This is a genomic window from Trichocoleus sp. ST-U2, assembly GCF_039961875.1.
In the GTDB taxonomy this organism is placed as follows: Bacteria; Cyanobacteriota; Cyanobacteriia; order Cyanobacteriales; family FACHB-T130; genus FACHB-T130.
In genome coordinates this window covers 1-57,671 of sequence record NZ_JAMPJY010000030.1, presented here as the reverse complement: position 1 = coordinate 57,671, position 57,671 = coordinate 1, and the positions used below count along the sequence as shown (strand labels likewise).

Here is a 57,671-nt window from a genome sequence, read left to right as displayed (position 1 = left end):
TGTGCAGTTTTTTAACTAATTTTTTATAGAATCAGGGGACAAGCAACATCACCACTAGCTTGCTGTGTTCTCTTGCCAAGATGAACTTAAAAGATCAACCTAGTGGGGAAGCTACGAGCCAATCGATTCCAAGCGCCAAAAAATGCCGCCTGGGGAATGCCTCGTAATACCGTTTCACTTTTCCCGCAGCCGATCCCTAAACCCTTGTAAAACAAGGGGCAAACAGGGAATCATTCGTGTACCGTCAATCAAGTGAATGGGTATAACTTGGGCAACCCCTCGGTTGTCCACTTCTGGAGAGGATAGCTTCGTATTTTGATGAGTTCCCCCGAACAACGCTTAAATCTGCACTCTTTCTCAAAACCTGCCTCCCAGGCAAATATCGAATCGCCTCTCATTTTGGTTGTAGAAGACAATGAAGACAACTTGCTACTCATGAGCGAAGTGCTGCTCGCTCTTGACTGCTCATTTATTACGACAAAGGAGGGTCGGGCAGCTTTATTTATGGCGCAACATTATCAGCCAAAGCTGATTTTGTTGGATATTCTTCTACCTGACATCCACGGTGTAGAAGTTGTGCGTTCTCTAAAACAGAACCCCGAAACGATGACGATCCCCATTGTTGCTGTGACGGCTTTGGCAAGAGCAGAAGACAGGGAAGGTCTTCTGTTTGCAGGCTGCAATGACTACATTAGCAAGCCTTATGTCATTGATGAGTTAGAAGCTCTCATCGATCGCTATCTCAATTAATTTAAATAAATAAATCTAGATTTATAGATTGAGTCATCAATTGATAAATGGTTGTTTGTTAGTTGTTATAGAGACGGGATGCCGCGATCGCATAAGGGTCAGATACACCCTAAAAACTGAAAAAGGCTGCTGAGTGCAAACCATCAATATGAATCTATGCTGAGCTAGATACTTAGCAGAGAAGGGGGATTAATTACGAACTTTAGGGGCGTTTGCTAATACAGCAATCGTACCAGTACGACCTGTATCTACTTTGGCATCACTGAGCAGGTCAATCACGGATACGCCAACTACTTCCTCAATTAGCGCTTTCAGTTTTGGCTCAAGTGCTTTTTCTAAATCTGTCCTTACTTGCTCAGCCAGCTCTTCTTGACCACTATTTGCTAAAAGTTGTTCTGGTGCCGTGATGGCATTTTCTAGAATAATCGCAATTTTTTCATCAAAAATTTGACAGGTAATTTGACTAGGTTGATGCCCCAGTTGATCCCGGTATAAAGCTTGGATGCGTTGCGATAGAGTTCTTTCTAGTTGTCCGCGCGTCGGAGAGGAAGTATCCATACTTTAAAGATTTTAAAAAAATTCTATCATCAGATAGATGATAAATCTATCTGGTTGCCATGTCAAAATCTTTAAAAAAAGACTCTCTAAAAGAGAGTTAAATGAAGACAGACTGTTACTAAAATCACTCGGCTGTTTGGGGATAGATGAGAATTTTGTAAGTTTCGGGGGTGGGAGCGATCGCTTGTTCCACAGCAGCGGCTAAATTTTGCAAAGGATAGCGATCGCTAATTAATGCTTCCACATCAATTCGCTGGTTGAATACAATATCTGCTGCCAAATTTTGTATCCGGTAAGAAGAACTATAGCTACCCATTAAATCAATTTCCCGACGGTAAAGAATATTTGGATTGATCGGGATTTCTACTTCATCAGGAAACTCAGCAAAAAACAAAATTTTACCGCCCCGACGGGTACAATCGAGGGCTTGGAAAAACGCTTTGTCACTGGGAACTGCAAGTAAAGTCGTATCCACTCCCAATCCACCAGTCAGCGCTTTAATTTTAGTTGATAAATCCGGGTCGCGGGGATCGAATGCAGCTTCTGCCCCCACACTCAAAGCTTTCTCAATCCGAGAAGGAATTAAGTCAGTCGCGATCGCTCTGGCTCCGAAATACTTCACCAGCATGATAAACATTAGCCCAATTGGGCCAGCACCTGTAATCAAAACGGTTTGACCAGGAGCAACCTGGGCTTTTTTAACTGCTTTTAGACAGCAATTTGTCGGCTCCACAAAACTCGCTTGCTCAAAGCTGACATTGTCAGGAATGGGAATTAATCCGCCACTGCGGACAATGTGACCGGGCACTTTCACATAATCTGCAAAACCGCCGCCACTGGGAGTAAATCCAGCCGTGGTCGTGACGTTTTTGTAAACATCGCACATCGAGAAGTTGTCGTTGAGGCAATAATCGCAGCGCATACAAGGAATATGGTGCATAACCACAACTCGCTGCCCAATCTGCCAGCCAGTCACTTCGCTTCCCACAGAAGTAATTACTCCAGCAGTTTCATGACCAAAAATGCGCGGTGGCTGGTAGAGAGGATAGCGAATTTTCTTGATGTCAGACTGACACAATCCCACAACCTTTACTTGTACCAAGACTTCATCGGGTGCAATTTCCGGCGTCGGCACTTCTTCGTAACTGAGCTGATTGACGCCTCTGAATACTTGTGCTTTCATGCTTTTCCTTAAACGATGGACTTTATACTTTCGATAGCCGATTGTTTATAGCTAATTGTCTATTGTTCGCGATCGATTGTCTATTCTGAAACGGAATTGCTGATGAATGAATTAATAGAAGTAGATGTCTTGGTTGTGGGAGGCGGAACGGGAGGAACCGCAGCTGCGATACAAGCTGCCCGTCGCGGTGCCAAGACAATGCTGGTGAGTGAATTTACCTGGCTGGGGGGAATGCTCACCTCAGCGGGGGTTTCTGCCCCGGATGGTAATGAACTTGCTGCCTTTCAGACGGGGCTTTGGGGTGAGTTTCTGGAGGAATTACGTTCTCGGCAGATAGGGGGTTTAAACAATAGTTGGGTAAGTCTATTTAGTTACGATCCGCGGATTGGTGCCCAGGTATTTGCCGATTGGGTACGAGAATTGCCAAATCTACACTGGATTGCAGGGCGAGTGCCCTTAGAGGTTTTGCGAACAGGCGATCGCATCCTCGGCGTTCGATTTGCCGATTTCACCGTTCAATCCAAAATCACCCTAGATGGCACCGAACTGGGAGACTTGCTGCCTCTAGCATCTGTGCCGTATCGCTGGGGATGGGAATTGCAATCAGAGTTTGGCGAACCCAGCGCCCCGCTTTCTCCCAATGAATTGACTCAGCGATACCCAGTCCAGGCTCCCACTTGGGTGGCAATTCTGCAAGATTTCGGTGAGGAAGCAAGTGCGCCGGAAATTTCCCCCCCTCCTTCATCTTTTATCCTTCCTCCTTCATCCTTCCAAGGTAGCTGGGATCGCTACGGTTGGGAGAAATTTCTCAATTATGGGCGTTTACCGGGGAATCTGTTGATGATCAACTGGCCCCTGTGCGGCAATGACTATGGGGAAGGCGTGGGGCGTCTGGTAGAGTCGGAGGCGTCGCGGCATCAATTTCTTCTAGAGAGTCTGTGGCACACTCAAAGCTTTGTCCGCTTTATTCAAACTAAGCTGGGGCGGCGTTACGGCTTAGCGACTCAAATCTTTCCCTCACGCTTGACTCCCAAACTCAATCAAAACTCAATCAAAACTCAAAACTCTCTCGGTGGAGGTGGTTATGCGCTACACCCTTACTATCGGGAAAGTAGACGCCTTGTGGGACTCGCGACCGTGCGAGAGCAGGATATCTTGCCAGTGGCGGGGGGAAAGGTTGCACCCCTACCTGTGGATGCGACTGGGGAGGTGAATGCGATCGCCCTCGGCAACTACCCCAACGACCACCATTACCCTAACTACAACTTTCTTGTTAAACCAAAATCAATTCGCTGGGGTGGACGCTGGACTGGCACTCCTTTCACCCTTCCCTACACTTGTCTAATTCCAGAGTCTGTGGATGGACTGCTGGTTTGCGAAAAAAATATCTCCGTCTCCCATATTGCCAACGGTTCCACCCGGTTACAGCCCATCGTCATGAATATTGGTCAGGCGGCGGGAATGGCGGCGGCGCTTTGCGTGCAGCGAAGTTGTCAACCCAGAGATTTACCTGTCCGAGTCCTGCAAGAAGCATTGTTACAAGATGAGCGATCGCCAGCAGCAATTTTCCCTCTGTTCAATTTACCGCGCGATCGCACCGACTGGCTGCACAGGCAACGGGATTACTTAGATCGCCCTGACACCTATCCCTCCAATGGCAACTGCCCTTACCTGGAACCCCAGACGCCACAGAATTCAAAATATATGGGCAATCCCTCACCCTTTACAAAACAGAGAGATGGGGAAGAGGTTGGGGGAAGCCTTGAAGAATCCGCTTCAAACTCAGCACTCTTCTGTGGTGTATTCAAGCGCCATGCCGAGCAAGATTACACCTTTACTTTAAAGGAGCCAGCTGCTGGGGAAGAGCAAACCTGGATAGCAATCGCCTTGTGCCCAGAAGTAGACCGAGAACTCCAAACCTACGTCGATCGGCAGATGCTCTCTGTGCGGGGGTATCTCAATCAATCGGGCAAATGGTTGATTGTGGAAAAAATTATTGCTCCTGGGAGCGATCGCACCCATTTTTGAGCCTTAGGCATCGTACCTCTAACCTCAAAAAAAAGCAGAACTCGATCGGAATCAACTAAGCTCTAACCGAAGTTTTTCCTGGTTGACGATCAAGAACTCCGTATCAGGGACTATAACCCTGACACGGACATCTGCTATGCGCCCTTACACCTCTATCATGTTGTTGAGCTTACTATCAATCTCTTCAGGTAATTTCTTAGGGATCGAGTCCGCCTCTGCCCAGCAACTGCCATCCACGTCTTCCGAGCTAGCTGTATCGCTGAAACGTGGGAACGAACCGTCTCCGGATAAAGGAACCGGACGCCGAGATGCGTTTTCGCCCGAATATATCTCTATCGTCTAGAATTATCCTTTATTTAGCTAAATCCGAACAAGTCATCGATCCGCTTTTCACCTTGCGCCTGAGGTCGATGAAAGCCTATCTGAAGGCAGCAAGCTAAGCTCTAGCAGGTTTGTGCCGGTGTACTTGGGGCACTATTTTTCTGATTTTGTCTGTCACGGAGAATTTATTCCCTGACAAAAGCTATATATTAGGCCGTCCTTTTCTATAATTAGAGATTATTTACGTTCATGCTATCGGGGTGCCTAGAGTTCAATAGTTTCAGCGAGTGAATTGAACTCACTGCGAATGTGGAAACATAAGCTTTTCACCATTTTCACCAAGGAACCAGTGTTTTGTCCCCTTGCGATGCGATCACCCCTGATATGAGCAACGACCTGGATCTGATCAAAAGCCTTAGCCCCGGTGCGATGGATCAGATCATGTTTTATCTGGCCTTTAGTGCGATGAGAACCGGCGGGCACCGACACGGAGCCTTCCTGGATGCTGCTGCCACGGCAGCAAAGTGTGCGATTTACATGACTTATTTGGAGCAGGGTCAAAATATCCGGATGACGGGGCACCTGCACCACATTGAGCCGAAGCGAGTCAAAGTCATTGTAGAGGAAGTTCGGCAAGCGCTGACCGAAGGGAAACTGCTGAAGATGCTGGGTTCCCAAGAACCTCGGTATTTAATTCAGTTTCCCTATGTTTGGATGGAGCAGTTTCCGTGGCAACCGGGGCGATCGCGCATCTATAGCACCAACCTGACCGCTGACGAAAAGCGATACCTTGAGGAAAAACTGCCAAATAATCTGCCGGATGCCCAGCTAATCAACGCTTTTCAGTTTCTAGAATTAATTGAATTTCTCCACAGTCGTTCCCAGGAAGACTTGCCAGAAGAACGCCGCATTCCTCTAAGCGAAGCATTCGCCGAACACATCAAGCGGCGCTTAATCTATTCCGGTACAGTGACGCGAATTGATTCTCCTTGGGGATTGCCCTTCTACGCCCTCACCCGTGCTTCCTACTCACCCGCTGAGGACGAAGAACGCACCTACATCATGATTGAGGATACTGCCCGGTACTTCCGACTGATGAAAGATTGGGCAGACCGACAGCTAAATGTGATGCGAATACTAGAGGAACTCGATATTCCACCGGATCGCATTGAGGCAGCCATGCAAGAACTAGATATGGTCATTCGGGATTGGGCAGATAAATATCACCGCGCCGATGGTCAGCCAGTGCTTCTACAAATGGTTTTTGGTCCAAAAGAAGAATAAAACTTAAGTCACATTTTCGTTGAGCAGGGTGGGCATTGCCCACCCTGCTTCAGTTAGAAGCTACATCGGTAAAATTTTTGCCTTAAGTCGGGGAAAAATTAACTTAGCTTTGTGTAGGCATTGCCCCAATAGTTTGATGCTGAATGCGCGGTTCTACAAACAAATTTGAAATGAGTATCGCTGCTCAGTTGACCCACATTGGTATAAAGTTTTTCCTCCTCATGCAAAAACACAATCGGGATCATTCGCACACTGCATAGCCAAACAGTTTAGTGTAACAATTTTTACAAACTTACTTTGAAATTTTTTATACGACTAATTAAGAAGATTGTAAAAATAGGCGTTATAAAACTGCATGACCGGCAAAAAGAATCTTATTGTTATTGGCAACGGTATGGTAGGACACAAGTTTCTAGAACTGATGATCGCCAAGGGAGCGGCGCAGGAATGGAACTTGATCGCATTTTGCGAAGAGCCTCGTGTTGCTTACGATCGGGTTAATTTGAGTAGTTTTTTTTCAGGCAAAACTGCGGCAGATTTATCGTTGGTTCAACCAGGTTTGTACCAAGAAAACGGAGTTGAGATTCATATCGGTGATAAGGCAGTTGCGATTAACCGGGAAGAAAAAACAGTTACATCAGCGAATGGTATAACAATCGCCTATGACAAAATTGTTCTAGCAACAGGCTCCTATCCTTTTGTACCGCCAATTAAAGGGAATGATGCGAAAGGTAATTTTGTCTACCGGACAATAGATGACCTTGAGGCAATGTCATCCTATGCGAAAAATTGCCAAACTGGTGTCGTCGTTGGGGGTGGATTATTAGGTTTGGAATGTGCAAACGCTCTCAAAAATATGGGTTTAAAAACCCATGTTGTTGAGTTCGCACCCAGATTAATGCCACTACAAATTGATGATGTCGGTGGCAGCATCCTTCGCAACAAGATAGAAGAACTTGGGGTTTCAATTCATACCAGTAAATCTACAACGGAAATTGTCAGCATTGATGGCAAGGTTACTAAAATGACCTTTGCTGATGGTGAAGAGTTAGAGACAGATATGATTGTCTTTTCTGCGGGAATCCGCCCTCGCGATGAAATCGCGAGAGGATGTGGATTAGCAGTAGGCGATCGCGGCGGGATCGTTATCAACGATTCTTGCCAAACTTCAGATCCAAATATTTATGCCATTGGAGAATGCGCCCTCTATCAAAATCGTATCTACGGCTTAGTCGCTCCTGGCTATACAATGGCAAGCGTAGCGGCAGATATCCTGAGCAAAACAGCGACGAGCAGCTTTACCGGCGCGGATATGTCCACAAAGCTCAAATTGTTGGGAGTGGATGTTGCCAGTTTCGGGGATGCCTTTGCCAAATCTCCCGGCGCTAAAGAAATTGCCGTTACTGATACCATCCAAGGTGTTTACAAAAAACTGGTTTTAAATGAAGGTGGTAGCCATCTTTTAGGCGGAATTCTGGTAGGAGATGCTTCAGCTTACGGTACGCTGCTGCAATTTGTCCAGAATGCGATCGCCCTCCCGCCTCATCCAGAAGATTTGCTGATGCCACCCCGCGAAGGCAAGTCTGCCACAGTCGGTATGGGTGTGGAGAGTTTACCAGATACTGCCCAAATTTGCTCTTGCAATAATGTCAGCAAAGAGCAAATTTGTAGCGCTATCCAAGCAGGGAAACTCACCGATATTGCCAGTGTCAAGAAATGCACTCAAGCGGGGACAGGTTGCGGCGGTTGCGTGCCACTGGTGACAGATATCCTCAAAGCTGAGATGAAGAAAGCCGGGATAGAGGTAAAAAATCATCTCTGCGAACACTTCGCCTATTCCCGTCAAGAACTTTATCACTTAGTACGTTCTCAAAAAATCCTTACTTTTGAAGATTTAATTCAAAAACATGGAAAAGGTAAGGGTTGTGAAATTTGTAAGCCTGCTGTAGCCTCTATTCTCGCTTCTACTTGGAACGAGTATATTTTGGAAATGCCTCACGTTGGGTTGCAGGATACCAATGATTATTACTTGGCAAATATTCAGAAGGATGGAACTTATTCAGTAATCCCCAGAGTTCCTGGTGGTGAACTAACGCCAGATCAGCTGATTGTGTTGGGACTCGTTGCTAAAGATTTTGGTCTTTATACCAAAATTACAGGTGGACAACGGATCGATTTATTAGGTGCGCGGGTAGATCAATTACCCCGAATTTGGCAGCGACTGATAGATGCTGGATTTGAATCGGGACACGCTTATGGGAAGGCACTCCGCACGGTCAAATCTTGTGTAGGTAGCACCTGGTGCCGCTTTGGGGTGCAGGATTCAACCAGTTTGGCGATTGAAATCGAACTGCGATATCGAGGCTTGCGATCGCCCCACAAATTAAAATCAGCAGTATCCGGTTGTACCCGCGAGTGTGCTGAAGCTCAAAGCAAGGATTTTGGGATCATTGCTACCGAAAATGGCTGGAATTTGTATGTATGTGGCAATGGTGGAATGAAGCCACAACACGCAGTTTTGTTAGCAACAGATATTGACAAGGAAACGCTGATTAAATATTTGGATCGGTTCTTGATGTTCTATATTCGCACCGCGAATCGACTAGAACGCACTGCAACTTGGTTCAATAAGCTGGAAGGAGGCATCGAGTACCTGAAGCAGGTAGTTATTGAAGATTCTCTGGGCATTTGTGCTGAATTAGAATCAGAAATGCAGCATCTTTTCAATACCTATCAGTGTGAGTGGAAAGCCACAATTGAAGATCCAGAAAAAGTGAAGCGATTCCGTCACTTTGTCAATTCTGACCAACCCGATCCTGGTTTAGCTCATGTAGAGGAACGGGGGCAAAAACGTCCAGCTTATGACCACGAGAAGGTTTTAGTTGGTATTTCCGAATAAGCTGACTGTTGCTCTGGTGCATTACCTACAGCTTAAAAAAACTGATGTTATTTCAACTAGGAAAAACATACACACGCTATCAAATTCATTCTGCATTGGGTGGAGAACTCCAAACTTATCTTCCTCAGCGTGCTGGAAAGATTGTGTGTGGATGTTTTAAGCCTACCCTGGACTCAAAAGCTCCTGATGAAGTTTTGGTAGAAGATTCACCAAAAGTAAAACAGAAAGCTGAGATACTCTGCCAACAAGGAGGTGCTATTCCAGTGTTCCTCAAGCTACATCGAGCTAGGTGGAAGTATATAGGAATGTTTCGTGTCAAGAAACATTCCGTTGACCTAGAAGAAATTAGGCGTAAGCAGCAGGAATCAGGCAGAAATAACATTGCAGCCGTGCTGTATTTGGAACCTGTGTTAAGCGAACTATGCAGTACGGTTCAAATAACCAAAGAGCGAGTTTTTGAGTTAGTTTGAATTACTGCAATGTGTTGAATTTTTCAAGCTAGGCTACACCAACCCGTTAATCAATAGGAAAAGAAAATGGTTCAAGCATTACCGATTCGCCAGACAATTTCTACATGGGTTGATATTTGTCCGCTGTCAGCGATCGCGCCCAACACTGGGGTTTGTGCTTTAGTTGAAGATCAACAGGTGGCAATTTTCCGCGTGGGACAAGAAACTGATGTATTTGCGCTAGGCAATTACGATCCCTTTAGTAAAGCCTTTGTCCTATCGCGGGGAATTTTAGGCGATCGCAATGGCATTCCCAAAGTTGCATCCCCCATCTACAAGCAAAATTTTAACTTGCTCACCGGAGAATGCTTAGACGATGAAACCGTAAGCGTTCCTACTTTTCCTGTAAGAGTGGTGGAAGATAAAGTGCAGGTAGCTATTAGCCAATAACTCCTTCTACATTGCATCTAAGAACCCGGTTTCAGGAGAGAAACCGGGTTTTTTAATCGGGATACTATATATACAGCTAATGAAAAGGAGTTCTCCTATGCAGCCTACGGTAACTGATAGAGTACGTTGGACTACTACAGACATAAACCTCTTACCTGAAAACGAAGGCACGCGCTATGAGATTATTGATGGAGAGTTGTTTATGACCAGAGCGCCCCACTGGAAGCATCAACGCACCTGCTTCAACATCTGTTGAGAAGTCGATGCTTGGTCTGTTTTTAGTGGTTTAGGGCAAGCCAGCATCACTCCGGGTGTGCTATTCAGCGAATCAGATAACGTCATACCAGATGTAGTGTGGGCTAGTAACGGAAGATTAGCTGTATTGCTAGACGAGGCGGGACATCTAACAGGCGCACCAGAATTAGTGGTGGAAGTGTTATCACCTGGTATAGAGAATGAACGCCAAGATAGAGAACCTAAACTCAAACTTTACGCATCACGGGGAGTCCAAGAGTATTGGATTGCTGATTGGCGCTTGCAACAAGTTGAAATCTACCACCGCGAAAATGCGACGCTAAAATTGATAGCAACGCTACTAAATAATGATGAGTTAAGTTCACCTCTATTGCCAGATTTTACCTGCACTGTGGCTCGGTTTTTTGTGTAGGAAAGTGGTAGGGAAAAAGGCGATCTCCACTAGCTGTGCTTACTTTTAGAAGCTGTTTTAAAAGTCTAATAAGTTGTTATTTTGCATCCTGAGTGGAGTGAAGCGCAACGCTCAAGGCGCGATCGCTTCCCTCATTCAGTGTCCCCACCCACCCCTAAAAAAATACATCTAGCCAGAGCAAAATTACTGGCTGACAACGGGGTCAAGATGCGATCGCGCCCCATCTCGCTCCATCAGCAAAGTGCGATCGCTCTCAACTCGGACTAAGTCTTCAGACTGATGTATAGCTGCAATAAAATTTCAACACTTGAGGCATAACTGACAGAAAAAATCTGTAGTTATGAAATCTCATTTGTGCCTTATAACCGGAGGAAAAACAATGTTTTCAAATCAACCAAAGCACGTTGATGCCGTAGGCGCTGATAACACTGGCAGTGGGTTTCTCACCCCTGATGCTGGCCCCGATACCGCACGCGCCGATTATTCTGATCAAGCAGATTTGAATGACGCAAGCCATGATTATGACAACGTTGATGAACTTGTTCCCGATACCTCTGTTGAGGAGTCGAGAGCTAGCGTTGTCGATCGTCAAATGAGAATTATTGGACGCACATCAGGGTGACATCGCAAGTGTCATTCAAAAAATCAAAATCGGGATGACAGGATTTGAACCTGCGACCCCCTCGTCCCGAACGAGGTGCGCTACCAAGCTGCGCTACATCCCGTTGTCACTTGTGACAAACTAGATCCACAATATCACGCCAAATCCCAAATCACCAACCCACTCCACCAGAAATTAATTCACTGAGTCCGTTGCTTGCTACGATAAACTCTGTATGACTGAAAGTGGAAAAAGCGGGTTGTGGCTGTTAAACCAGATTGGTTGCGCGTCAAAGCGCCTCAGTGGGAGCGAGTCGGTAGTGTTAAAGAAATTTTGCGGGATTTGGGGCTGAATACCGTTTGTGAGGAAGCCTCTTGCCCCAACATCGGCGAGTGTTTCCAAGCCGGTACAGCGACATTTTTAATTATGGGGCCAGCCTGCACGCGGGCTTGTCCCTATTGCGATATCGACTTTGAGAAGAAGCCCAAAGCGCTTGACTCCACGGAACCAGAAAACTTGGCGGAGGCAGTTAGACGACTCCGACTGAATCATGTGGTAATTACCTCAGTGAACCGGGATGATTTGCCGGATGGCGGTGCGTCTCAGTTTGTCCAGTGCATTCAAGCAGTTCGCGCCACCTCCCCGAAGACGACCATTGAGGTATTGATTCCTGACTTGTGCGGCAATTGGGGGGCACTCGAAACAATCCTCCAAGCAGCACCAGAAGTGCTAAACCACAATACAGAAACGGTTCCCAGCCTTTACCGGCGGGTGCGTCCTCAAGGAAATTATCAGCGATCGCTCGAACTACTACATCGAACCCGCGAGTTAGCCCCTTGGGTTTACACAAAATCTGGTTTGATGGTAGGGCTGGGAGAAACTGACACCGAAATCCGGCAGGTAATGCAAGATTTACGAGATGTCGATTGCGATATTTTGACGATTGGGCAATATCTCCAACCCTCCCAAAAACATTTGAAAGTCGATAGCTTTGTCACACCTGCTCAGTTTGATGCTTGGAGACAGTTTGGGGAGTCGCTGGGTTTCCTGCAAATCGTCTCCTCTCCCCTGACTCGGAGTTCTTATCATGCCGAACAGGTACGGGAATTGATGGAACGCTATCCTCGATTCAAGAGTTATGAGTGACCAGAACTCCTCTAACTCAATCAAAATCATTCCCTTGAGGGAAGCGAAAGGTCAAAACTCAAAACTCACGATAGCGATTCTTGGATCGGGCGCTTGGGGTACGACCCTTGCCTCTCTCGCATCTCAGAACGGTCATCACGTCCGTGTGTGGTCGCGTCAGTCTTCCCTATGCTTAGAGGCGGTTCTAGAGAATGCTGAAATTGTTTTATCCGCCATCTCGATGAAAGGTGTCGGCGAGGTTGCGGCGAATGTAAAAAAAGCTGTCTCTTCTAAGCCAATTTTCGTTACTGCTACCAAAGGATTAGATCCCGTTACCACCTGCACCCCTTCACAAATTTGGCAGGCGGCATTTCCGACTCGCCCAGTGGTCGTTCTATCGGGGCCAAATCTTGCTAAAGAAATTCAACAAGGATTGCCAGCTGCTACGGTGGTAGCCAGCCGGGATGCTGCCGCTGCCTCGTCGGTGCAAGCGGTGTTTTCGTCCCCCAGTTTTCGGGTTTATACCAATGCTGATCCTTTGGGAGTGGAACTCGGCGGAACGCTAAAAAACGTGATGGCGATCGCTGCCGGTACTTGTGATGGTTTGCAACTGGGAACGAATGCCAAAGCCGCTTTGTTAACCCGTGGTCTCACTGAAATCATCCGCATCGGCAACTGCTGGGGGGCACAACCTGAAACGTTTTATGGATTGTCAGGACTTGGTGACTTACTCGCCACCTGCAACAGCAGTCTCAGTCGCAATTATCAGGTTGGTTACAGGTTGGCTCAAGGTAAGACACTCTCCGAAGTTTTAACCGAGCTGGAAGGAACCGCTGAAGGGGTCAACACCGCTTCCGTGCTGATTCAACGAGCGGATCGAGAAGAAATTTCAGTTCCGATTTCTTACCAAGTCTATCGCTTGCTCAAAGGGGAAGTTACCCCACTCTCAGCAGTTGAAGCACTCATGCTAAGAGACAGCAAACCTGAGTATAGCTAGGTTTTAGCCCTTAAAACCATCTATAGGGAACTCTTTGAGCCAATATTCTTTCTTAACCCTAGGGATTTTTCAGGAAATCCTTCAATTGGTGATGTAGATTAACTTGGCCTTTGACCCAAATCACTACTCTAAGATTGAGCGCTGCCTATACTACCCAAAGATAGAAATCTGAATCCTACTAGAGACAGGTTTTTCTGAATGTCACGTCGTCCCTACCTGCATAACCATCGATATCGATGAATTCAGTAAGTGTCATGCAGCTAGATGTAACAGAAAGTAACAGAAAGGTAAGCATTAGCTGTTTCGTCCTGGAGGGTGGGAATTCTAGCAATAAGTAGTGAAGTGATTAATTGAAAGACTATTCCGGACGCAATTGAGAGATCCCTATGCCAGCCACTCCTTTTTATGCAGAGACAGATACAGAATTTGACTCCGAGTTGCCAAATTACAACTTTGGGTCTGCCGTGTTGAACGACGATGCTCGACCCCCGGTGGATGATCTCGATAGCCCTGAGATGGAAGGTCTAGATGCAGAGTACGGGCGACTCGGCGAGGCATCTCTACGGGCAACTGCCAGCCGTCGTACTACCGATCTGGTTCGGTTATATCTTCAGGAAATTGGTCGGGTTCGGTTACTAGGGCGAGATGAGGAAGTCTCGGAAGCTCAAAAAGTCCAGCGTCATATGCGGTTGCTGGAGCTGAGAAATGATACTGCCAACCAGGCAGATCCAGTGATTCAGCCGTATGTACATCTGATTGAAGTACACGATCGTCTAGCATCTCAGTTGGGGCACCGTCCTTCTTTGGAACGGTGGGCGACGGAAGCGGGTATTGAGCTGAGCAACCTGAAGCCCACATTAGCTGCTGGGAAGCGTCGCTGGGCAGAAGTAGCGGGTCTGGCAGTTGAAGAGCTAGAGCGGATTCAGGCCACTGGCATTCGCGCCAAAGAACACATGATCAAGGCCAACCTGCGGCTAGTGGTTTCTGTGGCGAAGAAGTATCAAAATCGCGGACTGGAATTGTTGGATTTAGTCCAGGAAGGAACCCTTGGGCTAGAAAGGGCGGTTGAGAAGTTCGATCCGACCAAGGGTTATCGGTTTAGCACCTATGCTTACTGGTGGATTCGTCAAGGAATTACCAGAGCGATCGCAACTCAAAGTCGTACTATCCGCCTGCCGGTTCACATCACCGAAAAGCTCAACAAAATTAAGAAAGCTCAGCGCAAAATTTCTCAAGAAAAAGGTCGCACGGCAAGCATTGAGGATATCGGCGTTGAGTTAGAAATGACACCGGAGCAGGTACGGGAAGTTTTACTTCGGGTGCCTCGTTCTGTCTCTTTAGAAATTAAAGTAGGAAAGGAGAAAGACACAGAATTAGGCGACTTGCTGGAAACAGACAGCATATCTCCCGAAGAAGTGTTGATGCGAGAAGCTTTACACCGAGATTTGCAGCAGCTGCTTGCCGATCTCACCAGCCGCGAGCGAGATGTGATTCGGATGCGGTTTGGCTTAGGAGATGGTCATCCTTACTCCTTGGCAGAAATTGGTCGCGCTCTGGATTTATCTAGAGAACGAGTTCGTCAAATTGAAGCCAAAGCTTTACAAAAGTTGCGGCAACCCAAGCGCCGCAACCGTGTACGCGACTATCTGGAGTCCTTGGGCTAAGAAATAGTAATTTCATTTTCACAACTGCCCAATACTAATTTCTCAAAACCCCCCTTTTTAAGGAGGGTTTTGTGATTTCAAATATAGAAAGTCAGGGAGCGGCAAGCAGTGGTAAAAAGCGGTAAATACTTTTCTCAAAACCCCCCTTTTTAAGGAGGGTTTTGTGATTTCAAATATAGAAAGTCAGGGAGCGGCAAGCAGTAGTAAAAAGCGGTAAATACTGCACCCAGCAGGGACAAGGCATAAAACTAGATCCCACAAGTAACAACTGACACTCACAGCAGTGGTCAAAAGGAAAAAAGAAAAAAGCAAAAGATATAATTCTTAACTTATCTTGCTTCCTTTTTCCAGTTGCTTTCCCTATTTCTTCGCCTTGTTTCTTATTAAATATTATTCTCAATAAGCTTCGATTGTTGCAAATATTCTAGGAATTCGCTATTCTTCTCAATAGGGCTACTTTCTTGAGAAGGTCAACATGTCTTTCTACACAGCAACCTCACTCAAGGCTGAACTGAACGAACGGGGCTGGCGTTTAACTCCCCAGCGGGAAACGATCCTGAATGTCTTTCAACATCTTCCTAGAGGTCAGCATCTTAGTGCTGAAGACCTCCACGAGTTGTTGCACAGTGAAGGTGAGGACATAAGCTTATCCACCATTTACCGAACCTTAAAGTTGATGGCTCGGCTGGGCATTTTGCGCGAACTTGAACTGGCAGAAGGACATAAGCATTACGAACTCAATCAACCTTATCCTCATCACCATCACCATTTGATCTGTGTTCGGTGTAACAAGACGATTGAATTCAAAAATGACTCGATTTTAAAAACCGGCACCAGAACAGCCAGAAAAGAAGGGTACCACCTGCTTGACTGTCAGATGACGATTCACGCTATCTGTCCAACTTGCCAGCGGGCGTTACTACCGATTTAAAAAGTGAATCAAGTAGGGGTAGGGCGAGATGTATTACTTGCCACTAGAGGGATTAGCTAATTGTTAGCGAATCCCTCTAGGTTAAAAACGCCCCTTCACGATGTCATCAGCACTGAGACCATAAGCACGCTGGGCAGCTTCGACTGCTGCTTTAGTTTGTGCCTCGAAAATTCCATTTAATGGCCCGCGATAAAAGCCGTTTTCTTTCAGACGCTTTTGTAAAGACAATACATTAAAGCGATCGCTTGTATTTTCCAGAGCCAATATAGTATCGGGTCTAGCGATTCCATCAACTGTTAAACCTTGCGATTTCTGAAACTGAATTACGGCGTCTTTGGTGTCTTGATCGAAGTAGCCAGTCATGGCACCTTGAAAAATTCCCATCTGCCGCAACCGTCGCTGGAGTTCTACCACCTCCCGGTTGTTACTGCCTAACTGTAGGATCTGTCCGCTAGAAGCTGTATTAAAGCGATCGCTTGTATTTTTCAGAGCCAATATAGTATTGGGTCTAGCGATTCCATCAGCTGTTAAACCTTGCGATTTCTGAAACTGAATTACGGCATCTTTGGTGTCTTGATCAAAGTAGCCAGTCATGGCCCCTTGCAAAATTCCCAGTTTCCGCAACCGTCGCTGGAGTTCTACCACCTCCCGGTTGTTACTGCCTAATTGTAGGATCTGCCCACTAGAAGCGATATTTTTAGGCGGAGTCCGATCCTCTCCGCCTCCCACACCTATCAAAGCTGCCTGGGTATCCGAACCGACAATGCCATCTACTGGCATTCCCGCCGCTTGCTGGAATCGGTTAACGGCTGCTTTTGTGATCGGGCCATAATAGCCAGTGATATTTGCTTGAAAATAGCCCTGTTTTTGCAACCGTTGCTGGAGGGCTACTACCTCCGGACCGCTGTCTCCTTCCTGTAGGACTCCACTCCTCGAACGTTGGCTGACCTGAGAAGCCTTGCTGACCGGCTGAGGACGTTGCCTGACAGACTGGAAACGTGGGCGGCTGACCTGTCTGACCTGCCGAGATTGGCTGGCCTGCGCCTGGATTGGCTTGCCTCGCTTCTTCTGTAAGGCGGCTTCGGTTCGCGGTCCCACAATGCCATCCGGTTCCAGCCCGTTAGCTTTCTGGAATTGGATCACAGCTTCCGTTGTAATCGGGCCAAAATTGCCTGTGATACCTGCTTTGAAATAGCCTAGCTGCTGCAAGCGCTGCTGGAGAGTGGCTACCTCCGCGCCGGTGTTTCCTGGCTCAAGTATTGCTAAAGCTTGAGACATTCCCAAGAGGCTCAGTGAGACAAAAAGCGATAGCAGAGACAAACTCGCTCTACTAGACAGCTTTTGGCGGTTCAGTCCTTCAAAAATTTTTTGGCTATTCCAGACTATAGGAAACTCGCTGTTCGTAGATGCTTCGTAGGCCAGGGCAAGATGCAGGTAGGCAAGGGTTTCCATAATTTTACTGGCAAACTCTTGATAGACAGTTTAAGAAGGTCAATTTCATCAACTAGCTATACCATACTAGTGCCTAGGGGCGATATACCACCCGTGCATCTAGTCCGCGCGATCGCAGTAGCTCGGAGCGGCTTTCGGCAAGCTGCCGATTGGAAAATGCCCCTGCATTTACATAGGAACCTCGTTTCGATTTCGGCCCCAGATCCGCATTCGGTACATAGCGGAGGACTTTATTCAATGTTGTGTAATTCCCTGGTACGACTACCACGTAGCGATTCTCAGCAAAATTAATTCCTAATTCCTGTAGGGTTCGTGCATCTGCAATGCCGTCAGGGTATAAACGCCGAGCTTGCTGGAACTGCCTGACAGCTCGCTGGGTAGCGGGACCATAAACCCCATCAATGCGACCAGGGTTGAAGCCTTGATCGCTCAATCGCCGTTGGAGATCCTCGACCTCGGAACCGCGATCGCCAGGTTGGAGACTTCTACGACTCCTGTCGTTCCGGTTGCTGTAGTCACTTAGTTGTTGACTTGGACGACCGGCAACGTAGTCGTCTAGTGCCCGCAGCGTTTCTGAATTAATCGTACCGCTGGGAGATAAACCTACAGTTGTCTGGAACTCCCTGAGAGCTTGCGCCGTATTTCGACCAAATACTCCATCAATACGACCGGGGTTGAATCCTGCCTGTGCTAACTGTTCTTGGACAAGCCTAATGTCTGAATAGGTATTTTCTGAATAGGTATTTTCTGAATAGATATCTTCTGGATAGATATTTTCTGCTCTCAGTGTAGGGATGTTGGGAGGAGACAGTGTAGGGTTTTCCGGAAGCGAGTCAAGAGTTCTGTCCGGAGGTGGCAGGGTAAACGGGTCATTATTGAAGCTTTGGCTTATAGTCGGTCTAACTTGATTAAATAATTCTGCCCTGGTTCCTCGACCCACAATCCCATCTGGTGTGAGCCGATTGGCTTGCTGGAATCGAATCACCGCATTTTTAGTTTGCGAGCCAAAATTGCCAGTGGCGGGCACACTAAAGCCTCGCGCCTGTAACTGCTGTTGTAATGCGCGTACCTCAGAACCGCGATCGCCTTGTTTCAGCGTTCTCTGTGCTAACGCCTGAGAAGAGATTCCTAGCATCGCTAAGGCAACGGCAATCGATAGAAAATGAATCGTTGCGTGGCTAGAAAGTTTTTTCCAATTCAATCCGGTCAGAAATTCCTGGTTTTCCCCAACCGGAGAAACACCGGCTTCTTGTACAGGTGTTTCGTAGACTAAGGCTAGATGAAGATAGGCAAGGGTTTCCATTACTTTTTACAGCATAGATTTTAACGCCAGTCTAGCCGATTGATTGCATCAAATCGCACTCTCTATCGACGATATACCACTCGTGCATTCAGTCCTTGCGATCGCAACATCTCCGACTGGCGTTCTGCCCCAGACGCATTGGCAAATGCTCCTGCCTGAATATTAGAATCGCTACTGGAAGTATCCAGATAAGCATTCGGCACATACTGGCGCACTTGGCGCAGCGTTTCGGTAGTCTCAGCCATTACAATCACCGAGTAAGGAGAATTTGAAGTCGCAAGATACCCGGCAGCAAACCAGGTTTCCCGACCCATAATGCCGTCAATCTTTAAACCCCTCGCCACTTGAAAGCGCTTCACAGCTTGCTCTGTTTTCCAGCCAAATTTTCCATCAATAGAACCCGGATCAAAACCAGCCGCTTTCAGCCTTTGCTGAGCTTCGGTGACTTCCCGACCGCGATCGCCCAGTCGCAACCCGCGCTTACCAATGTTCATTGCACTCGTCTGCGGAGTGTTGTGCGACTTTTTACTTTTCTTGCTTTTGCTCTCCAGATATCGCTTTAATGCTTCTAGGGTCTCTGAACCCGCGATGCCGTCAGCATCTAAGTCACTGATCGCTTGGAAACGCCTCACCGCTGCCTCGGTCAACTTGCCGTAGTATCCAGTGACAGGTCCCTTATAGTAGTTGGCTGCCATCAAGTTTGTTTGCAAAGCCGTCACTTCAGCACCCCTATCCTCTATCTGTATTGCGCTAGCACTGTGGAGCAAACTGAGGAAAGCTAGATTTAGAGCCAGCGATAGCAGATAGCTTGTCGCGGTGCTAGAAAGCTTTTGCCGATTGAGATCCTTAAAAAGTTCTAACTTTTCTATAACTGGAAAAGCCAGAGGATCTGTCGTTTCCTCGTAAGCTACTGCTACATAAAGATAGGCAAGCGTCTCCATTCTTGTCCTGCAAAACTCTTAGCAGCTAATCCACTCACTGAAGTTTTCAGAGAAGTTTTAACTGCTATTTTTGGCTTATTTTACGTTATTTTCACGTTTTTTGTTTACTAACTACAGAGAGAATACTTTAAGCTAGATGGTTTCTAGGTCTTGTTTTTGAGAAACTCTAGACATTTTCAGCGATTAAACTAAACCTTAGCATCAAAAATTAAGGCAACTATCACCGCTACACCAGTAATGCCTAAAGCTACGAGCGGGTGTTGACCTTGACTTACAGCAAAAGAAGTAACGATACCAGCACCCAATGCCGCGATAACGGCAGATCCTAATAAATCTTGATGAGAGTTTTTATTGAACATTGTTGCGCTCCAGCAGCCAAGTTAAAAATAGCTGTGACTTACAGTTTTACAACCTACCACCAGACTTTAGTAGGTTGAAAAGTTGCTGGAATATTGCAATTAAGATTTAAATTAAGCTAATTTTCTTAACACGTCCCAAGGTTACAGAAACGGGGGAACTCTATGCTTGTACTGCAATCCCCCGCACTGAAATCTCTGTCAGATTTCGCCTATTGCTGTTGTTCTGTCTCAACTCGCTCAATGTTACCGGCTTTGATCCAGCCTTGTTGTTCGCCCTCTTCCAGACGGATCTGTTGCCATCTTTTATCATCGCTTTCTTTGATGACTACAATCCTCTGATTGTATCCGACCCCACCGACGCGGTTGGCTTCCAAAGTTGGTGCCTCTCGTAAGCTTAAACCTTCGCGCCAGGTAACGCGAGCGGTATACGCTCCAGGTTCTAGCACTTTAGCAGGAGCAGTGCTGGGCGTCGGCGTTGGGTTGGGTTGAGCGGAGGACGCCGATGTTGTCTTGACAGCGCTAGGAGAAGCTTTGGCTTTTACCTCTGGTTTATCATTTGCATAAACCGGCTTGGGCGGAGGAGCCGACAGTTTAGTTAAGAAGTAATAGGCGGTAGCACCACCACCCACAGCGAGGAGGACGATCGCTAGGAAGAAACCAATTATAAATTTTGCTAAACCCGACCAACTCATGCTTGTGATTCCGGTTGTTGCAGCTGATGAAAGCGACTACTCAAAGGGCTGTGTCTCGATGCCATACGGGCTTTACCGGCGGCTGCCCAATCTTGCAAAAACTGGATTTGCTCTTGGGCAGTCCGAGCTAAGGGCACAATCTGACTGGCGGCTTCTAAAATATCATCGGTAGTGAAGTCTCGATTCTGGCTAAAGCCAATGTGCATCGCTTCTATCAAGGTTTGCTCAATTTCTGCCCCAGAAAAATCGGGGGTTTCGTATGCGACCCGATCGAGATCGTAACTACTCAAGTTGTGAGGCCGCAGCCTGGATAAGTGTACCGCAAAAATGGCGCGACGTTCCTCTTGTTCGGGCAAACCCACAAAAAAGATTTCATCAAATCTGCCTTTGCGAAGCATTTCCGGGGGTAAAGCTTGAATATTGTTAGCAGTCGCCACGACGAATACAGGTGAAGTTTTTTCTGCCAGCCAAGTAATAAAGGTACCAAAGACGCGGCTAGTTGTTCCGGCATCGCTTTTGCCATCAATGCCAGAGAAAGCTTTGTCAATTTCATCGATCCACAGTACGCAAGGAGCTAAAGCTTCTGCTAGTTGAATCATTTGCCGAGTGCGAGATTCCGATTCTCCCACCAATCCTCCAAAAAGACGCCCTACATCTAAGCGTAATAAAGGTAAGTGCCAATGATGGGCGATCGCTTTTGCCGTCAGCGATTTTCCGGTTCCCTGAATTCCCACAAGGAGTAACCCTCTGGGATAAGGGAGACCATATTGCCTTGCTCGTTCTGAAAAGGAACCACCACGCCGCAGCAGCCAGTCTTTTAGGTTATCTAAGCCGCCAATATCAGAAATTTTCTCGCTACTCGAATAAAACTCTAATATTTGGGTCTGGCGAATGGTTTGACGCTTTTCTTCCAGCACCAGTTCCACGTCTTCAGGGCGCAACTCTCCGTGAGTCGCGATCGCTCGTGCCAAGACACGACGAATCCGTTCCATCGATAGCCCTTGGCAGGAACGCACCAGTTCATCCAAAATTTTGCTGGTGAGGGATTTACCTGTGGCACCGAGTAAGCGTTCCACTTCTGTCTTGATCTCAGCTGGCGCTGGCAACGGAAACTCCAGGATGGTTAAGACTTCACTCAAGTCCGTTGGAATGGCAATTTGCGGCGCGACGATGACAATATTTTTTGGCTGGGATTTCAGACGCCGTGACAGATTCCTCAGCTTGCGATAAACTGATATATCTTCTAAAAAACGGGAAAAATCCCGCAAAATAAAGATTCCTGGGGCAGATGCTGCCACTTTTTCTACAAATTCTAATGCTTGAACCGGATTGCGTCGTCCAAAACCGGCATCGTTGGGGTTGCCCTGATAGCCATCGACAAAATCCCAGATATAGACTGGGCGATCGCCTAACCGTTGAGCTACCTGCGCGATCGCTACTTCTACTCGCTCCTCTTCGGGAGTTGGAATATAAATTAATGGATATCGGGCGCGTAGCAGCAGTTCAAACTCTTCACTGAAGCTCATAGCTGTTATAGGATGTCAGTTGGTAGAAGACTTGCGGTTGTCGCGTCTCCAGGTCAGTGGTCAGTTGGTAGGGGCGCGAACAAAAATCTTGGCAACCCAAAACTCTCTCCATTTAACCCGCCCGTACAATCATTGTTGCTTGATTAGTTGCCAACTCCCTGTAAAAACCAAGAAAAAGCATCTCGCCTTACGGTTCAGTTAGTATACGCAAGGGCGATGCTTGTTCCCTTAACTTGTTTGTTTCTTGCCGCTGACGCTAACCACTGACCGCTGACTATTTAGGAAATTGTTTTTTGAGTGCTTTTAAAGCTTCCCATCGGCGGTCAGATAAACTGTCCGAGCCATTCGTATTTGCTGGTTGAATCCCCGAACAATCTTTGTCACAAAGCTGCCTTGGGGGAATCGCCAAACACATTTGTTCGTATAGCCAAACATCAGGCTGAAAATGACCCTGCGGCGGCAGCATTTCCAACAAATCTTCGAGTGGTGTTTCTCGTTCTACAGGCCCTGTGTCTGGTTGATCAGCCCCTTCATCTAACCAAATCATTTCTGATGTATTGATAGCTAGGCGGTGATTATACTGTTGCAAGCAGCGATGGCAAGTGAGAGTGACAATTGCTTCTGCTTTAACAGAAACATCCAGGTAATTTCCTTGATGGGAAACTTTCATCTGTCCGCGCACGGGCGTCAAAGTTTCCAGCTCTGGTAAAAAATCATCAATTTGAATGACTTCTGAGCGCTCTGGCGCTTTCAGAAGCCCAGGAATATAAATCGCCTTCATAATGCTTCAGCCATCCTTCCAACCCGATTAAAAAAGGAAAACAAAAAACAAAAAATTATTTCTTATTTTCCTTTTTTAACTCTTAATTTTTTAATCGTACAACCAGACGCCGGTCTGGTTCTTGACCCCGACTATAGGTTTCTAAATCGTCGCACTCTTGAAAAAAAGTATGAACTTGACGCCGCTCTGCTGAAGACAAGGATTTTATTTCAAATTCTTGACCAGAAGAGCGAACTTGCTGAGCGGCATCCTCAGCAAGTTCCTGGAGTTCCGCTTGACGCCGAGCGCGATAGCCATCAAGTTCAATGGTGTAAGCCGTCTGCTCCTCCCGCTCTTGACCCAAGTTCAAAATGGCATTGGCAAGGTACTGGATGGCATCGAGAGTCGCACCTTCAGAACCTACTAAGGCTTGAATTTGTGCGGATGTTAGTTTAGTTTCGTCGATTGTCAACCAGTAAGTTTCTAATTCTGCTTGGGAGGAGTCGCTGCTTTGTGGAATCGTTTGGATTGCGGTTTCTTTAACGCCGGTAGGAAATTTGGCTAGTTGTAGGAGTTGCTCTAGCCACTGCTGACCCCGCTGCATTCTGCGATCGCTCATAACTAACTCGAAGCCTTTTTCTTAGAACGACCTGGTTCAAAGGGAAGTGCTTCTCTTTCCTTTGCTTTCGTTTCTTTTTCTTGAACTTCTACCATTTTCTGAAGGTTTTCTGGTAGGGGTTCGCGCGACAAAATAAACGTCTGAGCAGTTTGGAAAATGTTAGCAATGACCATGTACATCAACACTCCTGCTGGCAGGGGGAAGAACAAAAACATCCCAGAAAAGAGGATTGGGGTAATTTTGTTGACCGTAGCCTGCTGGGCGTTTGCATCGCTGGAATCGTTCTGTCCGGAGAGAACCTGGTTGAGATACAAACTGATGCCAAAGAATAGCACCATGCCGATAATATCCCAGTGAATGGTTCCGTCTTCATCAAAAGCGCCCACACGACCTAACGCATCAATAAAAAGAAATCCTTTATCTGCCGCTAGTCCTGGAACTGTTCCCTGAACGGTGACTTCCCCAGGCTGAAGAGCTTCCACGCTGCCATCTTCATTCACCTGTACCCGTTCTTCGCCTTTAGTGACCTTCCAGCGGGGAATCAGCTTAGTTTCAGGATAGTCGGCGAGGAGTTCCCGAAGGGGTTTGCCCTCCACGGTTTGAAATTCAATTTTAGCCTTTTCCCCAACCGTCAGGCGGTTCCCTCCCGGCAGCAGCGCCGCAATCGGGGCATGAACGCCATCTGAAAAGTAAATGTTTTGTGGCGCTGTCACGAAAGCTTGCGGCTGAATCCGTTCAATTTGTTCTTGAGGAAAGATTTGCAAATTGACCGTGTAGTTCACATCCGAGAATGGCGATCCCCGCAAGGTGGCAAACAATGCAAAGAGAATCGGCATTTGCAGCAACACGGGGAAGCACCCGGCTAAGGGATTGCCAAATTCTTTGAACAGCTTGCTCATTTCCTCCTGCTGTTTTGCAGGATCGTCCTTGTAAAGCTTCTGAATTTCTTCTTGTCGCTTTTTCATCAGCGGTTGGGAAACTTTCATCCGCCGCATATTGCGAATGGAGCCAGCACTCAGGGGATAGAGAGCAAAGCGAATTACAAGTGTCAGCGCCACGATGGCGAGACCATAGCTAGGCACAATCCCGTAGAAGAAATCCAGGATTGGCAGCATGACATTATTGGAGAGAAACCCGATACCAAAGTCCATTCGTTCTGAGTTAGAGGGGGCGCTAGTAGCTTGTGGAGAATCTTAATCTAAGTTATCTAATGTTTGTGATTTTTGGGTTATAAAACACACAAAAGCCAGGGTAGAGTCGCTGGGGAATTCTTAGATAAGCCATTGACAATTCAATTTGAGCATCTAAAATTTCTTGACTTTTGAGGCAATTCTATCGACTCGCGGAACCATCCGCTGGTTTGCCGGTTCTGGCTGCCATTTTCTCGTTGATGTAGTCATAAATTTCCCGGAATCGAGGTAAGGCTCTGAGTTCCAGGCGACTGCCATCTCGAAGAGTGACTACCATATCGCCCCAGAGACCAATTCCACGGGGAACCTTCACGACATTAACAATTTCTGAGTAGATAATGTCGGTGCGATCGCGTCCCATCCAACCACCCGTTACCGAGATACGACGAGTTGTAATCCGGTAGCGCAACCAAAGCGCTCTCACAATTGCCCCTACCGTCAGAGGTATACAGATGACTGTAAATCCCAGCAGGATATTAATAATCAAATCACCTATGTGGGGACCGCCTTCATAGAAGGTTTCCTCTTTGATGCCCATTGAGTACCTCTGCTTCTGCCAACAACTGCTCTAATTCTCGCAAAATTTGACCATAATCGCACTCCACTGCTATGGGTCGCACAACGATGACCAACCGCCAGCCAGGTGCAATGCGAGGTAACATCTGACGAATCGCTGCCCGAATCCGTCGCTTGATCCGGTTCCGGATGACTGCTCGCTTGCTGACTTTTTGGCTGATGGAGATGCCGATGCGGGTTGGCATCACTTCAGCAGTTTTCATGCCCTTCGCGCCGCTTGATTGCCTCAACGCTCTTAAAGCAAAGTGAGGGGCATTGCGACGCAGACCGCTCTGGTACACAGCGGTAAAATCTTGCCGGTGCCTGAGTCGATTTGCTCTGGATAATGCCACTAGAAACTCCGCCCTCCTGGGTGGCTTAAAAGAAGGATGAAGGCGAAATAAATTCATCCTTCATCCTTCTTGTGTTTCTAAACGGAAAGGCGATAACGTCCCTTTTTTCGGCGAGCTTTGATGACAGCCTGACCATTTTTGGTACGCATCCGTGCTCGAAAACCAGATGTTCTTTTTTGCTTACGATTAGTGCCGCCCAGAGTGCGCTGAGTCATCGGTTTTTACTCCAGATTTAGAATCGCCGCTATACAAAAAGTCACGATTCTCCAGCATAGCATCACACTGCGCTCCTTTTACAAGCGCCCCTTGGCTGCACAGAAGCGGACGTGGACTGTACCTTTAATTAATACTCAGAATCCAGGTACCGAGATAACGGGGCAACGGTACATCGCCGGGAGTAAGAATCGCACCCGTGAAATAATAAGTTCCACCAAAAGGTGGGTTTTTCACGTTAGACAAGATTAAATCTACGCTATTACCAGCAGCCACTGGCTCCTGCATATAAATCAGAAGCTTGTAATTTTCTTTGTCCCAGACAACCTCTTTGAGGGGTAGCTTTTTCCCTTTGACACGGACTTCAACGTTTTTCGTGTCAAACTTGCCCTTATAGTAATCGGGATAAGTGATGACAAACTGAGCTGCCCCTAATTCCATTTTTTTGGCGGGAATCTTGAGCCGGTAGCGATCCCAAGCATCCGATTGACCGCCAAAATCTAACCGATAGCTCAGCTGATTTTGCCGTTCAACACCGCTAAAAATGGTTAACCCCGGTAGACTCTGTGCTTGGGTGAGGCTGGCAAAGCCCGTTAGCACGCAACCCGTCGCCGCTAGGGCAGAAATTAGGCGTCGCTTAGAGGATTTTGTTGACAACATAGGCTCTTGTATCTCAACTGTAGAGAATGGGCTAGAGAGTGGGCTTCGTTACTAAACTTTACTATTTTTGGCTCAAGCGGGGATGTAGCCGCCTCGAATGAATCCTCCCCCGTGACGCGGGAAGCCGGAAGAAAGTGCCCCAGATGCAAGCTTAGTGAGCTTTTGAGTCGAGCGATCGCTCAGGTTAGGGCAATGGAACCAGACCGGCTCATAAAGACAGTTGATTTTAAACTAGTTGCCGCTCGGCGCGATCGCGCTGCTCGGCATTTTTTTATGTACTAATGTATATCATTATGTATTTTTTTGGTTATTTATTGAATAAATTTGAAAAAATCAGCCGGAAACAAACCCTTCAATTAATCTGAATTGACGCCAGAGATTATAGGCACCAGAGGGTTTAAGAGAAAGCTTTTTATCATTGGTTAAAGCTTTGAAAACGGGTTCTAGGTGATATCGTCTTAGGACGTGCGTGAGTGTGGAACTCTAAATTCATAAAACAAAGTTAAAGATACGGATCGGAATTTAGAAATCCGCCTAGGATGCAAAAGGATAGGATGCAGAAGGGTTTCGTAGAATTGATTGGGAGAGTTCATGAGAATTGCGGTTGCAAAGGAAGTTGAAGTTGGCGAACGTCGTGTGGCACTGGTGCCTGACACTGTAGGCAGGTTAGTAAAACAGGGTCTAGAAGTGTGGGTAGAGGCGGGTGCTGGTGAGCAAGCATTTTTCTTTGATGACGCCTATAAAGCAGCTGGTGCAACGATTGTCTCGGATACAGGTGCTTTGTGGCGCGAGGCGGATGTTTTATTAAAAGTTAATCCGCCGAAAGAGCATGAAATTCATCAGCTCAAGGAAGGAGGCGTGTTGATTGGGTTTCTAAATCCTTTGGGAAATCCAAACCTAATCCAGCGTTTAGCCGAGCGCCGAGTCACCGCCTTCAGTATGGAATTGATCCCCCGCACCAGTCGGGCGCAGAGCATGGATGCTTTGTCTTCTCAGGCGGGAGTGGCTGGATACAAGGCGGTACTGATTGCAGCGGCGGCTGTGCCGAAGTTCTTCCCGATGTTGACGACAGCAGCTGGGACAATTGCACCGGCAAAAGTATTTATCATGGGTGCAGGCGTAGCGGGACTGCAAGCGATCGCTACTGCTAGACGCCTAGGTGCCATCGTAGAAGCCTTTGATATTCGTCCTGCCGTGAAAGAAGAGGTGCAAAGCCTAGGGGCGAAATTTATCGAAGTGCAGCTGAATGAAGAAACTGTGGCAGCGGGCGGCTACGCGAAAGAAGTTTCTGAAGCCTCTAAGCAACGCACCCAGGAAGTCCTCACCGAGCATGTCAAGCAAGCCGATGTCGTCATTACCACAGCTCAGGTTCCGGGCAGGAAAGCACCCATCCTGGTGACTGAGGAAATGGTAGCCCAGATGAAACCGGGTGCGGTCATTGTCGATTTGGCAGCTGAGCAAGGCGGCAACTGCGCCTGCACGGAACCTGGCAAGGATGTACAGCGCAACGGAGTCACGATTATTGGCCCGATGAATTTACCTGCGTCTATGCCGGTTCACGCCAGTCAAATGTATGCCAAGAATGTTTTGACTTTGGTGCAATACCTGATTAAAGAGAGTGCATTGCAGCTGAATTTTGAGGATGACATCATTAGTAGTACCTGCGTCTCTAATAACGGTGAGATTCTCAATCAACGAGTCCGGGATGGTTTGACTCAGGTGAAGATTAACGCCTAGAAAAATGGTGGATGAAACCCATTTTCTCTCTAGAAAACGGGTTTCTTAGCTATCAAATTAGGTATCCAATTTTAAGATTGTCGGTGGGCAGTGTCCACCTTGACCGCTGAATCAAGAAGGAGTATTGAGCTGAATGACAGAAACCTTAATTGGCGCTTTGTTTGTATTTGTATTAGCATCTTTTATCGGATTTGAAGTAATTAACAAAGTGCCACCGACACTCCATACTCCCCTAATGTCTGGGGCAAATGCAATTTCTGGAATTGCCGTGATCGGGGCGCTGATTGTCTGCGGGCCGCGCGAGTCAAATCTCAGCGTCATTTTGGGCTTAATTGCCGTGGTGCTAGCAACCATCAACGTAGTAGGTGGTTTCTTAGTGACGGATCGGATGTTGCAAATGTTTAAGAAAAAGGTAAGCGGGTAATGGATAAGCTTTGAAGTTTGAACAGAAGAAATTTCTCACTCAAAATTCAAACCCGAACACTCAAAACTCTATCTGATTACCAATCACCAATTACCCATTACCGACGAACAAGTGATATGACGGAATTTCTGCCAACTGGGATACAGCTGACTTACTTAGTAGCAGCGTGTTTGTTTATTCTGGGATTGAAGAAGCTGGGTTCACCGGCGACAGCTCGCACAGGCAATCAGTGGGCAGCTGTCGGGATGCTACTGGCTATCGTGGCAACACTGCTAGATAGGCAGGTGTTGAACTACGAAATGATTTTGTTGGGTTTGCTGATTGGTTCAGTGTTGGGAGCGATCGCAGCCTATAAAGTAGAAATGACCGATATGCCCCAAATGGTGGGTCTACTCAACGGTTTGGGAGGCTTAGCTTCTGCCCTGGTCGCTGTAGGAGAATTTTGGCGGCTCTTGGGCACGCAGCAAGCAATTCCCTTCGACGCCAACCTCTCGATTATCAGTAGCGTATTTATCGGCGGCGTCACCTTCACTGGCAGTATGATGGCCTTTGCCAAATTGCAGGGACTCATTAGTGGTTCTCCCATTACTTTTCCCTTGCAACAACCCATCAACGCTCTCCTATTAGTAAGTTTTGTAGCAGCGAGTGCCTTCCTGCTAATTACCCCAGACAACTTACCTGTATTTCTAGCAATGGTAGGGATTTCCTTACTGCTGGGCGTGCTGTTCGTGATTCCGATTGGCGGCGGCGATATGCCTGTCGTAATTTCGCTGCTGAACTCGCTTTCTGGGGTCGCTGCGGCTGCTGCTGGTTTCGTGGTGATGAACAATATGCTGATCATCTCCGGAGCCTTGGTAGGCGCTTCAGGCTTAATCCTGACCGAAATCATGTGTAAGGCGATGAACCGTTCCCTTGCCAGCGTGCTGTTTGGTGCCTTCGGGAAAGCTGGGGCATCTGGTGGTACTGGTAGTGCAGAAGGGGGCGATAAAAATGTCCACAGCATCGATACCGAAGAAGGCGCGATGATGTTGGGCTATGCGCGTTCCGTCGTGATTGTTCCCGGCTATGGCATGGCAGTGGCTCAAGCACAACACGCTGTCCGCGAATTGGCTGACGGCTTAGAAAAACTAGGCGTTGAAGTGAAATACGCCATTCACCCAGTCGCGGGACGGATGCCAGGACACATGAACGTATTGTTAGCGGAGGCGAATGTGCCTTATCCGCAGCTATACGACATGGATGATATCAATCCGCAGTTAGAGCAGACGGATGTGGCGCTGGTGATTGGGGCGAATGATGTTGTGAATCCAGCGGCTCGTCACGATTCTGCTAGCCCGATTTACGGGATGCCGATTCTGGAAGTAGATAAGGCAAAACACACGATTGTGATTAAACGCGGGATGAGTGCGGGTTTTGCCGGTGTGGATAACGAGCTTTTCTACAAAGACAAAACGATGATGCTATTTGGCAGTGCGCGGGATGTCGTGGCGAAGCTTGTTGCTGAAGTGAAGCAGCTATAAACAAATTTTGAGTTTTAGATCATCACTCAAAATTGCGATCGCGATACGATACCAGTCTGCTTCAGGAGTTTAATACTCCTGAAGTTATCTTTTCTTTGGAATAAAAGATAGGTTAGGCTGGGCTTACCAGAGGCATCTGCTACATTCAGAAACCACGGTTATGTGATTTTGCATGAAAGCAGCATGAGACAATTCATCGCGGGTTTTACCGCCGCTTTAGTAGGTTTGGCGATCGCTTCGGTTGGTTCCGCGATGGCTCGTGAACCTGGTATCTATTTTAGGAATTCCCGTGCATTGTCAGACAAGGCAGATGGGAATGGGACTCCAAAGCCGATTTTAACCAGCCAAACCGCGTCCTCCACTCCAAAACAACCAACAGAGGAACTTTCCGCACTTTTAGATACGGTGGTGGAGGGCAACAGCTCGTTTGCCCTCGATCTCTATAACCGTCTGCGGAAACAAGAAGGAAACCTATTCTTCTCCCCTTACAGCATTTCAACGGCACTCGCCATGACCTACGCTGGAGCTGGCGGACAAACGGCGACCGAGATGGCGAAAGTTCTCCACTTCACCTTAGAGCAAGAACGCCTGCATCCGACTTTTGCCGCGCTCATGGCTGAGCTAAACGCCAGCGAACAGCAGGGATATCAAATTGCAGTTGCGAATCGGCTTTGGGGTCAAAAGGGCTATGGCTTTAGCGATCGCTTTTTGAAAACTACCCAAAACGACTACGGCGGGGGACTCCAAGAGGTGGACTTTGCCGGTGCGACTGAACAGACTCGCCGCACGATCAACAACTGGGTCGCAAAAAAAACTGAAGACAAAATTCAAGACCTGATTGCGCCAGGGACGATCTCTTCTAAGACCAAGCTGGTGCTGACAAATGCCATTTACTTTAAAGGTGCCTGGTTCAGCCCGTTCGATCGGCAAAAAACCAAAGATGAGCCGTTTTATGTCACTCCAACGCAGCAGGTTAGCGTGCCGATGATGTGCAAGACGGAGCAATACGGCTGGGCAGATATTGGCAGCTTGAAAGTGTTAGAGCTACCCTACGGTCAAGGCGAGGAGATATCCAAGGAATTATCGATGGTCATTCTCTTACCCAAGCAAGTGGATGGGTTGGCGAAGATGGAGCAGCAGCTGACGCCAAAAAACTTGGAACGGTGGCTATCGTCCCTCAAATACGAGCAGATGGTTGAAGTTTGGGTGCCTAAGTTCAACCTCACTTCAGAGTTTGACCTAAGCAAGGTACTGGCAAATATGGGGATGCCCGAAGCTTTCAGCGTTCAAGCTGACTTCTCGGCGATGACCGGCAAGAAAGGGTTGTTCATCTCCAAGGTGATTCACAAAGCCTTCGTGGAGGTAAATGAGGAGGGCACTGAGGCAGCTGCGTCTACAGGGGTTGGGATGACTAGGGGGGCAAACAAAGAGTTTCGAGCCGATCGCCCATTTGTGTTCCTGATTCGGGACAAGCAGTCGGGTAGCATTTTGTTCCTGGGTCGTGTGTTGAATCCGCTACAGTCAACAGCGGCTGTTGGGAAGTAAAGTTGATGCCGATCGCTTGGGAAATCGAGAAAATAGAAGATAGAGGGTTCCCAGCATTGATGCCTTTATCCTGAATTAGGAGTCTGCCAGCCGTGGTTGTACAAATATCTGATAGCACCTACGAAGTCAAGACCCAAGAAATTGCCAAACAACTGTTGGCAGCAACGAGAGAAAATCGCTCCTTTTTTGCCCAAATGCGCGACCAAATGCGCTGGGATGATAAATTACTTGCTTGGGCAATGGCTAACCCTGGTTTGCGAGTGCAGCTGTTTCGCTTCATTGACTGTCTGCCTGCGCTGCACAGTAAACCGGAAGTTGCTCGCCACTTGCAAGAATACTTGGCGGATGAGTCGGTTGAACTCCCGACGAGCCTGAAAGGGATGCTCAACTTTGCGTCTCCAGACTCAATGCCCGGTCAGGTAGCAGCGACAACGGTGAATACAGCAGTTGAAACCTTAGCGCATAAATATATCGCTGGGGAAAGTATTAAACAGGTTATTAAGACGGTTGAGCGATTGCGTAAGGAGAAAATGGCTTTCACCATCGACCTGTTGGGGGAAGCGGTGATTACGGAAACTGAGGCGCAGTCGTATTTAGATAGATATTTGGAATTGATGCAGCAGCTGACGGAGGCAGCGAAGACGTGGACGCGGGTTCCGGCAATTGACCAAGCAGATGGAGAAGAAATCCCCCAAATTCAAGTATCTGTCAAGCTGACAGCGTTTTATTCGCAGTTCGATCCGTTGGATGCGAAGGGAAGCGAGGAGCGAGTGAGCGATCGCATCCGGCTTCTCTTACGTCGTGCCCAAGCGTTGGGGGCTGCCGTTCACTTTGACATGGAACAGTATGCCTACAAAGATTTGACGCTCTCCATTCTGAAACAGTTGTTGATGGAAGAGGAGTTCCGGAGTCGCACGGATCTCGGAATAACCCTGCAAGCTTATTTGCGCGACAGCGAACAAGATTTGCGCGGCTTGATTGACTGGGCGAAACAGCGTGGCTATCCTCTGACAGTGCGCTTGGTAAAAGGGGCGTATTGGGATCAGGAAACCATCAAGGCAATGCAGAAAGATTGGCCGGTGCCAGTTTACAGCGATAAAACTGCAACCGATGCCAATTTTGAGAAGATGACCCAACTGTTGCTGGAAAATCATGAGTATTTGTACGCAGCAATTGGCAGTCATAACGTGCGATCGCAAGCACGGGCGATGGCGATCGCGGAAAGTTTGAAAATTCCCCGCCGTCGCTTTGAGATGCAAGTTTTGTACGGCATGGGAGATAAGCTGGCAAAAGCGCTCGTCGATAAAGGTTATCGAGTGCGGGTGTATTGTCCTTATGGGGATTTGCTACCGGGGATGGCTTATTTGATTCGCCGGTTGCTGGAAAATACTGCCAATAGTTCGTTCTTGCGACAAAATCTGGAAGAGCGTCCGATTGAGGAATTGTTAGCGCCTCCCGTCGTAGAAAGTTCGGATTCATTCAAAACTCAAAACTCAAAACTCCCAACTCAAAACTTGCCTTTTCACAATGCAGCGGATACGGATTATGCAGAAGCTGAGGAAAGGAAGCGATCGCAACAAGCTTTGCAAACGATGCGCGAACAGTTGGGTAAAACCTATTTACCTCTGATTGACGGTGAATATGTAAACACATCCGATCTCGTTAATTCAGTGAATCCTTCCAACCCCAGCGAGGTGGTTGGCAAAATCGGGTTGATTAGCGTAGAACAGGCAGAACAAGCGATCCAAGCCGCAAAAGCAGCATTTGCCAATTGGCGGCGGACTCCGGTGCCAGAAAGGGCTGGAGTGTTGCGGAAAGCCGCAGATTTGATGGAAAAACGCCGCGCTGAATTATCCGCGTGCATGGTATTAGAAGTTGGGAAGCCAGTGCGGGAATGCGACGGTGAAGTTTCCGAGGCGATAGACTTCTGCCGTTACTACGCCGACGAAATGGAACGGCTGGATGCTGGGCACCATTATGACATCGCCGGGGAAACCAACCGCTATAACTACCAACCACGAGGGATTTCCCTGATTATTTCCCCTTGGAATTTCCCCTTGGCGATTCCCACCGGAATGACAGTGGCGTCACTGGTGACTGGGAATTGTACGCTTCTCAAACCCGCTGAAGTTTCATCGGTGATTACAGCGAAACTCAGTGAAATTTTGGTAGAAGCAGGCATCCCTCGTGGGGTGTTCCAATACGTACCCGGAAAAGGTTCAACGGTGGGTGCTTATATGGTGAAGCATCCCGACGTCCACATGATTACTTTCACAGGTTCTCAGGAAGTCGGTTGTCGGATTTACGCTGATGCGGCGATTTTACAACCAGGGCAAAAACACCTGAAGCGGGTGATTGCCGAAATGGGTGGCAAGAATGCGATTATCGTCGATGAAAGTGCCGATCTCGATCAAGCTGTGCAAGGTGTGGTGCAGTCCGCCTTTGGTTACAGCGGACAGAAGTGTTCGGCGTGTTCTCGGGTAATCGTTCTAGAACCCATCTATGATGCCTTTGTAGAGCGTTTGGTGGAAGCAACGCGATCGCTCAATGTTGGCCCTGCGGAGGCACCCAGCACCCAAGTTGGCCCCGTGATTGATGCAAACGCACGCGATCGCATTTTGGAATATATCGAGAAAGGGCGTCAGGAAGCCAAAGTGGCGCTGGAAATGCCCGCACCCAACAATGGCTATTTTATCGGTCCAACGATTTTCTCAGAAGTCTCGCCAGAGGCAACGATTGCCCAAGAAGAAATTTTTGGTCCGGTTCTAGCCGTCATGCGGGTGAAGAATTTTGAGGAAGCGATCGCAGTTGGTAATAATACTAACTTCGCCCTGACTGGTGGTCTATATTCCCGTACACCTTCCCACATTCAACAAGCTGAAAGCGAATTTGAAGTCGGCAACCTCTACATCAATCGCGGAATCACTGGCGCAATTGTAGCAAGACAACCCTTCGGCGGTTTCAAACTTTCTGGCGTCGGTTCTAAAGCAGGTGGCCCAGATTACTTGCTACAATTCCTCGAACCCCGCGTAGTGACAGAAAATATCCAGCGCCAAGGATTTGCTCCGATTGAAGGAGTAGATTAGAAAGGCAAAAGTAAGAAGACAAAAGTAAACAGAAAGAATTGTTTCTTTTACTTTTGTCTTTTTATTGGGGTAAGGTAATTGGGAGAAAATAATAGAGCGGTTCTCAATTTGATGCAATACAAAATGAGAAAGAAGTTAAAAGAACCTATCTGGATTCTGTGACCGATAAAGATAAAAGCACTAAGTTTAAAAATAGAAGTCTGCTAATTCTAGGAATCATTTGGCTGGTGGGGGCAGTTAGCGATCGCATTTGGTTTGCGCTTGACCATTCGGTGCCAGCTTGGGATCAGGCAGATTACTTGACGGGATCGTTGAACTACTGGAGGGCTTTGCAACAACCCCAGTGGTTTTCAGGGGAGTGGTGGACGAGTTTTTGGCTTTTGACATCCAAAGTGCCGCCTTTTACCTACATTGCGACTGCTATCGTCCAGCATCTCTTTGGGACGGGGGCGGATCAAGCCACGCTGGTTCTGTTGCTATTCAGTGCGATGCTTTTGGGTTCGGTTTATGGTTTGGGTGTCCAGCTATTTAGCATTGAAGTCGGTTTATGGGCGGCTGGGCTGTGCCAATTGTTACCGGGAATTTATCAATATCGTCTGGATTTTCTGCTAGATTATCCGCTGACAGCGGTTGTGACATTGAGTTTCTTTTGCTTGACGGTTTGGCGGAATTGTCGAACCGCAGAGGCACAGAGGACGCAAAGAACAAGAGAATGGGTTTGGGCGGCGGCGTTTGGGCTTTCTTTGGGGCTGGCGCTGATGGTAAAGCAGACAGCGCTGTTCTTTCTGTTGACGCCGATTTTGTGCGTGGGGTTTGGGGCGATTCGGCACCGGGCATGGGGACGCCTCGCGCAACTGGTTTCTGGGTTGCTGCTTTCGGTTTTGGTCTTTGGTCCTTGGTATCGCACCAATTGGCTGCTGATGCTGACAGCGGGAAAACGCGCAACCGTGGATTCAGCGATCGCGGAGGGAGATCCCGCCCTCAATACTCTAGACGCTTGGACTTACTACTGGAAAATTCTTCCTTACCATGTGTCTTGGCCTTTGTTACTCATTCCAATTGTGGGATTGCTGATTTATTCAATTAAAAAAATAAAAACTCAACAAGAGAATTCTTCAACTTTTAATCTTTCATTTTTACATTTTGATTCAATTGCTTGGCTTGCAGTATTTTGGCTGGGAGCTTATTTACTGGGTTCGCTGAATATCAATAAGGATTCTCGCTATGTCTTGCCTTACTTGCCAGTAGTGGCGCTGTTTTTGGCTTATGGTTTGACGCGCCAGACAGGACGCTGGAAACATTACATCCGTTGGGGAACGGTTGGTTTGGCGGTGCTGCTAATGTTTCTGAACCTGTTCCCCGTGGGAGGGATGTTTGCCAATTTCACGCAAGTCCTCAGTCCCTACGCCCAGCATCCCGTTTATCTGGGAGAAAAATGGCCTCACCAACAAGCGATCGCCCAAATTATTCAAACCGAACCTTATCTGCGTTCCACACTAGGAGTATTACCCTCAACCGCAAAAATTAACCAGCACAATTTCAATTATTACGGTGCGTTAGAAAATTTTCAGGTGTATGGGCGTCAGGTAGGAACCCGAAAGAAGTTTGTCCCTCAAGATGCGCGATCGCTTTCCTGGTTCCTCACGAAAACTGGTAAGCAAGGATCGATTCCAGACGCGCAAGCAATCATCGTCCAAACTGTAGAACAAGGTTCGGATTTCCAATTGCACAAGACTTGGGATTTACCCGATGACAGCGTGCTGAAACTCTATCATCGCAAAACGCCACCCATTCAAGTACAACCCCTCACAGAACCCCGTACCCAAGTCAGCCTAGAACGGGTGAGTGTACCGAACCAAGCCCCGCCAGGGAGTCCCGTACCGATTACCTACGAATGGTCTGGTTCCTGGAAACAGTTGCAATCCGGTTTAGTGCTGCTGACTTGGCGAATAAGCGATCGCATTGTTGAAAATTCCACAGTTAACAATTCCAAAGTTGAAAATTCCAAATCTGAATGGCTGCACGATCACGGGATTGGCATGGGAGAATTGTATCCAAAAGTTCTTCCCTCTAAGCTTTCTGCGAATGGCTTTCGAGTTACCGAACAGATGGCGATGCTGCCGCCAGCAAATATATCGGCTGGAATTTACCGCCTAGAAGCGACTTACCTGAACCGGCAAACGGGTGAAACTTACCCGATACAGGTTCCCTCCGTGACACTGAAGATTGAACCCCTTGCCGCCGCCACACCCGCACCTGAATTGGATTTGCTGACTCAGTTGCGGACTCTAGCGGCTACCTTACCCCAAGGGACAGAAGCTCTAGAGTCGATATTTGAAGAAACTGGGCGCATCAACCAGTACGACCCGATTCAAGACTATCTGAATCAAACCTTGACGGCATTGGAATACCGACTGCAACGGGAACCGCAAAACCGGGATTGGGCATACACGCTGGCTTTGTCAAAGGCACTAAAGCGACAAGTCAAAGGTGCGATCGCTGCCTTAGAACGAGTCGTTGAGATCGACTCCCAAAATCCCTACGCTTATGCCTATCTCGCCTTTGTCCATCTGTACGATTGGCATCCCGCCGCCGCCCAGAAAGCTTTGAAACCGGCTCTTGCCATCAACCCGAACTTATCCGAACTTCAAGCCCTGAATGGCGTAGCAACGCTTCTGCAAGGCAATCTCGTCAAAGCTTGGCAAATTCTGAAAGAATTAAAAATTCCGAATTAGAAACAAAATTCTTGCTTTTGCCTTTTACTTTTTGCCTTCTTCAGAGATGTTTCATCAAAATTAACTCCAACTGAGGAATGCCTATCGGCTTGCTGAGATAATCATTAGCACCAGCCTCTAGAAAACGGTCTCGATCTTCTGCCATTGTATTTACCGTCACCATTACCACTGGCAGTCTTTCCAGTTCCGGCTGCTGTTTTAAGTCTTTTAGTAAATCTAACCCGCTGTATCCACCGGGTAAATTTACATCCAACAAAATCAGATCGGGCTGGAAGTTTCGCACCCGCTGGAGGAAATCCGTCCCATCAAGCAAATGTTCGACGGTATGGCCTACGACTTGGAGATAGTCTTGCAACAGCAACCCACTATTTTCATCGTCTTCCACAATTAGAATTCGTCCTTTGCCAGGGATAGAAAAAGGGTTGGCGGCGGCTTTTAACTCGCCTTTTAACTCGCCATTGTTAAGTCCAGAAGACAATGAAGAAGAATCACCCCCCTCGCTTGGAAACTGATAGATGGAGACTGATTCATTGCTCATATCGGGCAGATATAGAGTAAACTCACTGCCTTTTCCTAGGGTTGAGGAAACCGTCACATCTCCACCATGAAGTCGGGCTAAACTGCGAGTCAGTGACAACCCCAAACCAGTGCCAGCAAACTGCCGGTTCAGTCCGCTGTCCAATTGGCGAAATGGCTCAAATAATAATGACAGCTTCTCAGGGGCAATACCAATGCCCGTATCCGCTACGGTAAACGCAATGCATCCAGGCTGCTTTTGCACAATTAGGGAAACTTGACCCGATGGTGTGAACTTAATTGCATTCGATAGCAGATTCAATAACATCTGCTTTAGACGTCGTTCATCGGCGACACAAACATCAATTTCTGTGTCAATTTGACTGGTGAGTTGTAGCCCTCGTTCGTAGGCTTGTTCCCTCATAATCGTAACGATGTATTCGCACAAATTCGGCACGATAATTGGCATCGGGCAGAGTTTCTCTTTGCCTGCTTCGACTTTAGAAAGGTCAAGAATATCGTTAATCAGCGATAGGAGATGTTCGCCACTGTTATTAATGCAGGTGACATACTCTTTCTGTTTCTCATTGATTGTGCCAAAAATTTCTTGCCGCAGGATGTGAGAGAGTCCTAAGATGGCGTTAAGGGGCGTTCGGAGTTCGTGGCTCATGGTGGCAAGGAATTCACTTTTTGCTCGACTTCCCGCTTCTGCCGCTTCCTTTGCTTCCCGCAGTTCGATTTCTTTGTTCATGCGATCGCTAATGTCATACACGACCGCTTGCAGCACTTTTCGGTTGTCCAGCTCGATTGCCGTTAGCGTCACCTCTGCCGGAAAATCTTTACCATCCAACGTCCGATGAATCCAATCAAAGCGACAGTTGCCTTCTTTGAGGGCAGTGGTGATGCGATCGCAAGCTAGAGTCAGGGAATCTTGACCATCGGGCTGAGTTGGTGGTGAGAATGTGCTGGGATGTTTGCCGCAAAACTCTTCCAAGTCATTACAGCCAAATAGGTGTAGGGTTGCACTGTTGCAGTCGAAAAATCCTTGTTCATCCAACAGCATCACCGCCGCGCTGGTTGATTCGTAGAGCGTCCGGAATTTGGTTTCCGATTCCCGCAGCGCCTTTTCTGCTTGTTTGCGCTCGGTAATGTCTCGCGTCGTATTGACCGCCAGCAGGACTTTCCCCCTGTCATCGCGGATTGCCGCCCCATTGATACTTACCCACTTGCGCTCTCCATTGAGACCGTGTACCACCAGCTCCTGATCGGTAAAAACTTCCCCTTGAAGTGCCCTTGTAAGGGGTAGCTCCGACCGACGAGGGCGGGAACCATCGGGGTGACGGACTTTTAATTTAGTTAAGAAATTCTTGACGTGAGGCACAGAGCCTGGTGCGGAGGTAGGTGTGACACCATTCCCGACCAGACCATATATCTGCAATGCCGCCCGGTTTAACAGCACGATTTGACCATCGGGTTGAGTGACAGTAATTCCCTCTTGAATGGAATCAAGAATGGCTTCCAGCAGTGTTTTTTCTTGAGCGAGTTGCTGAGTGCGCTCCTGAACCAGGCTTTCTAGCTGTTCAAGCTCGTGGGCATTATAGAGTGCGATCGCTGTCTGTCCAGCTAACTGTTGCAGCAGTTGGATTTCCCATTCTAAGAACGGCGGACGCGGCTTGATCGAGCCGACAACTAGATAGCCGTAAAATTGCTCCCTCACGAAGATGGGAGATAGAAGCATCGCACTTGGTCTAGCCTCAGGACAAAGCGCTTGGTAGGCTGGGGTCAACCAAAAGTCAGTAGTGTTTATGATCGCTACCGGACGGTTTTCGAGCAACTCACTTCGCACCGTTTCCCAGCCTTCTACGGACAGGGTTGTCCCTTGTAGGGGCGATTGAGAAATCGGCTTTACAGCATCTGATAAATGGGGCCAATACTCCGCTTCAATGTAAACTCGGTTTGATTCCGACAAGTCTCGGACTACCATGCAGAAATCGCAGCTCATCGGGACTGCCGTCTGTCGGACAATTTCATCAACGACTGATTTTGGATCGAGATTAGAATTTAAGGCAGTCGTGATGCGGTTTACTAAGGCTTCTCGCTCCAGTTGTTGCTGCAAGGCTCGCTGGGTTTGTTGGAGTCGTATCTGCATCCGCTGACGCTCAATGGCATATCGCACGGTGCGGAGCAGCAGATGGCTATCGGCATGACCTTTGACGAGATAGTCTTGCGCTCCTTCTTGTACAGCAGAAAGCGCGATCGCTTCATCGGCTAGCCCCGACATCACCACAATCGGCACTTCTGGTACAGCATTGCAGACTCGTCTGACGGTTTCTAAACCCTGAGCATCTGGCAGCGATAAATCTAACAAAATCACCCCGATCGATAGTGGGAGGCGATCGCCTTTCAGCTCAAAAGGTTGCTGGTTCGCTGGTTGGTTAAACCTTTCAATCTTCAACTTCTGAACGTTCAACCCTTCTGAACTGACGAGGCAATCCAGGGCTTCTGTGAGCGTTTGAACGTGGATCAGCGTTATCTGGGGAGCATTGACTTCCCGCAGCAGTTCCCGCACGAGACGGGCATCGCCAGGGTTATCCTCCACAAGCAATACGGCGATCGGTTCAGTCTGCATGGGTTGCACTCCAATTCTTTTACTGGAGGGTCTTCTTCCAGCATTTCCCCTCTCTTTCGGCAGCGTTACCATCTTTATGAGCTAAAACTTCCAGGGTTACTTTGAAAATTCTTAGGAACCAATCCACCTCTACTGGCTTGGTAATGTAATTGAGATGCTATGTATTGTAAATATTTTAATCTTTCATCAATGTTATCGGGATTACTTGCGGAGTCCCTCCAGTGTGCTGGTTTGGCTTGTTTTTTGCCCACACTCGATCAATATTTTTTTAGAATTCGTATCTACAAGCATGATGTCTGACCCTACCTACAGGGTGAATTTACTCTACTTCGCCCCCTGAAATGCCACGTTTGAGAAGTTGGTTATGACATTATCCCTCTGTACAGGCTTTCCGATTCGGGCGGCAATTTCTTAGGATTTGCAACAATAGCTTCTTGACCGAATAAATAACTCCTCGTAGTTGCCGATACGACTTTTAAAAAAATTCTAAATCCTTAAAGATTGTAAAGCTAATAGCTGGTCATTTTTTTGCTTGAATAATTACTAAAATTTATTTTTTTAAGAATTTCTAAATAAAAATAGATTTTGTATGTCTAATTTTTTTACTGGATGTTAAATTAGTGATATAGTAGCAATCTGATTTGAGCTGTAAGATGCCAGCAGTTCAGATACCTGACTTCTTAGAGAAGTCGGGTATCTCGCCTTTAGAAACCATTTAGGCTGGCTATATATATTATTAAATTAAAAGAATTTTAGTTGACAAATGCACCTAAGCTAGGTTTATTGTTTAGCTAAAAAAACAGTAATTTGTCCTATATCTGAAGACTGATTTCTGACGAGGGATGTAATCAGAACTGGGATAGATGTGTAATAGAAAATATAAAACATCCTTAGAAGGCAAACAATAATTATGACTTGGTTAGAAAGGCAATTTGGACAACAGAAGACCAGCACAGAAGGAGACAGCAAACATGACGCTCAGGCTGTCGAACAACAAATGAGTCCAGGACTTACGGGTGAGTATGATTGGGAGTTGCGTGAGAAGGCTGGGATGCATAAACCTCCAACATTGCCAGAATACATGGGCTTTGAGGGGGAATACGATGCTAACGGATTAGCTAAGCGCGTTGCTGCTGCATTTGATCAAGAGCCGAACCTCAAAAATATTGACACTCTTGAAATCGCTCAAGACGGTGGCACGATTATCCTCACGGGTTCTGTACCCGATCAATCAATTTTGAGCCATGTCGAAGCGGTTGCTGCCAAAGTAGATGGCACCAAAGCAGTAGACCTTCACCAAGTGGAAATTAAAACCCACGAAGGTTCCGTCCGATAAAATTAGAAAGGTCTGCTGTTAGTGGGAGATAAAGATTGGCTCAGCTGCAACGATTAGCGATCGCTCCCTCTCAATTTCAAAACCAGCAAATTATCCTGACTGCCGAACAACAGCATTACCTCAGTCGGGTGTTGCGGTTGCGGGAGGGCGATCGCTTTATCGCAATGGATGGACAAGGGCACTGGTGGCTGGCGAAGCTGGAGGCGAATCAGGGGCAGCTTCTAGAGCCGATTTCCGTCCAAACTGAGTTGCCCTGCTCGATAACGCTAATGCTTGCGTTGCCAAAAAACGGCTTTGATGAAGTGGTGCGCTACAGTACCGAACTAGGGGTGGTAGCGATCGCGCCCGTCGTGAGCGATCGCACCCTGCCCAATCCCAGTCCCCAGAAACTCGAACGCTGGCGGCGAATTGCCCAAGAAGCCGCAGAGCAATCAGAACGTCAAATCGTCCCCACAATTTTAGAACCCGTTTCCTTTTCTGCTGCTTTGTCTTCGCTCAAGAGTCATTGTTCTTCGATAAAAAACAAGGATAAAGACAAGAATTATATCTGCGTTGCTCGTGGAGATTCTCCCCATTTACTCGATTGCTTGATTCATCTATTCCCGCAAGAAACCTCTACCTCTCCCCCAACCCCTCCCCTACAAGGGGAGGGGAGTCCGGCTCCCCTTTCCCTACAAGGGAAGGGCGCTAGGGAGTCAGGTTTTTCAGGTACAGCAGATGAACTGAAGAATCCAGGGCAAGGAACGATTGTCATTGCCATCGGGCCAGAGGGAGGCTGGACACCAGCAGAAGTCGAACAAGCGATCGCTGCTGACTTCCAACCCGTTTCTCTAGGGCGTCGTGTCCTGCGAGCCGTCACCGCCCCAATGGTCGCCTTATCTCTGGTAGCAGCGGCATGGGAATCAGAAATTAGAGAGATTTAAGCTACGGTTCAATGCACAATTAGAAATGAAGGATGCTTCAACTTTTAATTTTTAATTGTTATTTTTTTAATTACTGTAATGCTTGAACAACTTGCGGAAGCTTTCGAGCGCAAAGACTATAAAACCGTTGCCTGGTTACTCAACCATCTGGTAAAACAGATGCCGCAAAATCCTTTAGTACAGTTTTATGTGGGACGGCTGTACGAAGAAACGGGCAAGTTGGAGGCGGCAGAAAATGCCTATCGGCAACTGCTACGGGAAACCACCAATCCCAAGATTATGACTCAAGCTCGTCAAGGATTGGGACGTATAGAAGCGATCGCCCAACAAAAAAGACGAGACGCGATCGCTCAAGCCACCGCCGCCCCAGAAGACACAGAACCAGGCGTCTTAGTTCTAGAAGCCGTTAGCGCTGAAAAGAAACAGGTCGCCGCCCAACAGTTAGCTCGAATCGTGCAGATAGACCCTTACACCGCACGGCTACAACTTCCCAGTCGCGGCTGGCGGTTGTACCGAACTGGTCCGGTAGGAGAACTGCGATTCTACAGTCAACAGATGCAGCAAGCCGAAATTCCCAACTTCTGGGCAAACCTTGCAGATGTTCGGAAACTTAACGTTTTTCGCGTCAGCCATTTCCTTTCAGCTTCCCCACCTAGCGTCGTTTGCGAGAACGAACACGGTCAGACAGGTTCCCTGACCTTCAACTGGTCAGAAGTCAGACAACAAGTGCAAGGACTCTTACCAATCTTTGGCGAAGTCATCGACCAAGATGCTCGTCGCCAACTGCAATGGAAAACTCAAACCCAAGACTATGCCCAATTGATCGACTTGCATCTTCCTTCCAGACACAGTATTCTTCGCCTTTGCGATAGCAACTACCAGTTTGGGCAGGGGATTTCCTTCAATCCACAGCCGACTCAACCCAATCAAGCGACCAACCGCAGTCATTGGAACAATTTACTTCATTTTCTAGAAGGACATTTGCCCCAGACGCCGATTTGGGCAGATTTTACAGATTTTGCTCAAACTGCCCTAGATCGCACAGAAATTCTAAAAAGTCTCAAATCTCATATCAACTTATTTCGGCGTGAAGAAACCCTCTGGGACCCAGCTTTCCAACTGTACAGTGGGCTGGTTTTCCTCAGAGGGTCAAAGAATTAAAAAGCAAATCAAAAATTAGACAACAAGCCTGCTAATTTTTAATTTTTAATTATTTTTTCACCTGACGCGCCATGTCCATGAAGTTGCTCATGCTGGGACCGGGACGCCGACGAGTATTAGAGCTAGAAATTGGATTCAAGTATTTCGGAGCAAACGTGGTATCGGATTGGCTTTGACCCTTGCCGTTAATCGGTGCTGCTGGTTTCTCAGCAACCACTGCCTCAACACCTTCAGCCGTCTGAATTAGCTCTACTGGGGGTCTTTGAGCAATTTCTTTCGGTTCTGAGACTTCTTTAGAGTTTGATGAATTCTTGGATGCAGCCCCTACAAGTTCTGGGGTTGCTTGAGGCTTCGATGAATCTTTTTGTCCATTAGACGCAGATTTAGAAGCGGATGCAGATGCCTTCGCGGGTTCCGGCTTCTTCGATTCTGATGTTTGGGCTTTGACTGGTTCTGGCTTCTTCTGGCTCTCTTGCGCCGCTGGTTTTGCGTCTTTGGACTCTTCTAGCTCCATGTAGTATCCACCAGACTTCTTACGAGGAAGAGCAGCAGCCTCGTTTCCTTCAGATTTCTTAGAGCCAAAAATTCCACCAATGAAAGCAGTAATGCCGCCCAACAATTTTTTGATAAAACCAAACATTTAGTATTACTCCTGAGATTTAAATGACGATGTTGACTGATTCCCGAAACATTGGAGCAAGCTATTCTATTTTTGATGCAAGACTGGTATCGCCAAGGATAAGCTCAACTGCTCAGCTCAGAAAGCAGCCGCTTTACAATATGGACAAAGCGTTTCTATCGTTGCAATTTGCGATCCAGATCGGATTATGAAGTTTTACGGCGGACAAACGCAAGATTCCCAGATAGTTCTTTACAAAAATTTACAAATTTTGTTTTAGTAAGTACAGTTACCCAGCCAGTTAGCTCTGGAAAACGCTCTTTTGTTGCAAGAATTTACATTAATCTCAGATTTTAAGCCACAGCCACTCGACAGGCTGTCCTAAACCAACCCCAGCCGCGATCGCTCGTGTCTAAGCTGGGATTATATGAGATTAATTCCTGGCAAAATGAACAGTGCCCCTAAGCGCAATCCTGTATTGCTAATTCACGGCATCAACGATACGGCTGCTGTATTCCATAAAATGGCTCCTTACCTGGCACAGCAAGGCTGGTCTGTATACGACCTCAGCCTCACCCCCAATAATGGTGCGATGGGTCTGGACTCTCTAGCACAGCAGGTTGCTGATTACGTTGCCAAGACCTTTGCACCCGACCAACCATTTGATTTGGTCGGCTTCAGTATGGGAGGCATCGTTAGCCGCTACTACGTGCAGCGACTAGGGGGCATTAACCGGGTGCAGCGTTTTATTACCATATCAGCACCCAACCACGGAACGTGGGCGGGCTACTTTCACAATGGGCTTGGCTGCGTTCAGATGCGCCCTGATAGCGCTTTTCTACAAGATTTGAATCGGGATGTGGCGATGCTGGAACAGGTGAATTTCACCTCGATCTGGACGCCTTTTGATTTAATCATTCTGCCACCGAATAGTTCGGAAATGCCCGTCGGTCAAAATCTACAGGTGCCAGTATTGCTGCACCCGTGGATGATTACAGATGCTAAGGGGGTTAAGGCTGTGGAGAAGGCACTTTTAGAACCACTGAAGCGCGATCGCGTAGCGTCTCCTAATGGGAATCGCCAATCTCGGCATACTCCCGAACCCCGAAAATTGCCTCGGCATGAGAGTAATATTTGAACTCTATCAGGTTATAAAACGGATCTTCGAGGAAGAAGGTGCGATGTTCGGTGAGTTGACCGGGAAAGCGATGTTTCGGCTGCTGATAAAAGTGCAACCGTCGCTGTTGTGCCCGTTCTAGCAAGCTTTCCCAGTCAGCAATTGATGTAAAAACCAGCCCAAAGTGTCTGGGATAAATCCCTCGTTGCGGGGTAATCGGTTCTTTGCTAACGTGACCTACCAGCTGATGACCGTAGAGATTCAGAATCAAGGCATCGCGGGTTTCACGCCCAACTTGGCAGCCGAGTCCATCAGCGTAGTAGGCTTTCGCTTGGGCAACATCGGCGATGGGAAAAGCAAGATGAAAGATTGTTGGGTTCATCGGTAATATTCTGAGTGCTGTGCTTCTGCGGCGCTTTACTTGCAAGCGAAGATCAAGGGTGATATCGCTAATACATACATCCTTCACTTGGGGTTCCTTTTTGCGCCTCTCTCACGGGCGAGAGTATTGTGAAAGAGTGTTATGAATTCAAGATTTTTACAGATGCTCTCTACCATTAATTCTTTCAATCCCTGGTTAGTTGCAGTGGGATTGAATACAGTTTTGTTAGCGCTCGCCTATTTCGCCCCTAAAAAGTTACTGACCCCCGCCGGATTCCTCCACGCTTGGGCGCTGGGCGTCATTATCTGGGGTACCCTCGGCTGGCGGGGATATGTAGTCGTCATGTTCTATTTTCTAGTAGGTTCTGCCGTCACGCGCATCGGCATGGCTCAAAAAGAAGCCGAAGGAATTGCCGAGAAACGCTCTGGGGCGCGGGGACCGGAGAATGTCTGGGGTTCCGCTCTCACGGGCACTCTATGCGCCTTGGGAACGCTACTGGTGAGTTATTTAGAGCAACCCCAATGGGTGCCTTTCTTACTGCTGGGCTATGTAGCGAGTTTTAGCACTAAACTTTCGGATACCACCGCCAGCGAAGTCGGGAAAGCTTATGGTAAACGGACGTTTTTGATTACTACCTTACAACCTGTAGCCAGGGGAACAGAAGGGGCGGTTTCTTTAGAGGGGACAATGGCTGGAGTGGTGGCATCGGTTGCGATCGCTTGTGTTGGCTGGGGCGTCGGTACGATCGATCTCATCGGGGTGGTTTGGTGCATAGTAGCAGCGTTTATTGCGACCAATTTGGAAAGTGTCATCGGTGCTACGCTGCAATCTCGCTACGATTGGCTTACCAACGAATTAGTGAATTTTCTCAATACATTAATCGGCGCGATCGCTGCAATTTTGTTTGCCTTAGCATGGCACTCGTTTAGTCTGACTACTGTGGGGATTACTTGAAAGTAGAATAATTTCTAGCAATCTTTAAACGGATGGCTGCTGACGTTGATAAAGCGACCAATACAGCCCTTTTTTTTGCATCAATTCTAGATGAGTTCCTTGTTCCATTAGTACCCCTTTCTCCAGAACAAAAATCAAATCTGCCCGTTTGAGCGGCTCAAATCTGTGGGCAATCATAAAAACGGTACGGTTTTGGGAAATCGCTTGTAAATTTTGTAAAACTTGCTGCTCTGTTTCGCTATCTAAGGCGCTGGTTGCTTCGTCGAGAATTAAAATAGGAGCTTGAGATAAGAATAAACGAGCTAAGGCAATTCGCTGACGCTGACCGCCAGATAAAGCAGTGCCTCGTTCTCCGACAGGATTCTCGTAACCGTGGGTTAATTCGCTGATAAAGTCATCGGCGACGGCTAATCGTGCGGCTTCTACAACTTGTTCGGTGGTAATCTCTGAATTTCCTAAAGTAATATTTTCCAAGATTGAACCGTTGAAGAGAAAATCTTCTTGGATAACTACACTAATTTGTTGTCGCAAGGATGCTAAATCAGCACTTTTAATATCAAACCCATCAATGAGAATCCGCCCTGATTCAATTGGATAAAGTCGTTGCAAAAGCTTAGAAAGGGTACTTTTTCCAGAGCCGCTTCGCCCGACAATACCGACAAACATTCCCGGTTGAACGGTGAAGGTAATTCCTCGCAGGATTGCTTCTTGATTGGATTGATAGCGGAAGAAAACCCGATCGAAGGTAACTTTACCTTTCAGCGGGGGAAGAACTAGACCCGATCCGGGTTCGGCTTCGGGGGCTACGTTGAGAATATCTCCAATTCGGTCTACAGAAAGTAAAACTTGTTGGAGATTTTGCCACAATTGCACTAACCGTAAAAGTGGCCCGGTCATTCTTCCCGCCAGCATTTGAAAAGCAACTAGCTGACCAATTGTGAGCTGATGGTTGATGACTAGCGCAGCTCCAAACCAGAGAATGAGTAAGTTGGAAAAATTAGTCAGAAAGTCACCGATATTGTTACTAATATTGGAGGTGGTAGAAGCTTTAAAGCCGGTGCGGATGAAGCGGGCAAATAAACCTTCCCAGCGATCGCGTGCGGTTCCTTCGGCTGCATGCGCCTTCACTGCATGGATTCCCGTCACCGTCTCTACAAGAAACGATTGGCTATCCGCACTGCGGTTAAAGGTTTCATTCAACCAGTTCCGGAGAATTGGCGTCGCCACCAATGTCAACATTGCAAATAACGGAATCACTGCCAAGGCAACGAAGGTAAGCTTGACATTGTAGTAAAACATCAGCGCCAGGTAGACAACGGCAAAGATGCTATCTAAGATGACAGTTAACGCCGTTCCGGTGAGAAATTGGCGAATATTTTCCAGTTCTTGTACTCGCGCTACCGTATCTCCAACGCGGCGAGACTCAAAATAAGCTAGTGGTAGCCGCATCAAGTGGCGAAACAATTGAGCAGATAAACTAAGGTCTAAGCGTCGTGCAGTGTGGGTAAAGATGAATAGCCGCAAGATGCCTAGAATCGCCTCAAAGATAGCAACGCTCAAAAGCGCGATCGCCATCACGTCCAAAGTCGGCAGACTTTCCTGCACCATCACCTTGTCAATAATCACCTGAGTAATGATTGGCGTCGCTAAACCCAAAAGCTGCAAGGTGAAAGACGCAACCAGCACTTCTCCCAGTAAACCCCGGTAACGCCAAACTGCCGGTAAGAACCAACTGAGGTTAAATTTGTCTTGTCGCTGAATTAGTTCAACTTGCCACAGTTGCCCATCCCAAGCAGTTTCAAGTGAGGGCAAAGGAATACTTTCGCAAGTTTGACTGGGGTTGAGGGGGTTAGCGATGATGAGGCGATCGCCTTTTACCTCGTATACCACCACCCAATGTTCCTGATTCCAATGCAACAAAGCGGGAAAAGATAGCTGCTGCAATTCGCGCCCAGATACTACCAAGCGTCGCAGATGTAGCCCTATTTTCTCACTCGCTTCTACAAGATGTTTCGGGCGTTGTCCTCGGATCTGACGTTGTATCCACTCTAGAGATGCTGGATTTTGTAAATATTGTGCCACCATTGTTAAGCAGGCAGCTGCTGAGTTAGGGCTAGAAACAAAGGGATAATTACTAACAGGTATTCTCGTTTCGGTTTCTACCTTTGTCTCTTCGCCGCTAGATTTCACACCGCTAGATTGCTTCCAAAAGCTATTGAGTTCTGGTGATGAAGCTTCGTTCCATAACGCCGTATCCCAACGCACTACCACAACTTCTTTGCTAGAGGCGATCGCTTTGAATCCCAGGAATTGCTGCAAGTCGCCGAACCAATCTCCCGCCTCTAAAGTTGCCAGCGGTTTCGCTACTCCTTCTTCCCGCAAACGCACCTTTCCAGACACAATTAAAAACTGGTTGCCCGGACAATCTTTAGACCAAATTTTTTCCCCTAACCTGTAGGAACAGATTTCGGCTTGCGTTTGGAATTTTGCTTGCTGTTCGGATGTCAGCAAGCTCAGAGGTGGAATATTCCAAGGCAAATTCCTAGCGATTTCAACACTACTCAACTGATTTGCAGTTTGACCGTTAAGGTTTGAATTTTCTGTGCTAGCCATTGCTCAAAAAGTTCATTTTGTAGTGCTTCCTTTAGCTGATTATCTTCTAACGAAGCTGGCAGGAATTTCTCAACTCGAAACAAAGCCCAACGTTCTTCGAGTTTTAATGGCTCTAATAACCGCCCTGGACTCGCGGTATCAATCGCGGCTCGGATTTGGTCTGGAAGCGTTCCTCGGCTGACTGGCCCCATCATTCCATTTACAATCCGATCATCTGTGAGAGAATACTCTTGAGCTAATTGTTCAAAGCTGGCTCCCTCTTCAATTTGACTATATAATTCTTCAGCTAATTCTTGTTGGGCTACCACAAGACGAGAGAGTACAACCCGATCCAGGAATAGCTTGCGTTCAATGAAATATTCTTGCAGTTTCGGCTCTGCAATCTGAGTTTTGAGCTTGGTTAACTGAAAACCGGATTTTACCTGATCATGGAACGTTTCGTAGTTGATTCCGTTGCGAACTAGCCATTCTTGAAAACTCTTGGGATCTGCTAGATTTCGTTGTAAGCGAAAATCAATCACTGCTTGCTCAATTGCCGCCAAGCTAATATCTATATCGAGTGCTTGTAGTTGTTGTTCTATAACATACTGCCGGAGAATTTCTCCGATAAAAGAAGTAATTTTACCAGAGAATTGCAGGTATTTTAGAGCTTGTTCAAGGGAAATTGATTGGTCATTTACGAGCAGAAACGGTACAGATTCCATAATATAAAGAATTGAGGGAATGTTTGTATTTTCTAAAATTATGAGTAATTATATACAGGAGAGATATCCGCTCCACAAAAAGCTTTATCATAGACGCAATCTGCCGATTTTCTGTCTATGAGCTATTGCCTGAATTCAGGTTGCAACAAGCCTCAAAACCCTGTTGGCACAAACTTTTGTACAAGTTGCGGAACGAAGTTACTGCTCAAGGATCGATACCGCGCGATCGCGCCTCTGGGTGAGGGTGGATTTGGTAAAACTTTCTTGGCTGAAGACGTAGACAGGCTGAAAGCGCCTTGTGTAATTAAGCAATTTTTGCCAGTGCCAGAAATTCAAGGCAATTCAGCGGCGATGCAGAAGGCAACCCAGCTATTTGAGCAAGAAGCGAGGCAGCTACTGCAACTGGGAGAACAACATCCACAAATTCCTAGTTTATTTGCCTATTTCGAGCAAGATAAACGCCTGTATCTGGTGCAGCAATATATCGAAGGGCAGGAATTAGGTCAAAACTTGGAACGGCAGCAAGCATTCACAGAAGAGCAAATTCGAGATTTATTAAATGATTTATTGCCGGTGCTGCAATTTGTCCACGAACATCAGGTGATTCACCGGGATATCAAGCCGACGAATATTATTAAACGTAAAAGAGATGGCAAATTCGTCCTAATTGATTTTGGCATTTCCAAAAAATTAACAGTCGGCACTGGTTTAACTAAAACAGGCACAAAAGCTGGCACAGAAGGCTACGCACCCATCGAACAATTTCGCAGCGGTAAAGCTTATCCAGCCAGTGACTTATACAGTTTAGGCGTTACCTGTATTCATCTGCTGACAGCAACCAAGCTTGATGAACTTTACGATCCATTAGAGGGCTGCTGGCTATGGAAAGAGCATCTGAGGGAAAAAGGGAAAAATGTCAGCAGCCAACTGAGTCAAGTTTTGGATAAGTTGCTGAAAGATTATGTGAAAGAACGCTATCAATCAGCCGCTGAAGTTTTGAAAGACTTAAATGCTGTATCTACCCCACCACCGCCAAAATCTCAGAATTGGAGATGTGTCCACACCCTCATAGGGCATTCAAGCTGGGTTCGTTCTATAGCTATCAGTCCGAATGGGCAGACTCTTGCCAGTGGCAGCAATGACAAAACCATTAAGCTGTGGCAGGTGGACAGTGGCAAGCTGATTCATACTCTCACCGGGCATTCAAGTTGGGTTCGTTCTATAGCTATCAGTCCAGATGGGCAGACTCTTGCCAGTGGTAGTGGCGACAGCACTATTAAACTGTGGCAAGTGGACAGCGGCAAGCTGATTCGCACTTTCACGGGGCATTCAAGGTGGGTTCATTCTGTTGTTTTTAGTCCGGATGGGCAGACTCTAGCTAGTGGTAGTGGGGACAAAACCATGAAGCTGTGGCAGGTGGGCAGTGGCAAGCTGATTCGCGATTTTACGGGGCACTTAGACTATATTTTTTCCGTTGCCTTTAGTCCGGACGGGCAAAGTCTTGCCAGTTGCAGTCAGGATTACACTATCAAGCTGTGGCAGGTGGGCAGTGGCAAGCTGATTCAGACTCTCACAGGGCATTTAAGCCGGGTTTATTCTGTTGCTTTTAGTCCAGATGGGCAGACTCTTGCTAGTGCTAGTGGAGATAAGACTATCAAAATTTGGCACTTGGAGACTGGTAAGGTGATTCACAGCCTCACTAGATATTCAAATTCGGTTTCTTCCGTCGCTTTTAGCCCGGATGGGCAGACCTTAGCCGGTGGCAGCGAGGATAAGACTATTAAGATTTGGCACTCGGAGACTGGTAAGCTGATTTACAGCCTCACTGGGTATTCAAATTCAGTTTGTTCCGTCGCCTTTAGCCCGGATGGACAGGCTTTAGCCAGTGGCAGCGAGGACAAGACTATCAAGATTTGGCAGCGCGATTAGCTGGGTAAGAACTGATGTAAAGCGCGATTAACTGGGCGAGAACTGATGTAAAGCGCGATCGCTTCTAGTAAATTCTTTGGGCATTAGATAAAATTGAGCTGCAACGTGAAAGCGAGATACCCGACTTTTTTAAAAAGTCGGGTATCTGAAACATTGGCAATCATAGAAAAACAAAACCTTCTAATTTTTACCAAGAACCACCTGTATATTTTTCAACAATTCCTCTGAGGTGTAGGGCTTTGGTAAAAATGTTTTGACGTTATTTCCAGCGATTTCAGTTATCTGGTAATTAGATGTAAGTCCGCTAACTGCAATAATCTTGACCTGAGGATTGATTTTTTGCAAAGCCCGAATAGTCGTTATCCCATCCATAGCTGGCATCATCATATCGACTAATACAGCGTTAATATCTTGCTTGTGTTCTGCATATAGCACCAATGCCTCCACTCCATCATTAGCGGTTAAAACTTTGTAATTATAGGTTTCTAGAGAAATTTTCGTAAGCTCGCGAATGGAATATTCGTCATCAACAACGAGAATTAATTCTCCTTGTCCTCTAGGCAATTCATGATGCACATTTTTCATGTCATCTGTTATCGTTGCCTGCGTTACGGGTAAGTAAATATAAAACTGCGTTCCTTGCCCCACTTCGCTAAGTACCTGCACAAATCCACCGTGACTTTTAACGATACCCATCACCGTTGAAAGACCTAAGCCAGTACCTTGTCCTATCTCTTTTGTGGTGAAAAATGGCTCGAAGATTCTATCTATTATTTCCCTTGAGATTCCCATCCCTGTATCGGATACAGTAATGACAACGTAAGGGCCAACCTTAGCATCAAGATTCATCCGGGCATAGTGTTCTTCAACCCACAAATTCCTGGCACAAAGCTCTAAAGTTCCCCCGTTTGGCATCGCATCCCTAGCATTTACACAGAGATTCATCAATACTTGGTGCAGCTGAGTCGCATCCCCAGAAATAGTCCAAAGATCGAGCATCGGGATATCGGTGCGGATTTCAATCGCTCTAGAAAATGTCTGCTTAACAATCTGCTCAATTTCTTTAATAATGTGCCTTACTTGCAAGGTGGTTCGCTTCCCTTCGACTCCTCGCGCAAACGACAGCACTTGTTTAACGAGATCGGCACTTCGGTTAGTATTGGTTTCTAGTGTTTTTAGGATTTGCCGACTCTGCTCATCCTGAAGTTTATGTTCCAAAATTTGAACAGACATTAATACAGGCGCTAAGGCATTGTTGAGATCGTGGGCAATCCCGCTTGCCAGAGTACCGATACTCTCCATACGCTGTGCCCGAAGAAATTGGGCTTCGAGTTGTTTTTTCTCTGTAATATCAGTATTAACTGTCAAAATAAATTTGGGTTGTTCTCCTTCATCCCGAACCAGAGTCCAGCGACTCGCAACGATAATATTTTTGCCGTCTTTTGTAACTTGATGTAATTCACCCTGCCACTCGTTTTCTTGGGCAAGAATATTCTGCTTTTCTTGAATTTCCGGTGAAAGCTCTTTGTATAAAAGTTGATTAGCATTCTTGCCAAAAACTTCTTCTGTCTTCCATCCGTACAAACATTCAGCCCCTTTGTTCCAAAATAGGATTTGGTTGTTCAAATCTCGGACGAGAATTGCATCGGTTGTAATATCAAGCAAAGCCGCTTGTTCTTGGATTTTCCGCTCTGCCTGTTTGCGCTCGGTAATGTCAAGGACAAAACCGACAACGTTTGGTTGAGATGGTTCCATCAGTGCTGCACCAATCATCACTGGAATGCGGCGACCATCTTTGGAAATAAATTCTTTCTCGTAGGGAGTACAAACGCCAGAACTGAGGAATTGTGCGATCGCGTCTTCGTCTAAATGGCGATATTCGGGCGGAGTAATTTCATCCCAACGCAAACCTCCCGTTGGCAGTTCCTCCCGCTCATATCCCACCATTTGTAGAAAGGCATCATTCGCTTCGGTAATATTGCCCCGAAAATCTGCGAAAATAATCCCAATGATATTCGATTCAACCAAGCATCTAAATCGAGCTTCGCTTTCCTGGAGCGCTATAAATGCTTGCTCTCGTTCTGCTTCTGCTTGTTTGCGTTCGCATATCTCCTGTTCTAAACGTATATTTTGGTCTATCAGTTTTTTGGTCAAGCAACGCAGGCGTAGGTGGATGCTGACACGGGCTAAAACTTCTTCATGCTGGAGCGGTTTAGTAATGTAATCTACCGCCCCAAGATTCAACCCTTTGACCTTATCCACTGTCTCACTCAGCGCGGTCATAAAAATTACGGGAATATCTTGAGTTACTTGATTCGCTTTTAGGCGGCGGCAAGTTTCAAACCCATCTATTCCGGGCATGAGTACATCTAACAAAATTAGGTCGGGTGAAGCATACTCGGCACTTTCAATTGCACTTTCGCCATCTTCAGCCACTAAAACTTGGAAGCCGGAATGAGCCAGGAAATCGAACAGCATTCCCAAATTGGTAGGAGTGTCATCAACGATTAAGATAACTCCTTTTTCAACCGTATCAACACTCATTCATACCTCTTAAATTCTGTAATAAACTATAAGACTTGTTTCTCTTTAAAACCTTACCGAATTGACAAAATGGGTAGTATACGGAATCAACTACCGATCCAACCCCTCAAGGTAAGCGATCGCTCTACGACGCCTCTAAAATCGTCTTTCCTTGCCTAGATCGAGCAAGTCTGCGATTTCCTTGGCAGGCGGAGGGTACTCTTGACTTTGAATGCGCCACTCATCAGTTGAACTAATTGACAGCGAATTGCCAATTTTAATCCCGTTCCTTTTGCATCCGGTGCAATACCAATTCCTGTATCTGCCACCTGAAACTGGGTTCTCTCCGTTTGGTAGCCCACTTTGAAAGTTATAACGCCAATTTCTGTAAACTTGACTGCATTGCGAAGTAAGTTAATTAAAACTTGCCGCAATTAGCTCGCCTCGCGTCTGAAGATGGGTTTATAAACTTCCTTTAATCGAGAGGATTTACCAATTCCTAACCGCATTTTTAAAGGGTTCCTTTTTTTGCCCTTGATCTGGACTGCAAGCAATCCACCTTTGTATAGATTTTAAGATATTTTTCCTTATTTAAAATTACACCAAATCGTCAAGAAGCGTAACGAATTTATAAATTTTTTAGCTTTTGATAACCGAAACTTTTGTTTGTATTTTTAGTATTAAAAATTTATTAAATTTTTAATGTTTATTGCAAACGTCATATAAGAAACAGTTTTAAATGATTCAACCAACCCAATTGGATAGACAAATGTGGCGGTTTTCTTTCTCCTCAGAGATAACGCCTCGCTGGATAATAAGCTTAGGAGGCGAAAAACGTCATGAAACTCACAATACTGGTTGCCGCCGCTTTATCGGTGCCGCTATCGCTGGCGACGCCCGTACAAGCGGCAAATATGGGGCACGTCAAACGATTGCTGGAAACGAAAGAATGCGTAGGGTGCGACCTTTCCGGTGCTGATTTAAGCGGTGCCGACTTGAGAGAAGCGAACCTGCAACGGGCTAACTTAAGGAAAGCCAACCTAACCGGAGCCAATCTGGCTGGTGCTAACTTATACGTAGCGGACTTAGATCGCGCCCAGCTCAGAAACGCTAACTTACAAAATGCCATCCTAAGATTTACGCGCTTAACGGATGCCAACTTAGAAGGTGCTGACCTGCAAAAAGCGACTTTGAGATTTGCAAACTTGACAGGTGCCAAGCTGAGAAATGCAAACTTGCTTGGGGCTGACTTAAACAGTGCTACTTTATACCAGACAGATATCCGATGAAGAATTCTGCCTGGTATCGTTATCCCCGATAATTTAGGTGCATTTAGAACTAAACGCGATCGCCTCTTTTAACTGCCGCACATCACCTGGCGCATAGTTCGCATATTCACAGGCAGTTCTAGCTGCATTGCCTGTTCGATGAAAATTGACGGCACTGGGATATTGGGCGTTGCTTTTACTGTATAGGTGAGCAAAGTGCCATTCTCGTAATCTTGCAAACTTAAGTCAGCACAGAAATCGGTAAAAGTACCTTTTTCCAAGCGAAAATGAATTTCCTGCTGCACGATCTCAGACACACTCAGATAAGCCTCAACCTGAAGACTGAGAAACAGGAAAGTTTTCGTGGCAACTTGGTAAACACTCTTGGAACTCGTCCCTTCCGGTAAGCCAACAGGCGAGGAGACGTTGGAGTGCAGTACCTCAGAGTGAGTAACATCTGGGAAATATTGCACCCAACGGGGATAGTCTGTCACTTGTTGCCAAACGCGCGATCGCTCGATTGGCAAATACATTTGGGCAGTAACAGCCCCTCCCCAAGTAGAACGCATTTGCGTTTCTATCAAAATCTCACCTTGCAAAAGCGCCGTTGAGTATCTCTTGCTCAGCGACAAGTCTGAGGCGGCATCCATCGAGTCCGACGGAAAAAGTATACTCATACTGACTCAGCTACTCCTCAATCAATAGTAATTCGATGTCAAGCTAACACAGCTTGTCTCGGACGTGGAAGGCAAGGTATGTTGGCTAATCTCCTAATTTGATCCTACATCGCTGTTTCAGCAACTCAGTATGTAACAATGATGACCATAATTCCTCAAGCATGTCAGGAGCCAAGGAACGTGAGTCGCTCTCCCAACCCAGGCACCGCAATTTTGTTGTATCGCTGGCATTGCTTTAGTGATTACAGCGATTATCGTGGTTCTGAAAGGATCGGGCGTTCTGAAGCAGCTTCCTGACTACGTCATCTGGGCGTTAGTTCTCTTTACCTTGGTTGCTGGTATCCTCGGCGGCATTCGCAGCTTGGGCGGACGTAGCCGATGGCAATATTCTGTTTTAACCATTTATTTGGTCGAGTCTGTGAGCCAAACTCCTAACCCTGAAACCCTGATTTCTTCTATTTTTGCCAGTGTTGTAGGGCTGACAATTGCGGTGTATCTGTTGCGAGGATTTGGAATTCTCACGTTCATCCCTGGCGGCGTTATCTGGATATTAATTTTGCTTTCAATTGCGAGTGGGATTACTTACGGCGTTCAGCGCACTCGCCGATAATTGCTTTCTTTTTCAAAGTTACGCTTAATGTGAATTATGAGGAACAAGCACCAGCTTGACGAAAAGTTAACACATCAATGGCAAAGCGCCGTTTGAGTAACAATCGTAAGGTATGACTTGCCAATTTAGCGGC

The 57,671-nt window shown here is 47.0% G+C and carries 50 protein-coding genes, 1 tRNA gene and 1 pseudogene; 28 read left to right on the top strand and 24 right to left on the bottom strand.

Features of this window, described 5'->3' with window-relative positions; genetic code table 11:
• Nucleotides 1–318: 318 nt before the first annotated feature.
• Nucleotides 319–750: a response regulator gene (locus tag NC996_RS19010; protein ID WP_190685438.1), complete on the top strand. Its 432-nt coding sequence runs from the start codon at nucleotides 319–321 to the stop codon at nucleotides 748–750.
• A 189-nt stretch (nucleotides 751–939) separates the two neighbouring features.
• Here NC996_RS19010 and NC996_RS19005 read toward each other — a convergent pair whose 3' ends face one another.
• Nucleotides 940–1,308, bottom strand: coding sequence for a DUF2294 domain-containing protein (locus NC996_RS19005; protein ID WP_190412703.1), 369 nt, complete (start codon nucleotides 1,306–1,308; stop codon nucleotides 940–942).
• A 124-nt stretch (nucleotides 1,309–1,432) separates the two neighbouring features.
• Nucleotides 1,433–2,491, bottom strand: a complete 1,059-nt coding sequence (locus NC996_RS19000; RefSeq protein ID WP_190412704.1) for a zinc-dependent dehydrogenase — start codon at nucleotides 2,489–2,491, stop codon at nucleotides 1,433–1,435.
• A 102-nt stretch (nucleotides 2,492–2,593) separates the two neighbouring features.
• On the opposite strand from NC996_RS19000, the gene NC996_RS18995 reads away from it, so the two are divergent.
• The 9 genes and pseudogenes from NC996_RS18995 (at nucleotide 2,594) to NC996_RS18955 (ending at nucleotide 11,211) form a co-directional block, all read left to right on the top strand.
• Nucleotides 2,594–4,519 (top strand): FAD-dependent oxidoreductase, encoded by a 1,926-nt coding sequence (locus NC996_RS18995; protein WP_199303067.1) that lies wholly within the window; start codon nucleotides 2,594–2,596, stop codon nucleotides 4,517–4,519.
• Between the two features lie 136 nt (nucleotides 4,520–4,655).
• Nucleotides 4,656–4,862: a hypothetical protein gene (locus NC996_RS18990; RefSeq protein ID WP_190685435.1), complete on the top strand. Its 207-nt coding sequence runs from the start codon at nucleotides 4,656–4,658 to the stop codon at nucleotides 4,860–4,862.
• Nucleotides 4,863–5,224: 362 nt separating this feature from the next.
• Nucleotides 5,225–6,124 (top strand): heterocyst differentiation master regulator HetR, encoded by a 900-nt coding sequence (gene hetR, locus NC996_RS18985; protein ID WP_190412890.1) that lies wholly within the window; start codon nucleotides 5,225–5,227, stop codon nucleotides 6,122–6,124.
• Between the two features lie 355 nt (nucleotides 6,125–6,479).
• Nucleotides 6,480–9,023, top strand: coding sequence for a nitrite reductase large subunit NirB (nirB, locus tag NC996_RS18980; protein WP_190685433.1), 2,544 nt, complete (start codon nucleotides 6,480–6,482; stop codon nucleotides 9,021–9,023).
• A gap of 44 nt (nucleotides 9,024–9,067) precedes the next feature.
• Complete coding sequence (locus NC996_RS18975) at nucleotides 9,068–9,493, top strand: hypothetical protein (protein ID WP_190527932.1); 426 nt, start codon at nucleotides 9,068–9,070, stop codon at nucleotides 9,491–9,493.
• 66 nt (nucleotides 9,494–9,559) lie between these two features.
• Nucleotides 9,560–9,922, top strand: coding sequence for a nitrite reductase small subunit NirD (gene nirD / locus NC996_RS18970; RefSeq protein ID WP_190536257.1), 363 nt, complete (start codon nucleotides 9,560–9,562; stop codon nucleotides 9,920–9,922).
• Between the two features lie 97 nt (nucleotides 9,923–10,019).
• Nucleotides 10,020–10,589: pseudogene (locus tag NC996_RS18965) on the top strand (Uma2 family endonuclease).
• An 81-nt stretch (nucleotides 10,590–10,670) separates the two neighbouring features.
• Nucleotides 10,671–10,856: a hypothetical protein gene (locus NC996_RS18960; RefSeq protein WP_190685430.1), complete on the top strand. Its 186-nt coding sequence runs from the start codon at nucleotides 10,671–10,673 to the stop codon at nucleotides 10,854–10,856.
• A gap of 112 nt (nucleotides 10,857–10,968) precedes the next feature.
• Nucleotides 10,969–11,211 carry a hypothetical protein gene (locus NC996_RS18955; protein WP_190685426.1) on the top strand — a complete coding sequence of 81 codons (243 nt, stop codon included), beginning with the start codon at nucleotides 10,969–10,971 and terminating at the stop codon, nucleotides 11,209–11,211.
• Nucleotides 11,212–11,240: 29 nt separating this feature from the next.
• On the opposite strand, the gene NC996_RS18950 is transcribed toward NC996_RS18955, so the two are convergent.
• A tRNA-Pro gene (locus NC996_RS18950) sits at nucleotides 11,241–11,314 on the bottom strand.
• Between the two features lie 137 nt (nucleotides 11,315–11,451).
• Between NC996_RS18950 and lipA the strand changes: the two genes are divergently transcribed.
• The 4 genes from lipA to NC996_RS18930 all read left to right on the top strand — a co-directional run bounded on the left by lipA (nucleotide 11,452) and on the right by NC996_RS18930 (nucleotide 15,907).
• Nucleotides 11,452–12,336, top strand: coding sequence for a lipoyl synthase (lipA, locus tag NC996_RS18945; protein WP_190685423.1), 885 nt, complete (start codon nucleotides 11,452–11,454; stop codon nucleotides 12,334–12,336).
• The gene (locus tag NC996_RS18940; RefSeq protein ID WP_190685420.1) at nucleotides 12,329–13,312 is read left to right on the top strand and encodes an NAD(P)H-dependent glycerol-3-phosphate dehydrogenase; all 984 of its coding nucleotides are present in this window, start codon (nucleotides 12,329–12,331) and stop codon (nucleotides 13,310–13,312) included. Before lipA ends, NC996_RS18940 begins: the two co-directional genes overlap by 8 nt.
• A 386-nt stretch (nucleotides 13,313–13,698) precedes the next feature.
• The gene (gene sigC / locus NC996_RS18935; protein ID WP_190527923.1) at nucleotides 13,699–14,976 is read left to right on the top strand and encodes an RNA polymerase sigma factor SigC; all 1,278 of its coding nucleotides are present in this window, start codon (nucleotides 13,699–13,701) and stop codon (nucleotides 14,974–14,976) included.
• Between the two features lie 475 nt (nucleotides 14,977–15,451).
• Nucleotides 15,452–15,907, top strand: a complete 456-nt coding sequence (locus tag NC996_RS18930) for a transcriptional repressor (protein WP_190412715.1) — start codon at nucleotides 15,452–15,454, stop codon at nucleotides 15,905–15,907.
• Between the two features lie 81 nt (nucleotides 15,908–15,988).
• Here NC996_RS18930 and NC996_RS18925 read toward each other — a convergent pair whose 3' ends face one another.
• The 13 genes from NC996_RS18925 to NC996_RS18865 form a co-directional block, all read right to left on the bottom strand.
• Nucleotides 15,989–17,359, bottom strand: coding sequence for a peptidoglycan-binding protein (locus tag NC996_RS18925; protein WP_190685417.1), 1,371 nt, complete (start codon nucleotides 17,357–17,359; stop codon nucleotides 15,989–15,991).
• A gap of 73 nt (nucleotides 17,360–17,432) precedes the next feature.
• Entirely contained in the window at nucleotides 17,433–18,662 is a 1,230-nt protein-coding gene (locus tag NC996_RS18920; RefSeq protein WP_190685414.1) for a peptidoglycan-binding protein, read from the bottom strand.
• Nucleotides 18,663–18,724: 62 nt separating this feature from the next.
• Entirely contained in the window at nucleotides 18,725–19,603 is an 879-nt protein-coding gene (locus NC996_RS18915) for a peptidoglycan-binding protein (RefSeq protein WP_190685411.1), read from the bottom strand.
• A gap of 188 nt (nucleotides 19,604–19,791) precedes the next feature.
• On the bottom strand, nucleotides 19,792–19,962 hold the full coding sequence (locus NC996_RS18910) for a hypothetical protein (protein WP_190412719.1): 171 nt from the start codon (nucleotides 19,960–19,962) through the stop codon (nucleotides 19,792–19,794).
• Nucleotides 19,963–20,171: 209 nt separating this feature from the next.
• Entirely contained in the window at nucleotides 20,172–20,654 is a 483-nt protein-coding gene (locus NC996_RS18905) for an SH3 domain-containing protein (protein WP_190430067.1), read from the bottom strand.
• Nucleotides 20,651–22,180, bottom strand: a complete 1,530-nt coding sequence (locus tag NC996_RS18900; RefSeq protein WP_190412721.1) for an AAA family ATPase — start codon at nucleotides 22,178–22,180, stop codon at nucleotides 20,651–20,653. Before NC996_RS18900 ends, NC996_RS18905 begins: the two co-directional genes overlap by 4 nt.
• Before the next feature lie 274 nt (nucleotides 22,181–22,454).
• On the bottom strand, nucleotides 22,455–22,961 hold the full coding sequence (locus NC996_RS18895; RefSeq protein WP_190536251.1) for a YceD family protein: 507 nt from the start codon (nucleotides 22,959–22,961) through the stop codon (nucleotides 22,455–22,457).
• An 82-nt stretch (nucleotides 22,962–23,043) separates the two neighbouring features.
• Complete coding sequence (locus tag NC996_RS18890; RefSeq protein ID WP_190412723.1) at nucleotides 23,044–23,559, bottom strand: R3H domain-containing nucleic acid-binding protein; 516 nt, start codon at nucleotides 23,557–23,559, stop codon at nucleotides 23,044–23,046.
• 2 nt (nucleotides 23,560–23,561) lie between these two features.
• Nucleotides 23,562–24,710 carry a membrane protein insertase YidC gene (gene yidC, locus NC996_RS18885; protein ID WP_190412724.1) on the bottom strand — a complete coding sequence of 383 codons (1,149 nt, stop codon included), beginning with the start codon at nucleotides 24,708–24,710 and terminating at the stop codon, nucleotides 23,562–23,564.
• Nucleotides 24,711–24,891: 181 nt separating this feature from the next.
• Nucleotides 24,892–25,287 (bottom strand): PH domain-containing protein, encoded by a 396-nt coding sequence (locus NC996_RS18880; RefSeq protein ID WP_190412725.1) that lies wholly within the window; start codon nucleotides 25,285–25,287, stop codon nucleotides 24,892–24,894.
• On the bottom strand, nucleotides 25,259–25,657 hold the full coding sequence (rnpA, locus tag NC996_RS18875; RefSeq protein WP_190412726.1) for a ribonuclease P protein component: 399 nt from the start codon (nucleotides 25,655–25,657) through the stop codon (nucleotides 25,259–25,261). The genes NC996_RS18880 and rnpA overlap by 29 nt, the downstream gene beginning before the upstream one ends.
• 77 nt (nucleotides 25,658–25,734) lie before the next feature.
• Nucleotides 25,735–25,872: a 50S ribosomal protein L34 gene (gene rpmH / locus NC996_RS18870; RefSeq protein ID WP_190412727.1), complete on the bottom strand. Its 138-nt coding sequence runs from the start codon at nucleotides 25,870–25,872 to the stop codon at nucleotides 25,735–25,737.
• Nucleotides 25,873–25,996: 124 nt separating this feature from the next.
• Nucleotides 25,997–26,530, bottom strand: coding sequence for a DUF2808 domain-containing protein (locus NC996_RS18865; protein ID WP_190536249.1), 534 nt, complete (start codon nucleotides 26,528–26,530; stop codon nucleotides 25,997–25,999).
• Nucleotides 26,531–27,121: 591 nt separating this feature from the next.
• On the opposite strand from NC996_RS18865, the gene NC996_RS18860 reads away from it, so the two are divergent.
• From NC996_RS18860 to NC996_RS18835, 6 genes are all read left to right on the top strand, one after another.
• On the top strand, nucleotides 27,122–28,267 hold the full coding sequence (locus tag NC996_RS18860) for a Re/Si-specific NAD(P)(+) transhydrogenase subunit alpha (protein ID WP_190439674.1): 1,146 nt from the start codon (nucleotides 27,122–27,124) through the stop codon (nucleotides 28,265–28,267).
• Between the two features lie 133 nt (nucleotides 28,268–28,400).
• Complete coding sequence (locus NC996_RS18855; protein WP_190412730.1) at nucleotides 28,401–28,691, top strand: NAD(P) transhydrogenase subunit alpha; 291 nt, start codon at nucleotides 28,401–28,403, stop codon at nucleotides 28,689–28,691.
• Nucleotides 28,692–28,807: 116 nt separating this feature from the next.
• Nucleotides 28,808–30,211 carry an NAD(P)(+) transhydrogenase (Re/Si-specific) subunit beta gene (locus NC996_RS18850; protein ID WP_190412731.1) on the top strand — a complete coding sequence of 468 codons (1,404 nt, stop codon included), beginning with the start codon at nucleotides 28,808–28,810 and terminating at the stop codon, nucleotides 30,209–30,211.
• 183 nt (nucleotides 30,212–30,394) lie between these two features.
• On the top strand, nucleotides 30,395–31,756 hold the full coding sequence (locus tag NC996_RS18845; protein ID WP_190677709.1) for a serpin family protein: 1,362 nt from the start codon (nucleotides 30,395–30,397) through the stop codon (nucleotides 31,754–31,756).
• Between the two features lie 92 nt (nucleotides 31,757–31,848).
• Nucleotides 31,849–34,842, top strand: a complete 2,994-nt coding sequence (pruA, locus tag NC996_RS18840; protein WP_190685408.1) for an L-glutamate gamma-semialdehyde dehydrogenase — start codon at nucleotides 31,849–31,851, stop codon at nucleotides 34,840–34,842.
• A gap of 158 nt (nucleotides 34,843–35,000) precedes the next feature.
• On the top strand, nucleotides 35,001–37,577 hold the full coding sequence (locus NC996_RS18835; RefSeq protein WP_190685405.1) for a glycosyltransferase family 39 protein: 2,577 nt from the start codon (nucleotides 35,001–35,003) through the stop codon (nucleotides 37,575–37,577).
• A gap of 40 nt (nucleotides 37,578–37,617) precedes the next feature.
• Here NC996_RS18835 and NC996_RS18830 read toward each other — a convergent pair whose 3' ends face one another.
• Nucleotides 37,618–40,722, bottom strand: a complete 3,105-nt coding sequence (locus NC996_RS18830) for a response regulator (RefSeq protein ID WP_190685392.1) — start codon at nucleotides 40,720–40,722, stop codon at nucleotides 37,618–37,620.
• Nucleotides 40,723–41,632: 910 nt separating this feature from the next.
• Between NC996_RS18830 and NC996_RS18825 the strand changes: the two genes are divergently transcribed.
• The 3 genes from NC996_RS18825 to NC996_RS18815 all read left to right on the top strand — a co-directional run bounded on the left by NC996_RS18825 (nucleotide 41,633) and on the right by NC996_RS18815 (nucleotide 44,142).
• Nucleotides 41,633–42,058: a BON domain-containing protein gene (locus NC996_RS18825; protein WP_190685389.1), complete on the top strand. Its 426-nt coding sequence runs from the start codon at nucleotides 41,633–41,635 to the stop codon at nucleotides 42,056–42,058.
• A gap of 35 nt (nucleotides 42,059–42,093) precedes the next feature.
• Complete coding sequence (locus NC996_RS18820; RefSeq protein ID WP_190685386.1) at nucleotides 42,094–42,981, top strand: RsmE family RNA methyltransferase; 888 nt, start codon at nucleotides 42,094–42,096, stop codon at nucleotides 42,979–42,981.
• 78 nt (nucleotides 42,982–43,059) lie between these two features.
• Nucleotides 43,060–44,142 (top strand): tetratricopeptide repeat protein, encoded by a 1,083-nt coding sequence (locus NC996_RS18815; RefSeq protein ID WP_190685384.1) that lies wholly within the window; start codon nucleotides 43,060–43,062, stop codon nucleotides 44,140–44,142.
• Between the two features lie 49 nt (nucleotides 44,143–44,191).
• Here NC996_RS18815 and NC996_RS18810 read toward each other — a convergent pair whose 3' ends face one another.
• Nucleotides 44,192–44,782, bottom strand: a complete 591-nt coding sequence (locus tag NC996_RS18810) for a hypothetical protein (protein ID WP_190412739.1) — start codon at nucleotides 44,780–44,782, stop codon at nucleotides 44,192–44,194.
• A gap of 427 nt (nucleotides 44,783–45,209) precedes the next feature.
• Between NC996_RS18810 and NC996_RS18805 the strand changes: the two genes are divergently transcribed.
• Nucleotides 45,210–45,899 (top strand): triacylglycerol lipase, encoded by a 690-nt coding sequence (locus NC996_RS18805; RefSeq protein WP_190536241.1) that lies wholly within the window; start codon nucleotides 45,210–45,212, stop codon nucleotides 45,897–45,899.
• Here NC996_RS18805 and NC996_RS18800 read toward each other — a convergent pair.
• Complete coding sequence (locus NC996_RS18800; RefSeq protein ID WP_190685381.1) at nucleotides 45,829–46,260, bottom strand: VOC family protein; 432 nt, start codon at nucleotides 46,258–46,260, stop codon at nucleotides 45,829–45,831. The genes NC996_RS18805 and NC996_RS18800 overlap by 71 nt on opposite strands.
• Before the next feature lie 162 nt (nucleotides 46,261–46,422).
• On the opposite strand from NC996_RS18800, the gene NC996_RS18795 reads away from it, so the two are divergent.
• Entirely contained in the window at nucleotides 46,423–47,214 is a 792-nt protein-coding gene (locus tag NC996_RS18795; RefSeq protein ID WP_190685378.1) for a TIGR00297 family protein, read from the top strand.
• A gap of 24 nt (nucleotides 47,215–47,238) precedes the next feature.
• On the opposite strand, the gene NC996_RS18790 is transcribed toward NC996_RS18795, so the two are convergent.
• Both NC996_RS18790 and NC996_RS18785 read right to left on the bottom strand, forming a co-directional pair.
• Nucleotides 47,239–49,827: a peptidase domain-containing ABC transporter gene (locus NC996_RS18790; protein ID WP_190685376.1), complete on the bottom strand. Its 2,589-nt coding sequence runs from the start codon at nucleotides 49,825–49,827 to the stop codon at nucleotides 47,239–47,241.
• Entirely contained in the window at nucleotides 49,776–50,531 is a 756-nt protein-coding gene (locus tag NC996_RS18785) for a peptidylprolyl isomerase (RefSeq protein ID WP_190685373.1), read from the bottom strand. Before NC996_RS18785 ends, NC996_RS18790 begins: the two co-directional genes overlap by 52 nt.
• A gap of 117 nt (nucleotides 50,532–50,648) precedes the next feature.
• Here NC996_RS18785 and NC996_RS18780 point away from each other — a divergent pair, with 117 nt between their 5' ends.
• On the top strand, nucleotides 50,649–52,460 hold the full coding sequence (locus tag NC996_RS18780) for a serine/threonine-protein kinase (protein ID WP_190685370.1): 1,812 nt from the start codon (nucleotides 50,649–50,651) through the stop codon (nucleotides 52,458–52,460).
• A gap of 180 nt (nucleotides 52,461–52,640) precedes the next feature.
• Here the strand turns inward: NC996_RS18780 and NC996_RS18775 are convergent, their stop codons facing one another.
• Nucleotides 52,641–55,004: a response regulator gene (locus tag NC996_RS18775; protein ID WP_190685367.1), complete on the bottom strand. Its 2,364-nt coding sequence runs from the start codon at nucleotides 55,002–55,004 to the stop codon at nucleotides 52,641–52,643.
• 155 nt (nucleotides 55,005–55,159) lie between these two features.
• The gene (locus NC996_RS18770) at nucleotides 55,160–55,417 is read right to left on the bottom strand and encodes an ATP-binding protein (RefSeq protein WP_190439732.1); all 258 of its coding nucleotides are present in this window, start codon (nucleotides 55,415–55,417) and stop codon (nucleotides 55,160–55,162) included.
• Between the two features lie 405 nt (nucleotides 55,418–55,822).
• Between NC996_RS18770 and NC996_RS18765 the strand changes: the two genes are divergently transcribed.
• Nucleotides 55,823–56,272 (top strand): pentapeptide repeat-containing protein, encoded by a 450-nt coding sequence (locus NC996_RS18765; protein ID WP_190685364.1) that lies wholly within the window; start codon nucleotides 55,823–55,825, stop codon nucleotides 56,270–56,272.
• 68 nt (nucleotides 56,273–56,340) lie between these two features.
• On the opposite strand, the gene NC996_RS18760 is transcribed toward NC996_RS18765, so the two are convergent.
• The gene (locus NC996_RS18760) at nucleotides 56,341–56,928 is read right to left on the bottom strand and encodes an SRPBCC family protein (protein ID WP_190685362.1); all 588 of its coding nucleotides are present in this window, start codon (nucleotides 56,926–56,928) and stop codon (nucleotides 56,341–56,343) included.
• Nucleotides 56,929–57,346: 418 nt separating this feature from the next.
• On the opposite strand from NC996_RS18760, the gene NC996_RS18755 reads away from it, so the two are divergent.
• The gene (locus tag NC996_RS18755; protein ID WP_190412750.1) at nucleotides 57,347–57,538 is read left to right on the top strand and encodes a hypothetical protein; all 192 of its coding nucleotides are present in this window, start codon (nucleotides 57,347–57,349) and stop codon (nucleotides 57,536–57,538) included.
• The last annotated feature ends 133 nt before the right edge of the window (nucleotides 57,539–57,671 follow it).

Excerpts from the sequence above, each read along its gene's own strand:
- NC996_RS19010 (WP_190685438.1), top strand. The coding sequence starts at position 319 with ATGAGTTCCCCCGAACAACGCTTAAATCTGCACTCTTTCTCAAAACCT.
- NC996_RS19005 (WP_190412703.1), bottom strand. The coding sequence starts at position 1,308 with ATGGATACTTCCTCTCCGACGCGCGGACAACTAGAAAGAACTCTATCG.
- NC996_RS19000 (WP_190412704.1), bottom strand. The coding sequence starts at position 2,491 with ATGAAAGCACAAGTATTCAGAGGCGTCAATCAGCTCAGTTACGAAGAA.
- NC996_RS18995 (WP_199303067.1), top strand. The coding sequence starts at position 2,594 with ATGAATGAATTAATAGAAGTAGATGTCTTGGTTGTGGGAGGCGGAACG.
- NC996_RS18990 (WP_190685435.1), top strand. The coding sequence starts at position 4,656 with ATGCGCCCTTACACCTCTATCATGTTGTTGAGCTTACTATCAATCTCT.
- hetR (WP_190412890.1), top strand. The coding sequence starts at position 5,225 with ATGAGCAACGACCTGGATCTGATCAAAAGCCTTAGCCCCGGTGCGATG.
- nirB (WP_190685433.1), top strand. The coding sequence starts at position 6,480 with ATGACCGGCAAAAAGAATCTTATTGTTATTGGCAACGGTATGGTAGGA.
- NC996_RS18975 (WP_190527932.1), top strand. The coding sequence starts at position 9,068 with ATGTTATTTCAACTAGGAAAAACATACACACGCTATCAAATTCATTCT.
- nirD (WP_190536257.1), top strand. The coding sequence starts at position 9,560 with ATGGTTCAAGCATTACCGATTCGCCAGACAATTTCTACATGGGTTGAT.
- NC996_RS18955 (WP_190685426.1), top strand. The coding sequence starts at position 10,969 with ATGTTTTCAAATCAACCAAAGCACGTTGATGCCGTAGGCGCTGATAAC.
- NC996_RS18940 (WP_190685420.1), top strand. The coding sequence starts at position 12,329 with ATGAGTGACCAGAACTCCTCTAACTCAATCAAAATCATTCCCTTGAGG.
- sigC (WP_190527923.1), top strand. The coding sequence starts at position 13,699 with ATGCCAGCCACTCCTTTTTATGCAGAGACAGATACAGAATTTGACTCC.
- NC996_RS18930 (WP_190412715.1), top strand. The coding sequence starts at position 15,452 with ATGTCTTTCTACACAGCAACCTCACTCAAGGCTGAACTGAACGAACGG.
- NC996_RS18925 (WP_190685417.1), bottom strand. The coding sequence starts at position 17,359 with ATGGAAACCCTTGCCTACCTGCATCTTGCCCTGGCCTACGAAGCATCT.
- NC996_RS18920 (WP_190685414.1), bottom strand. The coding sequence starts at position 18,662 with ATGGAAACCCTTGCCTATCTTCATCTAGCCTTAGTCTACGAAACACCT.
- NC996_RS18915 (WP_190685411.1), bottom strand. The coding sequence starts at position 19,603 with ATGGAGACGCTTGCCTATCTTTATGTAGCAGTAGCTTACGAGGAAACG.
- NC996_RS18910 (WP_190412719.1), bottom strand. The coding sequence starts at position 19,962 with ATGTTCAATAAAAACTCTCATCAAGATTTATTAGGATCTGCCGTTATC.
- NC996_RS18905 (WP_190430067.1), bottom strand. The coding sequence starts at position 20,654 with ATGAGTTGGTCGGGTTTAGCAAAATTTATAATTGGTTTCTTCCTAGCG.
- NC996_RS18900 (WP_190412721.1), bottom strand. The coding sequence starts at position 22,180 with ATGAGCTTCAGTGAAGAGTTTGAACTGCTGCTACGCGCCCGATATCCA.
- NC996_RS18895 (WP_190536251.1), bottom strand. The coding sequence starts at position 22,961 with ATGAAGGCGATTTATATTCCTGGGCTTCTGAAAGCGCCAGAGCGCTCA.
- NC996_RS18890 (WP_190412723.1), bottom strand. The coding sequence starts at position 23,559 with ATGAGCGATCGCAGAATGCAGCGGGGTCAGCAGTGGCTAGAGCAACTC.
- yidC (WP_190412724.1), bottom strand. The coding sequence starts at position 24,710 with ATGGACTTTGGTATCGGGTTTCTCTCCAATAATGTCATGCTGCCAATC.
- NC996_RS18880 (WP_190412725.1), bottom strand. The coding sequence starts at position 25,287 with ATGGGCATCAAAGAGGAAACCTTCTATGAAGGCGGTCCCCACATAGGT.
- rpmH (WP_190412727.1), bottom strand. The coding sequence starts at position 25,872 with ATGACTCAGCGCACTCTGGGCGGCACTAATCGTAAGCAAAAAAGAACA.
- NC996_RS18865 (WP_190536249.1), bottom strand. The coding sequence starts at position 26,530 with ATGTTGTCAACAAAATCCTCTAAGCGACGCCTAATTTCTGCCCTAGCG.
- NC996_RS18860 (WP_190439674.1), top strand. The coding sequence starts at position 27,122 with ATGAGAATTGCGGTTGCAAAGGAAGTTGAAGTTGGCGAACGTCGTGTG.
- NC996_RS18855 (WP_190412730.1), top strand. The coding sequence starts at position 28,401 with ATGACAGAAACCTTAATTGGCGCTTTGTTTGTATTTGTATTAGCATCT.
- NC996_RS18850 (WP_190412731.1), top strand. The coding sequence starts at position 28,808 with ATGACGGAATTTCTGCCAACTGGGATACAGCTGACTTACTTAGTAGCA.
- NC996_RS18845 (WP_190677709.1), top strand. The coding sequence starts at position 30,395 with ATGAGACAATTCATCGCGGGTTTTACCGCCGCTTTAGTAGGTTTGGCG.
- NC996_RS18830 (WP_190685392.1), bottom strand. The coding sequence starts at position 40,722 with ATGCAGACTGAACCGATCGCCGTATTGCTTGTGGAGGATAACCCTGGC.
- NC996_RS18825 (WP_190685389.1), top strand. The coding sequence starts at position 41,633 with ATGACTTGGTTAGAAAGGCAATTTGGACAACAGAAGACCAGCACAGAA.
- NC996_RS18815 (WP_190685384.1), top strand. The coding sequence starts at position 43,060 with ATGCTTGAACAACTTGCGGAAGCTTTCGAGCGCAAAGACTATAAAACC.
- NC996_RS18810 (WP_190412739.1), bottom strand. The coding sequence starts at position 44,782 with ATGTTTGGTTTTATCAAAAAATTGTTGGGCGGCATTACTGCTTTCATT.
- NC996_RS18805 (WP_190536241.1), top strand. The coding sequence starts at position 45,210 with ATGAACAGTGCCCCTAAGCGCAATCCTGTATTGCTAATTCACGGCATC.
- NC996_RS18800 (WP_190685381.1), bottom strand. The coding sequence starts at position 46,260 with ATGAACCCAACAATCTTTCATCTTGCTTTTCCCATCGCCGATGTTGCC.
- NC996_RS18795 (WP_190685378.1), top strand. The coding sequence starts at position 46,423 with ATGCTCTCTACCATTAATTCTTTCAATCCCTGGTTAGTTGCAGTGGGA.
- NC996_RS18790 (WP_190685376.1), bottom strand. The coding sequence starts at position 49,827 with ATGGCTAGCACAGAAAATTCAAACCTTAACGGTCAAACTGCAAATCAG.
- NC996_RS18785 (WP_190685373.1), bottom strand. The coding sequence starts at position 50,531 with ATGGAATCTGTACCGTTTCTGCTCGTAAATGACCAATCAATTTCCCTT.
- NC996_RS18780 (WP_190685370.1), top strand. The coding sequence starts at position 50,649 with ATGAGCTATTGCCTGAATTCAGGTTGCAACAAGCCTCAAAACCCTGTT.
- NC996_RS18775 (WP_190685367.1), bottom strand. The coding sequence starts at position 55,004 with ATGAGTGTTGATACGGTTGAAAAAGGAGTTATCTTAATCGTTGATGAC.
- NC996_RS18765 (WP_190685364.1), top strand. The coding sequence starts at position 55,823 with ATGAAACTCACAATACTGGTTGCCGCCGCTTTATCGGTGCCGCTATCG.
- NC996_RS18760 (WP_190685362.1), bottom strand. The coding sequence starts at position 56,928 with ATGAGTATACTTTTTCCGTCGGACTCGATGGATGCCGCCTCAGACTTG.